This window comes from Halobellus inordinatus (assembly GCF_024464655.1).
Taxonomy (GTDB): domain Archaea; phylum Halobacteriota; class Halobacteria; order Halobacteriales; family Haloferacaceae; genus Haloquadratum; species Haloquadratum inordinatus.
The window spans coordinates 332,481-386,887 of record NZ_JANHAV010000002.1; the positions used below are offsets into that span (position 1 = coordinate 332,481).

At 66.2% G+C, this 54,407-nt stretch carries 59 protein-coding genes and 1 tRNA gene; 22 read left to right on the top strand and 38 right to left on the bottom strand.

Features of this window, described 5'->3' with window-relative positions; translation table 11 throughout:
- Positions 1-6: 6 nt before the first annotated feature.
- Positions 7-831: an MBL fold metallo-hydrolase gene (locus NO347_RS05980; RefSeq protein ID WP_121568584.1), complete on the top strand. Its 825-nt coding sequence runs from the start codon at positions 7-9 to the stop codon at positions 829-831.
- A 49-nt stretch (positions 832-880) separates the two neighbouring features.
- Here NO347_RS05980 and NO347_RS05985 read toward each other — a convergent pair whose 3' ends face one another.
- The 6 genes from NO347_RS05985 to NO347_RS06010 form a co-directional block, all read right to left on the bottom strand.
- Positions 881-1,405: a DoxX family protein gene (locus tag NO347_RS05985; RefSeq protein ID WP_256288726.1), complete on the bottom strand. Its 525-nt coding sequence runs from the start codon at positions 1,403-1,405 to the stop codon at positions 881-883.
- 98 nt (positions 1,406-1,503) lie between these two features.
- Positions 1,504-2,484, bottom strand: coding sequence for a DUF5787 family protein (locus NO347_RS05990; protein ID WP_256288727.1), 981 nt, complete (start codon positions 2,482-2,484; stop codon positions 1,504-1,506).
- Between the two features lie 178 nt (positions 2,485-2,662).
- A complete protein-coding gene (locus NO347_RS05995) occupies positions 2,663-2,995 on the bottom strand; it encodes a NifU family protein (protein ID WP_121568581.1) in 333 nt (110 codons plus the stop codon).
- 114 nt (positions 2,996-3,109) lie between these two features.
- Positions 3,110-4,078: an ROK family protein gene (locus NO347_RS06000; protein ID WP_256288728.1), complete on the bottom strand. Its 969-nt coding sequence runs from the start codon at positions 4,076-4,078 to the stop codon at positions 3,110-3,112.
- A 120-nt stretch (positions 4,079-4,198) separates the two neighbouring features.
- On the bottom strand, positions 4,199-4,579 hold the full coding sequence (locus NO347_RS06005; protein WP_256288729.1) for a DUF5611 family protein: 381 nt from the start codon (positions 4,577-4,579) through the stop codon (positions 4,199-4,201).
- A 69-nt stretch (positions 4,580-4,648) separates the two neighbouring features.
- On the bottom strand, positions 4,649-5,875 hold the full coding sequence (locus NO347_RS06010) for a DUF7093 family protein (protein WP_256288730.1): 1,227 nt from the start codon (positions 5,873-5,875) through the stop codon (positions 4,649-4,651).
- Positions 5,876-6,022: 147 nt separating this feature from the next.
- On the opposite strand from NO347_RS06010, the gene NO347_RS06015 reads away from it, so the two are divergent.
- On the top strand, positions 6,023-6,325 hold the full coding sequence (locus NO347_RS06015) for a DUF6432 family protein (protein ID WP_256288731.1): 303 nt from the start codon (positions 6,023-6,025) through the stop codon (positions 6,323-6,325).
- A gap of 84 nt (positions 6,326-6,409) precedes the next feature.
- Positions 6,410-7,534 (top strand): CAF17-like 4Fe-4S cluster assembly/insertion protein YgfZ, encoded by a 1,125-nt coding sequence (gene ygfZ / locus NO347_RS06020; RefSeq protein WP_256288732.1) that lies wholly within the window; start codon positions 6,410-6,412, stop codon positions 7,532-7,534.
- An 18-nt stretch (positions 7,535-7,552) separates the two neighbouring features.
- Here ygfZ and NO347_RS06025 read toward each other — a convergent pair whose 3' ends face one another.
- From NO347_RS06025 to NO347_RS06045, 5 genes are all read right to left on the bottom strand, one after another.
- The gene (locus NO347_RS06025) at positions 7,553-8,635 is read right to left on the bottom strand and encodes a geranylgeranyl reductase family protein (RefSeq protein WP_256288733.1); all 1,083 of its coding nucleotides are present in this window, start codon (positions 8,633-8,635) and stop codon (positions 7,553-7,555) included.
- Positions 8,636-8,728: 93 nt separating this feature from the next.
- Positions 8,729-9,793 carry a WD40/YVTN/BNR-like repeat-containing protein gene (locus NO347_RS06030; protein WP_256288734.1) on the bottom strand — a complete coding sequence of 355 codons (1,065 nt, stop codon included), beginning with the start codon at positions 9,791-9,793 and terminating at the stop codon, positions 8,729-8,731.
- Positions 9,794-9,958: 165 nt separating this feature from the next.
- Positions 9,959-12,907, bottom strand: coding sequence for an excinuclease ABC subunit UvrA (gene uvrA, locus NO347_RS06035; protein WP_256288735.1), 2,949 nt, complete (start codon positions 12,905-12,907; stop codon positions 9,959-9,961).
- Positions 12,908-13,170: 263 nt separating this feature from the next.
- Positions 13,171-13,524 (bottom strand): cell division protein SepF, encoded by a 354-nt coding sequence (locus NO347_RS06040; protein ID WP_121568572.1) that lies wholly within the window; start codon positions 13,522-13,524, stop codon positions 13,171-13,173.
- Positions 13,525-13,768: 244 nt separating this feature from the next.
- Positions 13,769-14,248, bottom strand: coding sequence for an RNA-binding protein (locus NO347_RS06045; RefSeq protein ID WP_256288736.1), 480 nt, complete (start codon positions 14,246-14,248; stop codon positions 13,769-13,771).
- A gap of 177 nt (positions 14,249-14,425) precedes the next feature.
- Between NO347_RS06045 and NO347_RS06050 the strand changes: the two genes are divergently transcribed.
- Complete coding sequence (locus NO347_RS06050; RefSeq protein WP_121568570.1) at positions 14,426-14,770, top strand: DUF7562 family protein; 345 nt, start codon at positions 14,426-14,428, stop codon at positions 14,768-14,770.
- A gap of 93 nt (positions 14,771-14,863) precedes the next feature.
- Here NO347_RS06050 and NO347_RS06055 read toward each other — a convergent pair whose 3' ends face one another.
- From NO347_RS06055 to NO347_RS06070, 4 genes are all read right to left on the bottom strand, one after another.
- Positions 14,864-15,256, bottom strand: a complete 393-nt coding sequence (locus NO347_RS06055; RefSeq protein WP_256288737.1) for a DUF8048 family protein — start codon at positions 15,254-15,256, stop codon at positions 14,864-14,866.
- A gap of 1 nt (position 15,257) precedes the next feature.
- On the bottom strand, positions 15,258-15,527 hold the full coding sequence (locus NO347_RS06060; protein WP_256288738.1) for a MoaD-like domain-containing protein: 270 nt from the start codon (positions 15,525-15,527) through the stop codon (positions 15,258-15,260).
- Positions 15,524-15,817, bottom strand: a complete 294-nt coding sequence (locus tag NO347_RS06065; protein WP_121568567.1) for a ubiquitin-like small modifier protein 1 — start codon at positions 15,815-15,817, stop codon at positions 15,524-15,526. Before NO347_RS06065 ends, NO347_RS06060 begins: the two co-directional genes overlap by 4 nt.
- Before the next feature lie 88 nt (positions 15,818-15,905).
- A complete protein-coding gene (locus NO347_RS06070) occupies positions 15,906-16,316 on the bottom strand; it encodes a DUF7971 family protein (RefSeq protein WP_256288739.1) in 411 nt (136 codons plus the stop codon).
- Between the two features lie 174 nt (positions 16,317-16,490).
- Between NO347_RS06070 and NO347_RS06075 the strand changes: the two genes are divergently transcribed.
- Entirely contained in the window at positions 16,491-16,754 is a 264-nt protein-coding gene (locus tag NO347_RS06075; protein WP_121568565.1) for a hypothetical protein, read from the top strand.
- A gap of 43 nt (positions 16,755-16,797) precedes the next feature.
- On the opposite strand, the gene NO347_RS06080 is transcribed toward NO347_RS06075, so the two are convergent.
- The 4 genes from NO347_RS06080 to arcS form a co-directional block, all read right to left on the bottom strand.
- Complete coding sequence (locus tag NO347_RS06080) at positions 16,798-17,148, bottom strand: ArsR family transcriptional regulator (RefSeq protein ID WP_256288740.1); 351 nt, start codon at positions 17,146-17,148, stop codon at positions 16,798-16,800.
- 188 nt (positions 17,149-17,336) lie between these two features.
- Positions 17,337-17,675 carry a helix-turn-helix domain-containing protein gene (locus NO347_RS06085; protein ID WP_256288741.1) on the bottom strand — a complete coding sequence of 113 codons (339 nt, stop codon included), beginning with the start codon at positions 17,673-17,675 and terminating at the stop codon, positions 17,337-17,339.
- Between the two features lie 109 nt (positions 17,676-17,784).
- Complete coding sequence (locus NO347_RS06090; RefSeq protein WP_305148785.1) at positions 17,785-18,051, bottom strand: DUF8103 family protein; 267 nt, start codon at positions 18,049-18,051, stop codon at positions 17,785-17,787.
- A gap of 195 nt (positions 18,052-18,246) precedes the next feature.
- Positions 18,247-20,061, bottom strand: coding sequence for an archaeosine synthase subunit alpha (gene arcS, locus NO347_RS06095; RefSeq protein WP_256288743.1), 1,815 nt, complete (start codon positions 20,059-20,061; stop codon positions 18,247-18,249).
- Between the two features lie 125 nt (positions 20,062-20,186).
- Here arcS and NO347_RS06100 point away from each other — a divergent pair, with 125 nt between their 5' ends.
- Complete coding sequence (locus NO347_RS06100) at positions 20,187-20,783, top strand: pyridoxamine 5'-phosphate oxidase family protein (RefSeq protein ID WP_256288744.1); 597 nt, start codon at positions 20,187-20,189, stop codon at positions 20,781-20,783.
- A 24-nt stretch (positions 20,784-20,807) separates the two neighbouring features.
- Here NO347_RS06100 and tgtA read toward each other — a convergent pair whose 3' ends face one another.
- The gene (tgtA, locus tag NO347_RS06105) at positions 20,808-22,298 is read right to left on the bottom strand and encodes a tRNA guanosine(15) transglycosylase TgtA (RefSeq protein ID WP_256288745.1); all 1,491 of its coding nucleotides are present in this window, start codon (positions 22,296-22,298) and stop codon (positions 20,808-20,810) included.
- A 200-nt stretch (positions 22,299-22,498) separates the two neighbouring features.
- Here tgtA and NO347_RS06110 point away from each other — a divergent pair, with 200 nt between their 5' ends.
- Positions 22,499-23,323, top strand: coding sequence for a M48 family metallopeptidase (locus NO347_RS06110; RefSeq protein WP_425492347.1), 825 nt, complete (start codon positions 22,499-22,501; stop codon positions 23,321-23,323).
- Complete coding sequence (locus NO347_RS06115; RefSeq protein WP_256288746.1) at positions 23,323-23,598, top strand: hypothetical protein; 276 nt, start codon at positions 23,323-23,325, stop codon at positions 23,596-23,598. The genes NO347_RS06110 and NO347_RS06115 overlap by 1 nt, the downstream gene beginning before the upstream one ends.
- 24 nt (positions 23,599-23,622) lie before the next feature.
- Here the strand turns inward: NO347_RS06115 and NO347_RS06120 are convergent, their stop codons facing one another.
- The 4 genes from NO347_RS06120 to NO347_RS06135 all read right to left on the bottom strand — a co-directional run bounded on the left by NO347_RS06120 (position 23,623) and on the right by NO347_RS06135 (position 26,976).
- On the bottom strand, positions 23,623-24,447 hold the full coding sequence (locus tag NO347_RS06120) for a CPBP family intramembrane glutamic endopeptidase (RefSeq protein ID WP_256288747.1): 825 nt from the start codon (positions 24,445-24,447) through the stop codon (positions 23,623-23,625).
- An 89-nt stretch (positions 24,448-24,536) separates the two neighbouring features.
- Positions 24,537-25,127 (bottom strand): NUDIX hydrolase, encoded by a 591-nt coding sequence (locus NO347_RS06125; RefSeq protein ID WP_256288748.1) that lies wholly within the window; start codon positions 25,125-25,127, stop codon positions 24,537-24,539.
- A gap of 74 nt (positions 25,128-25,201) precedes the next feature.
- Positions 25,202-26,497 carry an arylsulfotransferase family protein gene (locus tag NO347_RS06130; RefSeq protein ID WP_256288749.1) on the bottom strand — a complete coding sequence of 432 codons (1,296 nt, stop codon included), beginning with the start codon at positions 26,495-26,497 and terminating at the stop codon, positions 25,202-25,204.
- A gap of 83 nt (positions 26,498-26,580) precedes the next feature.
- Positions 26,581-26,976, bottom strand: a complete 396-nt coding sequence (locus NO347_RS06135; RefSeq protein ID WP_256288750.1) for a VOC family protein — start codon at positions 26,974-26,976, stop codon at positions 26,581-26,583.
- Between the two features lie 138 nt (positions 26,977-27,114).
- Here NO347_RS06135 and NO347_RS06140 point away from each other — a divergent pair, with 138 nt between their 5' ends.
- The 3 genes from NO347_RS06140 to NO347_RS06150 all read left to right on the top strand — a co-directional run bounded on the left by NO347_RS06140 (position 27,115) and on the right by NO347_RS06150 (position 29,555).
- Entirely contained in the window at positions 27,115-28,257 is a 1,143-nt protein-coding gene (locus NO347_RS06140; RefSeq protein ID WP_256288751.1) for a metal-dependent hydrolase, read from the top strand.
- A 295-nt stretch (positions 28,258-28,552) separates the two neighbouring features.
- Complete coding sequence (locus tag NO347_RS06145) at positions 28,553-28,894, top strand: DUF5658 family protein (protein ID WP_256288752.1); 342 nt, start codon at positions 28,553-28,555, stop codon at positions 28,892-28,894.
- Between the two features lie 154 nt (positions 28,895-29,048).
- Entirely contained in the window at positions 29,049-29,555 is a 507-nt protein-coding gene (locus NO347_RS06150; RefSeq protein WP_256288753.1) for a phosphate-starvation-inducible PsiE family protein, read from the top strand.
- Between the two features lie 42 nt (positions 29,556-29,597).
- Here the strand turns inward: NO347_RS06150 and NO347_RS06155 are convergent, their stop codons facing one another.
- The 9 genes from NO347_RS06155 to NO347_RS06195 form a co-directional block, all read right to left on the bottom strand.
- Positions 29,598-30,305 carry a DICT sensory domain-containing protein gene (locus tag NO347_RS06155; protein WP_256288754.1) on the bottom strand — a complete coding sequence of 236 codons (708 nt, stop codon included), beginning with the start codon at positions 30,303-30,305 and terminating at the stop codon, positions 29,598-29,600.
- 2 nt (positions 30,306-30,307) lie between these two features.
- Entirely contained in the window at positions 30,308-30,700 is a 393-nt protein-coding gene (locus tag NO347_RS06160; RefSeq protein ID WP_256288755.1) for a DUF7344 domain-containing protein, read from the bottom strand.
- Between the two features lie 278 nt (positions 30,701-30,978).
- Positions 30,979-31,051: transfer RNA gene (locus tag NO347_RS06165), tRNA-Pro, on the bottom strand.
- 89 nt (positions 31,052-31,140) lie between these two features.
- Positions 31,141-31,545, bottom strand: coding sequence for a CHY zinc finger protein (locus NO347_RS06170; protein ID WP_256288756.1), 405 nt, complete (start codon positions 31,543-31,545; stop codon positions 31,141-31,143).
- Positions 31,546-31,576: 31 nt separating this feature from the next.
- Positions 31,577-32,173 (bottom strand): tRNA (pseudouridine(54)-N(1))-methyltransferase TrmY, encoded by a 597-nt coding sequence (gene trmY, locus NO347_RS06175; RefSeq protein ID WP_256288757.1) that lies wholly within the window; start codon positions 32,171-32,173, stop codon positions 31,577-31,579.
- Positions 32,174-32,238: 65 nt separating this feature from the next.
- On the bottom strand, positions 32,239-33,231 hold the full coding sequence (locus NO347_RS06180) for a GldG family protein (RefSeq protein ID WP_256288758.1): 993 nt from the start codon (positions 33,229-33,231) through the stop codon (positions 32,239-32,241).
- A complete protein-coding gene (locus NO347_RS06185; protein ID WP_256288759.1) occupies positions 33,218-34,123 on the bottom strand; it encodes a S49 family peptidase in 906 nt (301 codons plus the stop codon). Before NO347_RS06185 ends, NO347_RS06180 begins: the two co-directional genes overlap by 14 nt.
- 298 nt (positions 34,124-34,421) lie before the next feature.
- Positions 34,422-35,189, bottom strand: coding sequence for an ABC transporter permease (locus NO347_RS06190; protein ID WP_256288760.1), 768 nt, complete (start codon positions 35,187-35,189; stop codon positions 34,422-34,424).
- Entirely contained in the window at positions 35,186-36,139 is a 954-nt protein-coding gene (locus NO347_RS06195) for an ABC transporter ATP-binding protein (protein ID WP_256288761.1), read from the bottom strand. Before NO347_RS06195 ends, NO347_RS06190 begins: the two co-directional genes overlap by 4 nt.
- A 113-nt stretch (positions 36,140-36,252) precedes the next feature.
- On the opposite strand from NO347_RS06195, the gene NO347_RS06200 reads away from it, so the two are divergent.
- The 3 genes from NO347_RS06200 (at position 36,253) to rnhB (ending at position 38,979) form a co-directional block, all read left to right on the top strand.
- On the top strand, positions 36,253-36,804 hold the full coding sequence (locus tag NO347_RS06200; RefSeq protein WP_256288762.1) for a DUF4112 domain-containing protein: 552 nt from the start codon (positions 36,253-36,255) through the stop codon (positions 36,802-36,804).
- A 108-nt stretch (positions 36,805-36,912) separates the two neighbouring features.
- Entirely contained in the window at positions 36,913-38,277 is a 1,365-nt protein-coding gene (locus tag NO347_RS06205) for a tRNA pseudouridine(54/55) synthase Pus10 (protein ID WP_256288763.1), read from the top strand.
- Between the two features lie 39 nt (positions 38,278-38,316).
- Positions 38,317-38,979, top strand: a complete 663-nt coding sequence (gene rnhB / locus NO347_RS06210; RefSeq protein WP_256288909.1) for a ribonuclease HII — start codon at positions 38,317-38,319, stop codon at positions 38,977-38,979.
- A 27-nt stretch (positions 38,980-39,006) separates the two neighbouring features.
- On the opposite strand, the gene NO347_RS06215 is transcribed toward rnhB, so the two are convergent.
- The 5 genes from NO347_RS06215 to NO347_RS06235 all read right to left on the bottom strand — a co-directional run bounded on the left by NO347_RS06215 (position 39,007) and on the right by NO347_RS06235 (position 43,136).
- A complete protein-coding gene (locus NO347_RS06215) occupies positions 39,007-39,243 on the bottom strand; it encodes a DUF7511 domain-containing protein (RefSeq protein ID WP_256288764.1) in 237 nt (78 codons plus the stop codon).
- A 249-nt stretch (positions 39,244-39,492) separates the two neighbouring features.
- Positions 39,493-41,103, bottom strand: a complete 1,611-nt coding sequence (locus tag NO347_RS06220) for a preprotein translocase subunit SecD (protein ID WP_256288765.1) — start codon at positions 41,101-41,103, stop codon at positions 39,493-39,495.
- Entirely contained in the window at positions 41,103-41,984 is an 882-nt protein-coding gene (gene secF / locus NO347_RS06225) for a protein translocase subunit SecF (protein ID WP_256288766.1), read from the bottom strand. Before secF ends, NO347_RS06220 begins: the two co-directional genes overlap by 1 nt.
- Positions 41,985-42,069: 85 nt before the next feature.
- Complete coding sequence (locus tag NO347_RS06230) at positions 42,070-42,564, bottom strand: DUF5812 family protein (RefSeq protein ID WP_256288767.1); 495 nt, start codon at positions 42,562-42,564, stop codon at positions 42,070-42,072.
- Between the two features lie 38 nt (positions 42,565-42,602).
- A complete protein-coding gene (locus NO347_RS06235) occupies positions 42,603-43,136 on the bottom strand; it encodes a DUF8056 family protein (protein WP_256288768.1) in 534 nt (177 codons plus the stop codon).
- 128 nt (positions 43,137-43,264) lie between these two features.
- On the opposite strand from NO347_RS06235, the gene NO347_RS06240 reads away from it, so the two are divergent.
- From NO347_RS06240 to NO347_RS06275, 8 genes are all read left to right on the top strand, one after another.
- A complete protein-coding gene (locus tag NO347_RS06240; RefSeq protein WP_256288769.1) occupies positions 43,265-44,557 on the top strand; it encodes a glucose-6-phosphate isomerase in 1,293 nt (430 codons plus the stop codon).
- 450 nt (positions 44,558-45,007) lie between these two features.
- Positions 45,008-45,235 (top strand): DNA-directed RNA polymerase subunit H, encoded by a 228-nt coding sequence (locus NO347_RS06245; protein WP_121568534.1) that lies wholly within the window; start codon positions 45,008-45,010, stop codon positions 45,233-45,235.
- A complete protein-coding gene (locus NO347_RS06250) occupies positions 45,232-46,800 on the top strand; it encodes a DNA-directed RNA polymerase subunit B'' (protein WP_121568533.1) in 1,569 nt (522 codons plus the stop codon). The genes NO347_RS06245 and NO347_RS06250 overlap by 4 nt, the downstream gene beginning before the upstream one ends.
- A gap of 4 nt (positions 46,801-46,804) precedes the next feature.
- Positions 46,805-48,634: a DNA-directed RNA polymerase subunit B gene (gene rpoB / locus NO347_RS06255; protein WP_256288770.1), complete on the top strand. Its 1,830-nt coding sequence runs from the start codon at positions 46,805-46,807 to the stop codon at positions 48,632-48,634.
- A gap of 12 nt (positions 48,635-48,646) precedes the next feature.
- Positions 48,647-51,574: a DNA-directed RNA polymerase subunit A' gene (locus NO347_RS06260; RefSeq protein ID WP_256288910.1), complete on the top strand. Its 2,928-nt coding sequence runs from the start codon at positions 48,647-48,649 to the stop codon at positions 51,572-51,574.
- Positions 51,567-52,802, top strand: coding sequence for a DNA-directed RNA polymerase subunit A'' (rpoA2, locus tag NO347_RS06265; RefSeq protein WP_121568530.1), 1,236 nt, complete (start codon positions 51,567-51,569; stop codon positions 52,800-52,802). The genes NO347_RS06260 and rpoA2 overlap by 8 nt, the downstream gene beginning before the upstream one ends.
- A 5-nt stretch (positions 52,803-52,807) precedes the next feature.
- Positions 52,808-53,230, top strand: a complete 423-nt coding sequence (locus tag NO347_RS06270) for a NusA-like transcription termination signal-binding factor (protein ID WP_256288771.1) — start codon at positions 52,808-52,810, stop codon at positions 53,228-53,230.
- A gap of 72 nt (positions 53,231-53,302) precedes the next feature.
- On the top strand, positions 53,303-54,262 hold the full coding sequence (locus NO347_RS06275; protein WP_425492348.1) for a mechanosensitive ion channel family protein: 960 nt from the start codon (positions 53,303-53,305) through the stop codon (positions 54,260-54,262).
- Positions 54,263-54,407 lie beyond the last annotated feature (145 nt).

A 54,407-nucleotide genomic window follows, 5' to 3' on the forward strand; every position in this document is an offset into this window, starting at 1 on the left:
CGAGCGATGCGGGTCACTCTCCTCGGGACGGGCGATACGACCGGGACGCCGACAGTCGACTGCGAGTGCGACACCTGCGCGGAGGCGCGCCGTCGCGGCGTCGAGCGCACGCGCTTCTCTGTGCACGTCGAAAACGAGCGCACCGGCGCGTCGCTGCTCGTGGACTTCAGCCCCGACTTCCGCCATCAGTTCTTAACCCAGGGTGTCTCGCTGCCGGACGCGGGGATCGTCACCCACATCCACTTCGATCATCTCGACGGCCTCGGCAACGCCTACCGCCTGTTCGACGATCTTCCCGTCTACGCCGCCGACGAGACCGATCCCGCAACGGGCGAGAGCGTCGCAGAGACCGTGAGCAGCAAGTACGACTACCTGGACCGGGTGACCGTCCACTCGCAGACGCCGCTGGAACCGTTCGAGGTCTGCGGGCTGGAGGTGACGCTCGTCCCCGTCGAACACCCGCCGCTTTTGTGCTACGGGCTGGCGATCGAGGACCCCGAGACGGGAGCGAAACTGTCGCTGTCGGGCGATACGAACTACGCCGTCCCCGAGAAATCCCGCGAGGTGCTCGACGATCCCGATCTGTTCCTCGCCGACGCGATCGTCCCGGCGTCGCTGTGCAAGCATCACCCGCTCGGGGGCGACCACCACGACGCCGCCGGCGTCCCGCGGACCTTCGGCTCGAAGCATATGACCCGAGAGGGCGCGCTGGACCTCGCTGCCGACCTGTCGGCGACGGAGACCCGCCTCGTCCACACGGCGCACTTTTATCCCGTCGAGGAGGCGTTCGAGGAACCGCTCGCGGTCGACGGCGAGACCTACGACCTCTGAATCTCACAGCAAAAGGAGCGTGTGGTGGCTGCCGCGACGTGCCACGTCGCTACCCGAGCAGGTACTTCGCCGCCCGGGTGTTTCCGAGGTCGGCCTTCTCGATGACCGCGTCGAGGCCGAGGACCCGTCCAGCGCCGAGGACGCCCAGCGTGGCGAACAGCAGCAGGCCCATCAGGTCGCCGTTGACCAGGCCGTGGCTCCAGGCGGCGTTCCCGAGGTAGAAGAACACCATCAGGAAGGCCCCGAAGAAGCTCGCCAGTCTGACGAACGCGCCGACGACGAGGCCGAGTCCGATGAGCGTCTCACCCAGCGGGATCATCAGGTTGGTGAACTCCAGCAGCCACGGCGTCTGGCCGACCCAGACGAGAAAGCCCTGGATCGGGCTTCCGCCGGTCGAGTTGAGGAGCCACCCCTGCGCGTTGAACGGCTCGGCGGCGAGGTACTTGGTCACCCCCGCGTGGAGGAACCAGTACCCGGTCACCACGCGCAGCACGGCGACCCAGTAGCCTGCGAGCGTCCCCTGCAGGTCGAAGTCGACGACGTTTCCAACGGTCGTCTGAATGGATGTGGCCATCGTCCGTCACCTCACATCTGCACCTTTTGCCGGCAAGATTGTATAAATAGAAGCCGATTCCCAGTATCTAAAAAACAAATCACCCGAAACCGAGTCAGTTATTTGAACCGGTCGAGCCCGGATTGGCGGCGACGGACGCCGGGCGGGTTCCCCTCCCAGGGCGTGCGCGCGTCTCGGAGTGCGTCGGCGTCAACCTCGGGAGCGACAGCGGGGTCGTGGGCGCCGCAGTCGGCGCCACACGCTCGACTCGGATCGACGACGCGATCGAACTGCGTACAATAGGGGCGGCCGTCGTCGGTCACTTCGGCGTGGGCACACGCCGGGGCGTCGTAGGTGCGCCACCCCTTCCCGTAGACCCGCTCGGCCACGCGCCGGCGAGCACGGACCTTCGCGTCGACGCCGACGACCTCGATCTCGGTTTCGAGCGGGCGTTCCTCGGCGAGTTCGACGCCGGGCGCGTTCGTCGGCAGCGGCGTGGGATCGCGGATCACGTCTCGGCTCTGCGTCTCCGGATCGAAGCGCCAGACGCCCACTTCGGTCGGGATCCGGTTCAGATGCGCTCGCGTGACGTGGCTCTCGGTCGCCAGGATCACCGAATCGAACAGCCCGAGCGAGACGTCGGTGCGGAGCTGTCGGTCGAGCGCTCCCGGGTCGCCGAGGTCGGGTTTGTTCTCGATGCCGACGAGGCGGTCGAACCAGTCGTCGGGATACCGGGCCGTCTGCCGGACGTAGTCGCGGGTCTTGCGCCGCTCCGTCTCGAAGAACCCGACCTCTACGGCAGCGTCGACAGCGGCGTCGTGGAGACGATCAGACTCGCGGACGGCGCGGTGTCGGGCGACCCCCTCGCCGACGCCGACGTCGCTCTCGACGGCGCGGACCGGGATCGTCTCCGCCGTGATTCGCGCCCGGTCGTCGAACGCCGGTCCGGGAACGACGCCGACGACGTCCATAATTCGCCGGCCCGAACGCTCGACGGCCGCGCCGAGTTGCCGGCCCAGCACCCACTCGGTCGCCGCTTCGAGATGTGCACAGAGTGCGAGTTCGAAAGCGAACTCCTGGGGCGCGTCGGCGTCGAACACGCCCGTACGTTGGACTCGGCGGACAAAAGCACCTCGTCGGGTGCCGAGTCACGTCTCGGTCCGATCGCCGCTGCGACCGATTGTACAGCCGGCAGTCTCATACTGTCGGACAGCAGTTCGTGAACTATGTTGGACCCACGGGGTGCCGATACTCTTCACACAGTTCTGTCCGACCGTATCAGAAGTGTCCGGGGTCTTCGGTACCGTACTGCAGTTCGCCGCCGCGGCCGCCCTCGACCGTGCTGCTGCCGTGGTCGCCGGCGCTCGGAACCTTCACCCGCACGTCCTGGACTTCCTCGAAGTCCATTATCAGGTCCGCTTTGATGTTGTCGGCGGTGATGTTCGAGATGCCGCAGCCGGCGCACGCGCCGCCCAACTCGACGACGACCTCGCCGGTGTCGGGATCGGCTTTCCGAACCACGCTCTCGCCGCCGTGCATCTGGATGATCGGCATCTGGCCGGCCATCCAGGTCTCGATGCGCCGCCGGAGAGAGTCCTCTGTGTCGCTCATTACCACCCGTTGGCGCTCGATGCTTTGGTAGCTTGCGGTTGCGCTCGCGCTTTTCTGGCGTCGAGAAAAGTGTGTCACGGTCTTCCACGACCGATCGGGAGGCAAAACGGAGCGCTACAGCAGAGCGCGATCGCCCGTTCCGTCGGTCATCGCGCTCGCCACTGCGCCCATCACGACGACCTCGTCGCCGAGCGTCGTCAGTTCGATCTCCGGGACGTTCGACATCACCATCTCGTCCATCCGCTCGCGGATCGGATCCAGCGTCAGTTCCGGGTTGTTGAGCGCGACGGCGCCGCCGACGTAAATGATGAGCGGGGCGTACGCGTGGACGATGTTCGCGACGCCCATCGCGTTCCAGTGGGCCAGTTGGTCGACGACGTACGTGGCGAACTCGTCGTTGCCGGCGTGTTCGAAGACGTCGACCGCCGAGAAGTCGGGATCTTCGACCGGCAGTGTCGTCTCGACGTCGTCTTCCCTGTAGAGAAACTCGGCGTAGCGCGGAATGTTGTTCCCCGAGCAGTACGCCTCCCAGTGGCCGTCGTGGCCGCAGCCACAGGTGAGGTGTCCCTGCGGGTCGAGCGTCATGTGGCCGACCTCGCCCGCGTTCCCGTCCCATCCCGAGAGGACGTTGCCGTCGACACAGACGCCCGCGCCGATCCCCGAGGAGATGGTGAGATACACCATATCGTCGGGATTTCGCTCGGAGTGGAAGCGCTCGCCGATGACGCCGGCGTTCGTGTCGTTGTGGAGATACACTCGCTCGGTGTCCAAAAGCACGGAGAGCGGCCCAGTGAGGGGGATTCGATCGATGGTGTCCGGCAGGTTCGCCGGGTTCTCGACGGCACCCTCGGCGAGGTCGAGCGGGCCGATCGCGCCGATGCCCGCCGCCGTCGCCTCCTCGGGATCGATTCCGGCGTCGTCGCACGCCTCTCGAACGACCCGAAGTACGGCTTCGGTGACGATGATCCCAGTCGGCGCGTGCGGCGTGTTGTCGTCGCTGTTTCCGATGACCGTGCCGTCGTCGTCGGCGACGACCGCACGGACGTTGGTCGCCCCGAGGTCGACGCCCACGTAGTAGGCCATTGTGGTGATACGGGTGAGCCCCGCACTTAACTCAGCGGGTTCACCACCCCGGTGACGACCGTTCACCAGTCGCTCTCGGCGTCAGTGAGGGCCCGAAATCGAGGAGGATACGTCTGTCGGTCAGTAGTCGGGGGCGTCGTCTTCGACGGCGCGCTTCATCGAGTCGCGGCGCGACTTCGCGTCCCGACCGGTGGCTTCCAGCAGGAAGTCGTTCTTCGCGTCGACGGCGTCGCCGGCGGCTTCCAGATCGTCGGGCGATAGTTCGGCGGGGTCACGCTCTTCGAATTCGACGCCGAGGCGATCCTTCTTCCCGCTGTAGGATACAGCACCGGCGACAATGCGTTTGAAGACCGGATTATCAGGCTCCTCGACGACGTAGAGGTCGCTGTCCTTGTACTCCATCGTGTCTGTGATCGGACCGAAGTACTCCTCGACGGTCGTCTCCATATCCGGGATGCGTTCCTCCAGCGTCTCCCCGCGACGCATCTTGTACTCCTTCATAGACCGTGCTTCGGCAGGTGGTGGTTTACCTGTTTCGTCCCCGCGCCGTGACGGCCGGTCGAAACGACCTTACCGCTCGCGCTCGGCGATGTAGCCCTTCTTGCACTCGGGGCAGATGTCCCCCGCGCGCATCGAGGACGCGCCCGCGGTTCGAGAGTGTCCGCAGTTCGGGCAGTAGAATTCGACCTGCTCGTCCGGGACGTCGGATTCGAGCGTCGTCGACTCCCGCGCGCGAGTGAAGCCGTCCTCGCCGGGATCGGCGCTCGCGGGCTCTGTGCGCTGTTGCTGGCTCGCGACGGCCCCGTGTCCCTCTTCGGCGGCGATCCCGTCGATCGTCTCTGCACCGTCGCTTTCTGCGGCCGCCGCGTGCCCGTTCACCTCTGGCGTCAGTCCATTTCCGCCGAGGTCGACGTCGGCGTCGTTCCCGGTGGTCGCCGCGTAGCCCTCGTCGTCGCCCTCGTGTTCGGGCCAGGCGTCGGCGCCGTCGTCGCGTTCGGGCCACTCGCCGTGGCCGCGTTCGTCGCTGTCCGCTGGCTCGCTCTGCTCTGCGTCGCCGTCGATGATCTCCGCATCGTTCGTCACCTCCTCTTCCCCGACGGGGTCCTCATCGGCTGGCTCGCCCTGCTCGGCGGCCGCGGACTGCTGTGCGGCCCGACTCGGATCCGTCTCCGTCTCCTCGGGCCACTGCGTCTCGTCGCGCTCGGTCTCCGCGTCGTCGAGAATGACCGCGTCGTCGGCGTCGGGGTCGGCTTCGACGTCGTCCCACTCGTCGCTGCCGGTCTCCCAGCCGTCGGAGGTGCCGTCTGTCTCGGCTGCGTTCCCGTCTTCGGCGACGGCGTCAGCCTCGCTCTCGACGCCGCTTCCGTGAGCGTCCGCCTCGGCTTCGTCGATCTGATTCATCGGACTACCGGTGTCCTGGTCGGCGGACGCGGCGGCCGTCTCTCCGGGCTGGTCCGCGTCGGCCCCGTCGACGGGAGACGTCGCGGCCGCCGTCGACGGCGCCGCCTCGCCAGTCGCTGGCGCGTCCGTCCCGGATGCGTCCGCTGCCGACGCGCCCGTACTGCCGGTCGACGCCTGTTCGCTCTCTGTGGGATCCGGCTCGTCGAGGCCGACGTCCTCGGGCGAGCGGATCGCCGTCACCTCCTTGTTCTGACTGACGACCTGTTCGTCTCCACACCGCTCACAGACCTGCACCTCGCGGATCGTGACGACGACCTCGTCCCCCTGTTCCTCCCGATCGCGTTCGACCTCGGGTTCCCCGTACGCGTGCCCGAGAAGACGGCACTTGAGTCCCATTACCCGCCTTTCCGGCATTGAGCGTCAAAAGTGTACCTCCTGCGTCAGACGGACGGCAGACGGAACGCGAGTGACCGGCGTCCGAGAGCACGTCTGGACGGTCGCGACGGCGGTAAGCGTATACCCGACCGGGGCGAATCACCACCCATGAGAGCGCGGCGCGAGTTCCGAGACAGACGTGACACCGAAGTAGCGGTTCTCGACGCCCTCGTCGATCGTGCAGAGGAGGGAATGACCGTCTTCGAGGTGCGCGCCGCTGTCGACGCCGACATCGACGAAATCGAAGCGGCGCTCGCGGCACTGAAAGAAGACGACCTCATCTCCGTCCAGAACGGCGACGACGACCGCGTCGTCATCCTCGTAGACGACCGAGCCGTCCCCGACCCCGAGGAGGAACGTCCCGACGAACGCGGCTTCGTCGACGCGCTCCGGGATCGACTGGGGCTGTGAACGACGGCCGACCGACGGCGCTCGCCGTCGGCTCCCCGCCACAGGACGCTGCGGTTTTCACCCCTGAACGCGGACAGACGTACGATGACGGTCGTCACGGAACTGCACGAGGCGCACGGTGCGACGTTCGAAGAGCGCGGCGGCCGCCGGATCGTCCGCGAGTACGGCCGTCCGGAGCGGACCCACCGGGCAGTCCGCAACGGCGCGGGCGTGATCGAGATGGGCTACGGCGTCGTCGTGGTCGAAGGAGACGATCGCATCGCGTTCGTCGACGACACCGTCTCGAACCGCGTCCCGCGCGCTGACGGCGAGGGCGTCTACGCGCTGCTTTTGGACCCCCAGGGCCGGATCGAGACTGATCTGTACGTCTACAACGCCGGTGAGCGGCTCCTCTGTTTCACTCCGCCAGCGCGCGCGGGACCGCTCGCCGAGGAGTGGTCCGAGAAGGTGTTCATCCAGGACGTCGAGATCACCGAGGCGTCCTCTGAGTTCGCCGTTTTCGGCGTTCACGGCCCCCAATCGACCGAGAAGGTCGCGAGCGTGCTCAACGGCGCGGGCGCGCCCGAACCCGAACTGTCGTTCGTCCGCGGGTCGATGGGCGATGAGGGCGTGACCGTGATCGCCGGCGACGGCCTCGCCGGCGAGGAGGGCTACGAGGTCGTCTGCACCGCCGACGCGGCCGAACGGGTCTTCGAGACGCTCCTGATGTTCGGGCTGAACGCCGTCCCGTTCGGCTACGCGACCTGGGAGACGCTCACGGCGGAGGCGGGGACACCGCTTTTCGACACCGAACTACAGGGTCGGATCCCGAACGTCCTCGGTCTCCGCAACGCGCTCGACTTCGAGAAGGGCTGTTACGTCGGCCAGGAGGTCGTCTCGAAGGTCGAAAACCGCGGGCAGCCGAGCCAGCGACTCGTCGGCCTCCGGATCGAGACGGGCGGCGAGGCCGACCCGGACGCGGGGGCGGCGGCGGTCCCGCCGGCCGAGACTCCAGTCTTCGACGGCAACGAGCGCGTGGGGGCCGTGACGCGCGCCGTCACGAGCCCGTCGCTGGAGACGCCGATCGCACTGGCGCTCGTGGATTTCGATCTCGACGCGACGTCGCTGTCGATCCGTGACGACGCCGACGTCGCGGCCGAGCGCATCGCGCTCCCGTTCGTCGAGGGTAGCGCCGCGTCGGCACGGCTCCCGACCTACGCTGCGGACTGATTTTCTCGTCTCCGCCGGCTATCGTCCGAGTAACTTCCCGAGGTGCTCCCGCGAGAAGAACGACGTCGGGCGGTCCATGTGGACGCCGATCTCACCGGAGAGCGCACGGAGGCCGAGCCGCTGCACCGGCTCCGGGAGCGAGTACGCGCGGCGGAGCCAGTGGCCGAACGCGATCTCCCGGGAGAGTTCCGAGCGCCACGCGGACTCGTAGTCCCGGAGCGTCGCCGGATCGTCGGGATCTACGGCGTCGGCGGCGCAGTCTGCCGCGGTCATCCCGTAGAGGATGCCGCCGCCCGTGAACGGCTTGGTCTGTGCGGCGGCGTCCCCGATCAAAAAGACGCGACGGCTGTGTACTCGCTCGGGCGGGCCGATCGGAATCCCGCCCGAGCAGAAGTGTTCGGTCTCGACGTCGTAGGCGTCGGTCAGGCGGTCGAAGAGGTCGTTCACCGATTCGCCCGGCGGCGCAGCGAGGCCGTACTCGACGCCCGCGTCGCCGCGCGGGATGCGCCAGGCGAAGAACCGGGGTGCGGTGAGGTGGACGTCGACGAAGTCGCCGTCGTCGGGGTCGGGATCGAACGCGAGCACGCCGTGCAGCAGTTCTTCCGGCTCGGGTAGGCCGACCTGCCGCCGGACGCGCGAAGTCGGGCCGTCGCAGCCGGCGACCATCTTCGCCTCCACCGTCTCGGTGCCGTCGGCGTTCGAGACGGTGAGTTCGACGGCGTCGTGGCGCTCGTCGACGTCGACGACAGTGTGGTGTTCGTGAACGTCCGCGCCCGCGTCGCGAGCGCAGTCTGCGAGCGTCCGGTCGAGTTCGACGCGATCGATGACGTTCGAGATCTCCTCGCGCTTGTAGAACGGATACGACGAGGAGTCGGGACCGCCGACGTGGAAGCGCGCGCCGTAGACGCGATTCTGGAGGAGTTTCTGCTTCGCGTCGTCGGGGACGTACGCCCAGATGTCGGTGCTGACGTGGCCCGAACAGGCCAGCGGCGTCCCGACGGTCCCCTGCTCGAAGGCGACGACGTCGTAGCCTGCTGCCGCCGCGCGCCGGGCGAAGCGCGCGCCGGCCGGGCCGACGCCGACGACCGCGAAATCGTACATCACGCTCCCGTAGCGGACGCGGCGGCAAATACCTTCCCGGTGGACGCGACCGTCCCTGGCGACGCCCGCTTCCGCCCTACTCGTGACGCCCGCTTACGCCTCGCTCGTGACGACTGCGAGCCCACGCGTCGTCGTCTCCCGGAACGCCTCGGGCCACGCCACGTCGACGCGCCTGAAGGAGTCGCCGCCGTCCTGAGTTCGGTACAGGCCGCGGTCGGTGAGCGCGAACAGTTCACCGTCCGCGACGCCGGGCGCGAGCGTCGCCCGGAGAACGCCGGTCCCGGTCGGCACGCCGACGTCGTCGAGGCGGTCCCATCTCGTCGACCCGCGCTCTGCTTCCGCGTCCTCCCGCCGGTACAGATACGACGCCGCCGTCTCCGGGGTGTGTGCCCGGTGCGCCCCCGCGGCCGCCGAGAGGAGGACGCGCCCCGGTTCACCGGGGTCGATAGCGACGCTCCAGCAGTAGCGGTGCTTCAGTCCGTCCTGTGGGAACTGCCACGTCTCGCCGCCGTCGTCGCTCTCGGCGTAGCCGTCGCCTGCGGCGACGCACACGCGGTCGGGCGCGTCGGGGTGGATCGCCATCGTGTGCGTGTCGCGGCGAGTCGACGGCGCGCGTTCCTCCCAGGTCTCGCCGCCGTCGTGGGTCTGGATCAGCGCGCCGGCCTCGACGGCGACGTAGAGGTGCTCGGGGTCCGCGGGGTCGACTTCGATCCAGCGGACGTGGTGCGTGTCGGGACGCGGGGGGAACGACCACTGCGGCGCCGACGGCAGATCGGTCAGCCCCGACAGTTCCGTCCACGTGTCGCCGCCGTCTCTCGTGTGGTACACGCCGCTGGGCTCGGTACCGGCGTAGACCACGTCGGGACCGTGCGGCGAGACGGTCACGCTCGTCACCGATTTCGGGAGTACGTCGCTGCCGACTCGTTTCCACGTCTGCCCGGCGTCGACCGAGCGGAACAGCCCGGCGTCGAACGTCCCACAGAAGACGCGCTCTGGGGCGTCGCTCGCGGCGTCTAGGCACTCGACCCGATGGCCGTCGAGCGTGTGCTCGGCGGAGGGACCGCGGAACGGCTCAGTGTCGGCACCGCCTTCGGTACTGGTCTCCGCGTCGCGAACGACGAGGACGCCCTCGCGGGAGGCGGCGTAGCAGGTGACCATACCCGATGTATGCGACCCAGTCACTTGGCCTCGCCGACGAAGGGAACCGCGGCCGGCGCGGGAGAAACGGCTTCGGTGAGCCTCTCATAGGGATTATCGCAACTGTTCAGAGATTCTCGTCGTACCGTCCGGCGAGACATCTATGCAGACTTACGATACTCCCTATCAGTCGTCGTCGGCCGGCTTGGCGGGCTTGCGGCGGTCCGCGCGCGGGCCGTCGACGTCGACGTCGGGCAGGAGGTCGCGGAGGTAGCGACCGGTGTGGGACGCCTCCGTGCGCGCGACGTCTTCCGGCGTGCCCGTCGCGACGACCTGGCCGCCGTGCTCGCCGCCCTCGGGACCGAGGTCGACGATGTTGTCGGCGTTCTTCACCAGGTCGAGTTCGTGCTCGACGACGACGACGGTGTTGCCGTTGTCGGTGAGCCGCTGGAGGACCTCGATCAGCTTCCGTTCGTCCTCCTTGTGGAGGCCGGTCGTCGGCTCGTCGAGCAGGTACAGCGTCTCCCCGGTCTGCTTCTTCCCGAGTTCCTCGGCGAGCTTGACGCGCTGGGCTTCCCCTCCCGAGAGCGTCGTCGAGGGCTGCCCGAGCGTCATATAGCCGAGACCGACGTCTTCGAGCAACTGGAGGCGACGCCGGAGCTGTGAGTTGGCCTCGAAGAACTCCAGCGCCTCCGAGACCTCCATATCGAGAACGTCCTCGATCGTCTTTCCTTTATACGTGACGTCGAGCGTCTCGTCGTTGTAGCGCGCGCCGTCACACTCTTCGCAGGGCACGTAGACGTCCGAGAGGAAGTTCATCTCGATCTTCACTGTCCCCTGCCCGCCGCAGGCCTCACACCGCCCGCCCTTGACGTTGAACGAGAAGCGGCCTTTCTCGTAGCCGCGCTGCTTCGAGAGCTTCGTCTCGGCGAACAGTTCTCGAACGTAGTCGAAGACGCCGGTGTACGTCGCGGGATTCGATCTCGGCGTGCGGCCGATCGGCGACTGGTCGATGAGCCGCACCGTCTCGATCTCGTCGAGCCCCTCGATCGCGTCGTGGTCGCCCGGATCGACGGACGTGTTGTCGTTCATTTCGCGCGCCAGGCCCTTATAGAGGATCTCGTGCATCAGCGTCGACTTCCCCGACCCGGAGACGCCAGTAATCGCAGTGAACTGGCCGATCGGGAGCGACACGTCGAGGTCCTTCAGGTTGTGCTGGCGCGCGCCGCGGATCAGCAACTCCGCCTCGGAGTCGCGGCGCTCCTCGGGCACTGGGATCTCTTTCCGACCGGCGAGGTAGTCGCCGGTGACCGAGTCCTCGGCCGCGACGATGTCGTCGAAGTCGCCCTGGACGACGACCTCGCCGCCGCGCTTGCCTGGGCCGGGACCCATATCGATGACGTTGTCGGCGCGACGCATCGTCTCCTCGTCGTGCTCGACGACGAGGAGGGTGTTCCCGAGGTCGCGCAGCCCTTCGAGCGTGTCCAGCAGGCGGTCGTTGTCGCGCTGGTGGAGTCCGATCGAGGGCTCGTCGAGGACGTAGAGGACGCCGACGAGGCCGGAACCGACCTGCGTCGCGAGCCGGATGCGCTGGCTCTCTCCACCAGAGAGGGTCGACGCCTCGCGGTCCAGCGTGAGGTATTCGAGGCCGACTTCCTCCATAAACCCGAGGCGGGCGCGGATCTCTTTGAGGATCTCCTCGGCGATCGTCCGCTCGCGCGCCGTGAGTTCCGCTTCGAGCCCCTCGAAGTGGTCGAGCGCGTCGCCGATGCTCATCCGGTTGACTTCGGTGATCGAGATCCCGGCGACGTAGACGTGCCGGGACTGCTCTTTCAGCCGCGTCCCCTCGCAGGCGGGGCAGGTGGTGACGGCCATATAGTCCTCGATGTGCTCGCGCGTCGACTCGGAGTCGGTCTCGACGTGGCGGCGTTCGAGGTTCGGAATGACGCCCTCGAAGCGCTTCGTCTTCCGGCGCGTGCCGTTTCTCGTCTGTCGCTGGAAGACGACCTCCTCGTCGGTGCCGTAGAGGAACTGCCGCTGAATCTCCGGATCGAGTTCCTCGAAGGGCGTGTCGACGCTCACGCCGAAGTGCTCGGCGACCGAATCCAGCCGCGTCCGGTAGTACGAGCGGTTGTACGACCACGCCTCGAAGACGTGCTTGATCGGTTTCGAGCGGTCGCGGACGACGAGATCCTCGTCGACCTCCTTGGTCTGACCGAGACCCTCACACTCGGGACAGGCCCCGTGCGGGCTGTTGAACGAGAACGAGCGCGTCTCGATCTCGGAGAACTGGAAGTCCGAGTTGGGGTTGCCCAGTTCCTCGGAGAACTCGACGACGAGGCGGTCGTCACCCTCACCGGCGAGCGCCCCCGTCGACCGCGTGTTCGATGCGAATGGGACGTCCTCGGGTGGGTCGGGGACGATCACCTTCAGCACGCCGTCGGCCTCTTCGAGCGCGGTCTCGACGGAGTCGGCGATCCGGGAGCGATCCTCGGGGCGGATCTTCACCCGGTCGACGATCACGTCGATCGTGTGATCGTAGTTCTTGTCTAACTCCGGCTGATCGAGCGTCAGGTCGTAGGACTCGCCGTCGACCTCCACGCGGGCGTACCCCTCGCTGACGAGGTCCTCGAAGAGATCCTCGAACGCGCCCTTCTGGTCGCGGGCGACGGGCGCGGCGATCTTCGCCCGCGTGCCCGCCGGCAGTTCGAGTAGTTGGTTCACCATTTCCTGGGCGGACTGCTCGCCGACCTCCTCGCCCGTCACGGGGTCGTACTGCGTCCCGACACGGGCGTAGAGCAGTCGGAGGTAGTCGTGGAGTTCGGTCACCGTGCCCACCGTCGAGCGGGGGTTGTTGGCGGCGTTCTTCTGATCGATGGAGATCGCGGGCGAGAGCCCCTCGACGGCTTCGACCTGCGGTTTGTCCATCTGCCCGAGGAAGTTGCGAGCGTACGCCGACAGCGACTCGATGTACCGGCGCTGCCCTTCGGCGTAGACCGTCTCGAAGGCGAGCGACGATTTCCCCGACCCCGAGAGCCCGGTGACGACGGTGAACGTCTCGCGCGGAATCCGGACGTCGAGGTCCTTGAGGTTGTGTTCTTCGGCACCTCGAACCTCGATGAAGTCCTTGCTCATCTACGACCCGATATGGAGAGCGGAGAGGAAAGTTCGTCGGTTCCGGCGGTCACGTCGGCGTCGAAATGGCTCTCATAGGGATTCTCGTAACTATTCGGAGATTCTCGCCGTACCGTCCGGCGAGAAATCTATGACGACTTACGATAATCCCTATCAGAACAGTGTCCGCCGAAGCGGATGTAACAGCGACCGACGGCCAGTCAAAAGCAGCAGTCAGCGTACAGCAGCGGTGATACGACCCGACGGTTGCCCCGTGGTTGTCGTCAGTTCAGCTTTTCGCGCGCGACGGCGACGCCCGTGGGTGCGATGATGATCTGGTCGTCGCCCTTCTGTGCGATGTCGCCGTCGACCTCGTCTGCGACCTGTCGGAGGTCGTCGATGATGTGCTCCATCGTGCTGTCGGTGGTCGTGTGTCGCGTGATGTCTGCGATGACGAGATCACCGTCGTAGACAGCGTCTTTGATGGCGACGACGTCCTGCTGGCTGCTGATCGTCGCGATCCGGACGTTCATCTCCGCGGCCCCACGCGAAGATTCTACGCCCTCGATGTCGAGGTCGAGGTACTCGTCGGTCGTGTGCTGTCCGCCCCCGCTGATGATCTTGCTCATAATGCCCATACCACCTACAAACGAAAGAACGACGTTAGTTCTTACGTCAGACGAACGTCAGACGAGTGACGATTGCGGGAGGTGACGCGGTGTCGCGCCCCGGATGAGAAATTACACGGGGACGATCGTGAGGACGACAGTCGAGCGGTCATAGGGGCTATCGCACCTGTTCGGAGAGTCTCGCCGTACCGTCCGGCGAGAAATCTATGACGACTTACGATAATCCCTATATGGAGACGTACGATACTCCCGATCAGACGACGAACTCGAAGAGGTCGTCGCCGACGTGGTGGATCGACTCGACGACCTTCCCCGAGTCGCCGGTCATCTCCTCGCCGTCGACGAGCGCGCGACCGATCGCGAGGACCTTTCCGTGGGTCTCCTCGGCGATGGTGACGAGATCGCCCTCCGTCACGTCGTCGTCGGCTTCGACGATGCCGGGGCGCATCACGTCCGCGCCGTCGCTGACGAACGAGATGGCGCCCGCATCGACGGTGACGACGCCCTTCGTCGGCCCGTGTCGGTTCGCTCCCTGCACGGTCAGAAATGCCTCGTCCTCGAACTGGACGACGTCGGTTTCGCCGTCGACGAGGACGACGTCGAACGGTTCGTCCGCGAGTTCGACCATCTCGTAGGTGTCGCCGTCGAGAGCAACGCCCGTCTTCGCCTCGATGCCGGCTTCCAGCTCCTCGATCTCGTCCGCGCGGAGGTGGTGGCGGGATTTAATCTGCATATCCGAGGACACGGCGCGCCAGCCGATAAATCACGCGACACGGGCCCCGCCGGGCCGGCGAGACTCTGCGCACTGGTGCAACACCGTAGCGGCGTCGGTGCGGTGTCGTGGCGGCGTCGATGCCCCGTCTCCCGCCCGCGGAAAAACGCTAAGTGCGGGTGGTGCGTGGTGAGTTTTATGTGGCGCTCCCGGACCAACCGGGATGGATCGACGGTCGTCTGTATCGCATGCGGGACCTCACTCCCGCGCTCGGAGGCGCGCGAGTACGACAAGCACGGAAACCGCTGGGAGAGACACGGAAAGACGTTCGAACACCTCTGTAAGGAGTGCTATCGCGACCTCTGTCACCAACCGCGGGACGAACTCGAAGCGTTGTTGCTCGAACTCGAACGGACGGACGCGGAGCGAGGCAGCGAGACCGACGGCGAAGCAGGACAGCCCAACGCGACGTTCCTCTCGCGGTACTTCCGGGCCGTCGAAGAGCGGTACGGCCCCGCTGAAGAGCCTGGACACGAGTCCTGATACTGTCGGACAGACTATGTGAAAATCATCGGCACCCCGTGGGTGCCAATATGATTCACGAACTGCTGTCCGACAGTATGAGAACAGCCCTTTTTACGCCCGACTGACGACGACCGCATCTCTGATTTCTAGCGCCGTCTCGAACTCCTCGCGCCGGTCGGTCTTCGTTCCGAGACGGCGGAGTTGCTGGCAGTGCGCTCTGCTGACCGCGTCGATCTCTGACTCCGAGAGGCCGATGTCTGCCCCGAGGTCGGTCCAGTAGCCGCTCGGGACGAGGTAGACGTCGCGTTCCTCGTCGGTGACGGGACATTCGTAGGCGCGTCGATACTCGTCGCGCTTCGATTCGAGGTGGGCCTGCACCTCCCGGAGGAGCGAGCCGAGCCGCTCCGGGGCGATGCTAGCGGTCGCGCCGGTGTACTGGAGCACGTCGCCGTCGAGCGGGACCGGCACACGATCGGCGTCGTCGGGCCGGTCGTCTGCAGCCATCTCACCCACCGGCCCGCATCGCTTTCTGTGCGAACCGTTCGATGAGCGAATCGAGCACGTCCGGGTCGCCCTCGAAGACCACCGTCACCTCCGTGAGCTCGAGCGTCGGGCCGACGGCGACTTTCTCCGCGGAGAGTGAGACGGTCCACTCCTCGCCCTCGACGTGCTCGTCGTCGACGATCGTCCCGCCGAGCTTTTCGAGGTAGTGACGGGCCAGTCGGACCGAGATTCCCCGAAACGACTTCTCGCGGGTCACTCGATCTGTGCTCACGACGGCCCCCCGAACGCGCCGCCGGCGACCGGCGGGAAGATGCTCAGCGTGTCGTCCGGTTCGATCGGCGTGTCGGTACCCGCTTCGTGTTCGACGTCGCGACCGTTCAGGAGGACGTTCACCTGCGGTCGGACCTGTCCGTCTTCGATGATCTGGCCGGCCAACCCCTCGAATTCGGATTCGAGCGCGACGAGGACGTCTCCGACCGTCTCAGCGTCGTATTCGCGGGTGATTGTCTTCGTCCCGACCGCTTCGCGGAAGTTGGCGAAGAACCGCAGTTGAAACGTCATACCCGTTTCTGGGGCGCAGCAGGCAAAAAAGGTGCGCGCCTGTGCGACCGATTGCCGCACCCGGTGACGGACACGACCGTGCCTCGACTTACCGGTCGCCGAATCGGATCCCGTCTTCGACGAGCCGATAGTTGCGCTCGCGGTCGATGTGGGTCGCGAGCCACTCGTGTTCGTAGAGCTGTGCGATCAGTTCCGCATAGAGGTTCCGCCACGCGATCGCGTAGATCGGGGACTGCCCCCACGCGCGGAGTTCGGGGATGAACTCGTCGTAGGTCTCCATTCGGTCTTCGAGGTGCTCGATCGCGTCGACAGCGTAACTCGCGGCTTCCGACTCCGAGTCGGCGGACTCGATGGCCTCGTCGAGACTTCGCTGTAGTCCGCCCACCGCCTCTTTCATATCGGCGGCGGCGTTCGCGCCATCCTCCGGGAGCGATTCGAGAATCTGCTGTGGGACGCCGAGCGAGAGTTCGCGGTCGGTCTCCGACGCGTCGTCTGTCATATCCGCATCGAGGGCTGCCGGGGTGAAAAAGTCGCCGTCGCGGGATCGGTTGTTCGGAGTCGATCTTTCGGGGGCGTTATGCAGGGTCTCTCGACCTCCTATGCGGGTCTTACCGCGGATACTGGATCCTAACGAAGTATGCAGCCCTCATTGTGAGGATACGGCCGCTCGACAATGCTCTCTCGACCTTTCGAATTCGCGACACACGACCGTTTCCGGCGGTTCATCGCGTGGTATACGGCCATCCTCGGTGGCTTCTCTACGCTGCTTGTAGGTACGGTCGTCCTCATCGCATACGTGTTTGAGGGCAACCTCACCATCTACATCGACAAATTTGGCGAAGCGGGACTCGAAGTCGCGCTCTTTGCGGTCGTCTGTGGAACCGTCCCGTTCGGTCTCTACGTGCTCGACGACATTCTCCGCGCCGACGACGAGTGAGCGACGCGACGTTTCGCTATCCGCACGACTCGCCGGTCGTCTCTTACTCTGCAGCGTCGTCCGCACCTGTCTCAGCGTCGCCTGGGTCCGTCCCAGCACCGTCGCCGGCCACGCTCGCCCCGACGAGCGCCTCGAAGTCGGTGTCGGGGTCGTGCCGCGCGTCGCGGTGCTCCAGCGCGGCCTCGCCCACCTCGGTGATCTCGTAGAGCCCGCTGTTCTCGGCCGGTCCGACGCGCCGCACGCAACCGTAGTCCGCGAGCGTGCCCAGGCGTGTGTTCATATACCCGCGGTCACGTTCCAGCGCGACCGCGACGTTGACGGCGTTGTTCCGGCCCTTCTCGGCCAGATACCCCAGAATCTCGAAATCCGTCGGTTCCACCAGTTCCAGTCCCATTTGTGTACGACCTGCCGGCGTCGCCACCGGCACCGATACAGTTCGTATCTACTGCCAGTATATAGTGTTTCTCCCTTCGTGAGTCGGTGCTCGGGTGGCCGTCAGACGAACGCCGTGCGACGATTCGAGACGCGAGAACGCCACTATAGAAGACAGTGGAGATCCGTTCGGCTCTCGACCGGCAGGCGCTACGCGCCGACTGTGTCGTCGGCGCCACCGACATCGCCCGATCCCTCGGTCCGGGATTTCAGTTCCTCGGCGACGAGTTCGTCGAAGTCGACGCCCTCCGTACGATACTGATCACGCTGTTCGACGACGACACGTCCCTTCTCGGTGATCTCGTAGAGCCCGCTGTTCGGTGCCGGCCCGACGCGCTCGACGAGATCGTAGTCCGCGAGCACGGGGAGTCGCGTGTTGATGTACGATCTGTTCTTGTCCAGAATATGCGAGAGGTTCACAGCCGTGTTCCGACGCCCGTCGGAGAGCGCCTCCAGGATGTCGAAGTCGGTGGGGACTGCGAGTTTCATACCCCGGACTTCACGCCCAAGAACAAATAATCAACTATGTGGCAGCGGTACAACAGCGGTGTTTGCGGAGAAAAATGCAGTAACACGATCCTACTGAGAGTATCGACCCCTATCGTTCGTCGAGAAGCTCACGCGCGAACCGCAGATCTTCGATGATCCGTTCGTGTCTGGCGATGGCTCGTTCGACGTACTGTTCCGTTGATTCCGTCTTGGCCCCCTTCGATTCGTCGTAGTACGCTTGCAGCAGATGCGATTCGAGCGCCCGCGACGTCGCTTCGTTCGCTGTGAGAAGCGACCGGACGATCGTCCAATCGACAGCCCGCTCGTCCGGGAGCTCCTCGAGGGGGTGACCAACTCCCTCTTGTTGCTTTGACATCACATTATACTGATGCTAACTGATACTTAAACTTTGCACTTCACTGATAGTTCATCCGCAACTTCGCTATCGTCGCGTTTGCCAGTCGTTACTCGCTCGGTCACGTCTCGTCGCGGGATCGGTTGTTCGGGGTCGATCCCTCCGATAGAATACGGTCAGTCGTGGTAGGAAGCACCTACGGCGCTGCTGCGTGCGTCACACTTCTTCGACGTGCCGCACTTGCACCGCCTCGCCGCGCGTCGACTCCACCATCTCGCTGCCGAACATCTGCGCGCGGCCGACGGCGAACGCCTTCGGTCCCTCGACGACGACCTCGTCGCCGACGCGGATGTCCTCGTCGGCGTCGACGACGCCCGGCGCGAGGACGCTGCCGTGCGGGACGAAGCCGTCGATCTCGACGCGCTTCGTCGGGGCGTCGGACTCGTCCCAGACGCGCGCGCCGGCGAGCGTGAACGACAGGACGCCGTACTGCGGCACCATCGTCGCGAGCTGTTGGTCGCCGCCGCCGTCGCCGTCGGTGTCGCCGTCGCGGACCTGCAGTTTGGGATACCGACTCGTCGTCTGCATCTCCACGTCCGCGAAGAGTTCGTCGCCCGCTCCGGGCCCGAACTGGTAGTCCGCGAGCGCCTTGATCGTGTTGTGCTGGCGCTCGCGCTTGCTGTACTTCAGTTCGCCGCCCAGTGTCGACATCAGATTCCCGATCGACTCCGTCGTCGTCGGGTGTTCGTCGACGGTGTACTCGAATGGGACGTCCACGTCGGCCGCGACACGCTCGCAGATGTCGCGGTAGCCCTCGTCGGGCACGTGCGCGATCACGCGCGGGTACTCGTTCCGTTCGAGGTAGCGCCGGAGCACGTCCGCGACGAAGGACTTCTCGTCTTCGGACCACCGGCCTGTCACGACCGAATCGTAGTGCTGGGCGGGGTAGGTGAGCTCTAACTCCATCGGGACGACGCCGATCGGCGACGTCATCGAGACCATATGGCCGCGATATTGGACTGCGTCGTGGAACTGCGCGTGGCTCTGCGACTCGCTGTAGGGCTTCGTCGCCGAGCACGGAACGAGAACAAGCGGGTTCGAAAAGCGGTTTCGGTACCGGCTCGTCACCCGGTCGGCGAAGCGCTGGATCTCGACGCGGCGGAGCGTATCCTCGGTGGCGGCGGCGAGTTCGCTGTCGCGGACGACCGGCGTCCGCTCCTCGACGTAGCCGTACTGCTGGTCGAACTCGCGGAACGCGGCCGTGAGCCACTGGTCGTGACGCGCCTGTCCTTCGATGTAGTCGCGAAGCCGACCGTCGCGGATCCGCCGGCGGACCGTCGCGAGCTGGGATTCGAGCGCGTACTCGTTGTGGTCGGCGCAGTCCTCGCGGTCGAACACCGCGGGGTTGTCCGGCTCGGATTCGGGGTCGATATCGACGCGCTTGCCCCGACAGGCCGGACACGAGCACGGCAGTTCGTCGAGGTCTTCGAGGAAGTACTCGCCCTCGGCGGTGAGATAGAAGCCCTGGAGGCCGCGGACTCGCGCCCGCTTCGCGTCCAGTAGGTCGACGCCGGCGTAGACGAGCGTGGCCGCGTTTCGGGGCGTCGCGACGCCGGAGAGATACAGCGCCGTGTCGGCCGGCAACGCCTCGCGCGCGGCGATGATCTCCTCGCGGAACGCCGAGGCGTGGCCGACGAAACCCTGCGCGTCCGAGAGGATGTACGCGTCGGCGCCGTAGTCGCCGGCCGTCTCCGCGGTCACGACTGCCGCGCTCGGGTAGTCGACGTCGGGGTAGTCGACGGCGAACGTCTCCTGTACGCGCTCGTCGGTGCCGGCCGGGAACGCCCGGTGCGGGAGGACCGTCAGGATCTCCCGGTAGCCTTTGGGCACCTCGCGCTCGCTCGTCCAGAGGCTCCCGGCGTCGTCGACGCTGCCGTCGACGAGCGCGGGCGTCCGAAGCGGGTCCGAGAGGCGGAGTTCGCCCAGGCGAGCGGCCCCGTCTCGCCTGTGAACCTCGAAGTAATCGGTCATACACCCGAATGTGCCGCCAGGGGTGAATTATCTGTCTGTTCGCGAGCGGTGTCGGCGGGTCTTCGGCCGACCGCTCCGCCGACTCGGCCCGCGTGCTTTTGCGCTATGCCTTCATAGAAGCGCGTATGCACGTCACCGGCGCGTGGTCGGCGGCCGAGGCGGGCGAGTTCCTCAAAACGACGCGAGTGCCCGTCCGCCTCGCGTGTCACACGCCCAAGGGCCACCTCTGGATGCTCTCGCTGTGGTACCTCTGGACCGGCAGCGACGCGTCCGACGAAGTAGCGGAAGTCAGTGACGCGCCCGACGAAGCAGCCGGCGGTAACGACGCGTCCGACGAGGTGGCGGAGGTCGGCGCCGCGCCAACCGACCTCGCCGGCTGTCGATCTGAGGGACCCGAACTCTGCTGTGCGACGAGCGCGAACGCGGACGTCGTCGAGTATCTCCGTAGCGACGACGCCGTCGCCTTCGAGATTTCGACGAACCACCCGCCGTACCGGGGTGTCCGCGGTCGCGGGACGGCTACGGTCGAACCCGACGAGGAAAAGGCCCTCCTCACGCACCTGCTCGACCGCTATCTCGGCGGGACCGACAACGACCTCGCCGGGCGACTCCTCGCCCCCGAGCGCGAGGAGGTCCGGATCCGAATCACGCCGGAGCGACTCCACTCCTGGGATTTCTCGGAACGGATGCGCGACGTGTCGACGGCGACTCGCGAGGAGTGACGCGGCGTCGCCGACACTGCGGGTTCAGTTTTCGGCCCGTGACTCGCCGGTCAGCGACTCCAGTTTGACGCGTTCCGGCACGCGTGCGAGTGCTGACGCCGGCCAGTCGTCGTGCGCCAGCACGAAGGTCGTCTCCGGGTTCGCGGCGACGAGCCGTGAGACGCCCTCCGCCGCCGCTTCGTACGCGCTCCGGTCCGTCCGCTCGGGGACTTCGGCGGTGAACGGGTACGTCTCCGAGAGCGCGCGCGGGAACGGGCCGAACGGCGGCACCACGCGCCAGGCGGCGTCGTAGGTGTCGCCCGAGGGCTTGCCGCCCTGCGTGAGCAGGACCGTCTCGCCGGCGTCGAGTCGTCCGATACGCTCGTGGTGCCGACGTACCTCGGGCCGCCGCGCCGACTCCGCTGAGAGATAGAAGAACGACCCCTTCGAGATGGGGTCTTCGCGTTCGAGTTGCTCGGCGTGATCCAAGAGCGCGCGGTAGCCGTCGAGCATTGCCGGATGTCCGCGTGCGCGCGATTCGACCAGTTCGAGGAGGTTGCCCGAGCGGATGGCCTGCTTGACGCGCCGGACCTCCGAGAAGGACACGTGGAGGTTGTGCTCCGCCAACAGGCGCTCGCGCTCCTCGTCGCCGTACGCGCGGAGTTCGTCGGGGTCGTGCGCCGAACAGACCGCACACGAGCAGGGGAAGTACTCGAGGTCGTCGAGTTGTTCGGTCCCGCGGACCGTCAGATAGCGGTCGTCGCGGGCGTAGATGGCGTAGGCGGCGGAGTCGAAGAGGTCACAACCCGCGGCGACCGCCAGCGCGAACATCATCGGATGACCTGCGCCGAACAGGTGGACGGGGGCGTCGCGGCCGAGTCCGCGCTTGGCGGCGGCGACGGCGCCGATCATATCGGCGTAGCGGTAGTTGTTCATCAGCGGGACCACCGCGCCGACGGGGAAGACGTCGAGGTCGGTCGCGTAGGCGTGACGCCCCGCCTCCTCGCGGAGGTCCGGGTACGTGGACCCCTGCACGGGGGCGTTCACGAGCATCTCGCCGGTGTCGACGCCCTCGGCGTCCGCTAGCGCCTCCTCGGTGAGGCGCAGTTCGCGCTCGGCCTGCTCGCGGGAGACGTCCGGTGGCGTCGGGATGTCGACCGGCGTTCCGATGTCAGAGCCGATCTCGCGCTGGAATTCGAGGATCTCGCGGGTCGTCACCTCGATGTCGCCGTACTCTGCGAGCTGGAACGACCCCGAGTCGGTGACGATCGCGCCGTCGAAGCCAAGCAGTTCGTGGAGCCCCACGTCGAGGGCCGTCTCGTGGAGGTCCTCGTTCTTGTGGATGATGTAGGAGTTCGTGATCAGGATCTCCGCACCGAAGTCCGATTCGAGCCGCGCGGGGGAGATAGTTCGAATGTTAGGGTTGACGACCGGCATCAACGCCGGCGTCTCGACTGTCACCCCCGCCCGGGGGACCGATAGCTCGCCGATCCGGCCGGCGGCGTCCCCGTCGCGGAGCTCGAAGTGATCGCGCATAGCGGAACGTCGGCGGCCGGCTGGTAAGTATCGTCGGATTTGCCCTATAGTAGCGTTTGCATGTCTTCACTCACCTAACCGCACGCAGTCGTGCGATTATCTGTGTGATCAGTTGCAAACGCTACTATAGTCTGGGTATCCTTGCCCAGGACGCGGGCGACCACCGAGTATTTGTGTCCGTGTAGACAACGCATCCCCGTATGCGTCACCTCGGACTGAAAGCGCGAATGGCGATCGTCGGCTCGATCCTGTTCGCATTCTACGCCGTCGCGGCGGTCGTCGTGATGGGCGTGTTCGGATTTCCCCTCTGGCTCGTCCTGCTCGGCAGCGTCGCCTTCGTCGGCGTCCAGTACAAAGTCGGCAAATGGATGGCGCTGCGGACGGTCGGCGCGGAGGATCTCCCCGAAGACCGCAATCCCGAGATCCACCGCCGCGTCGAGTCGCTCTCGCGCTCGATGGGGATCGAGAAGCCCCGGCTGATGATCGCGCGGATGGGCGTCCCGAACGCCTTCGCCGTCGGCCGGAAAGGCGCGGGGACGGTCGTCGTCTCCCAGGAACTCCTCTCCCAACTCGGCCCCGACGAGGTCGAGGGCGTGCTCGCACACGAACTCGCGCACATCCGCAATCGCGACGTCGTGATGATGGTGCTCGGCCAGGGCGTCGCCTCTATCGTCGCCATCGTCGCCCAGTGGGCCGTCCTCCTCACCGGCGACAACGACATCGCGGACTTCTTCCTCGCCATCGTCGTCGGCCAGATTACCCAGATGCTGGTGATGCTCTTCGTCTTCGCCATCTCGCGGTACCGCGAGTACGTCGCCGACAGCGACGCTGCAGAGGCGATCGGTGGCGGCGAACCGCTCGCGCGCGCCTTAGAGAAGATCGACCGTGGAAACCAGCGGCGCAACGAGTCCGCAGTCGACGAGCAGGTGAACGCGCTCTGCATCTTCGGCGAGGAACGCGGGCTCGCCCGCCTGTTCGCGACTCACCCGCCGATCGAGAAGCGCGTCGAGCGACTCCGTAACTGATGGTCGACGTCCGGACGCTCGCCGCGGCCGTCCTCGGCGTCGCGCTCGGTCTCCTGTTCGTCCTCGCGCCCGAGACGATCGTGCGGGTGCAGACTGCCGGACGGCTCCCGCAGGACCGACACGGACGGTACGGCGAAGATAGCCCACGGGACGGCTCCGGCGACGCTGAGGAGACTGGCGTCGACGGCGTTCCGACGCGATGGCGACAGCTCGTTCGCGTCGTCGGCGCCGCGCTGATTCTCGGTGGAGCGTACTTCGGCTGGACGCTCGTGTAGTAGTGTCCGGCCGCGGCCGGCAGCTCACACCAGCGCCAGAACCGGCGCGAGGAGCGTCTGCGGGAGCTGTCCCGGATCTGCGTACTGCAGCGTGAGATAGAGCAACGAGAACAGCGTCGCGTTGTACGCGCCGTGAATCAGCGCCGGCACGACGAGATTCTTCGTGAGTTCGTACATCGTCCCGAACACGAGTGTCGGCAAGACCAGTACAGAAATGCTGACGAGCCGTGCCTGCGGTGCGCCCGACAGCGAGAAGAAGTGGATCGACGCGAAGATCAGGCTCGCGAGGACGATCGCGGCGGGCGCTGGCAGCGCTTCGCTCAGCCGATTCTGGACGACGCCCCGGTAGAGCAGTTCCTCGCCCGGGCCGATCAGGAGAAACGACGCGGGGACGAGAAGCAGGAGGATCTCGGGATTCTCCATTCCGACTTCGGCGGCGGTGTTCGGCGCTGCTTCGGCCCCGATCGCCGAGATGATCACCGACGCGACGACCAACAGCGCGAGTGAGCCGACGTAGCCGCCGACGACGAGCGCCACGTCGCGCAGCGACGGGACGGTGAGTCCGACGTATTCGAGTCCGCGACCGCGATACCGGAGGTAGCCGAGCGCGACGCCGCCGAAGCCCACGCCGGTCGCGAGCGCTAGCGAGAGAACGATGCTCAAGAGCGGCGTCACGGCGACGCCGGCGAGGCCGAGGACGACCGCCGCGGCGATGACGAGGAGCGCACCGGCGGCGATGCCGACGACCGCGAGGAGGATCGCGACGGCGAGCGCGCGGAGCGCGTCGCGGGCGGCGTCGGGCGACGTCGGATCGTCCGCGCCGTCGACAGTATTCAGTTCGGAGGACACACGTCTACTACGTGCTGCGGCGTCAAAATCCTTCGTCTCGCGGATGCGGGTCGCCCGCAGCGTCGATCACTGCCAGCGGTCCGTGACGCTCACTGCCAGCGGTCTGCGAGTTCGTAGCGCGTGATCCCGGTGACGGTGCGACCGTCGCGTATCTCCCCGTCGAGCACGTCCGACAGGAGGTCGTCGTACTCCGCGAGCGAAACGCGGATGCTCTCGTTGAAATCGAGGTCCTGCTCGGCCGTCGGCTCGCAATCACGGGCGAGATAGAAGTGGTGGACGCTGTTCAACAGCCCGTTCGCGGGCTCGATCGTGAACAACTGCCGGAGCGATCCTGCCTCGTAGCCGGTCTCTTCTGCGAGTTCGCGCCGCGCGACCGCGTCGAGGTCGTCGTCGTCGGGTTCGGCGCTCCCAGCCGGGAGCCCGCGGTTGACCCGCCCGACGGCCTGCCGCCACTCCTCGATCAGGACGACCTCGCCGTCGGGCGTGAGCGGGAGGATCACGACCGCCTGCGGTTCCTCGACGTAGTGGAAGCCGGTCTCGGTGCCGTTCGGCAAGACGACGTCGTCGCGGCGGACGTCGAACCCCGGACAGGTGTAGTCGATCTCGGTCCCGGTCGTCTCCCAGGCCAGTTCTTCGGCGTCATCCCCAGGATCGTCGGAGTCGGCGTCGCGCTCGCTCATACCGAATTCTCCAGTCCGCATCGCCAAGAATTGGCCGGGTCGGCGTGACCGGATCGTCTCCGTACGCTCGCTCGTCAGCCGCGGAGCCGGTCTCGAAGCACGAGTCCGCCACCGCCGAGGACACAGCCGAGCGAGACGAGCGTGATCGCGACGTGAATCTCGGTGAACCAGAAGGGCGTCTGAAGCCCGGTCTGGAAGATCATCAGGAGGAACGACAGCACCGGGACGTTGCGGCCGTCTCCGATCGTCGTCGGCTCGTCCCCGTCTGCATCGGAGTAGGACGTCGCCCCGACCGTCTCGCCCGCCGGCAGGCGTTCGGCCTCGTAGGGCACCTGCGGCGTCTCGTAACTCCAGACGGTCGCGCCCGTCCGGTTCACTTCGACGACGCGCTGATTCAGCGAGTCCGTGATCAGCGTGTTGCCGTTGGGGAGCCGATCGGCGTCCCGCGGCCAGTTGAAGTTGACGCCCTCCGCGGCGTAGATTTCCCACGCGGCCGTCCATTCGCCGTTCTCGCCGCGCGTGAGTTCGACGATGCGGTCGTTGTGGCTGTCGGCGACGAGGACGCTCCCGTTGCCCAGCCACTGCGGATTGTGCTGCTGGCGGAGGAGCGTCGGATCGCCCTGCGTGGGCTCGCCGTCGCCCTCGTTGATCACTTCGACGACGCCCTCGCCGCGTTCGACGATCACCAGTTGGTGGGCGTTGCGGACGGAGACGAGATACCGGTCCTCGGAGATGACATCGACGTCGTTGATGTGGAGCCAGTCGGTCTTCGTGGGATCAGCGGGCGCGTCGTACCGCGAACTCGCGTTCCACTGCCAGGTGATCTCGCCGTCTTTCACCGTAAAGATCCGCTCGTACTCCATATCGGTGACGAGGAACTCGCCCGAGTCGAGGCGCTCGACGTCGTGGACCTCGCTGTTCGCCCGGCTCCGGACCGGGAAGGAGTACTCGTACTGGATTTCGGGGTCGGCCCCGCTGTCGGCGTTCGGATCGATGATCCGGAAGCCGGTGTGGGTGCACGGCGACTCGTAGGGGCCGCAGTCGTCGTAGCCGCTGTCCATAAACCCGGCCATCACGCTGCCGTTCGCCAGCACCGTGACGTCGAAGTAGCTGTCAGTCTCGCCGGCCCGCCAGACGGTCTGGCGGCCGTCGAGCAGGTAGACCGAACCCTTCTCGTGGAGTCCCGGGCCGCCGCCCTGCGAGCCGACGAGCGTCTGCCGCGTCTCGCCGTCGCCGGCGGCACCGACGTTGGGCGCGAGCGCGGCACCGACGGCGAGCGAGGAGACGAAGAGGACGACGCCGACGACCGCGAGCGCGGCACCGGCGCGCTGTCCCGTGAGAGAGCTATCGGAGGGGGCCTTGGGAGGCATCGACTGCGTGTGGCAAGCACGAGCGGCGAGAAAAACCGTTCGGTGTGAAACCGCTCGGTGTGGAGACTACGCTCCCGCGTCGGCTACTCCCACTCGGCTTTCAACTCGATCTGATACCCGAACGGGTCCGTGACGTAGACGGCTGGGGCGACGCCGGTCGCGCCCAGGGGGTCCAGCCGTCGGTCGATCTCGATGCCGGCGTCGTCGAGCGTCGCTTCGATCCCGTCGATCGTCTCGTCGACGCGGATCGCGACGTGATCGTACGCGGCCTTCGTCGGTTCCTCGAACCCGTCGCTGGGCTGGAGGTGGATCACCGCGCCGGGTGCGAGCCGTACCGAGAAGAACGGCTTTGCCCCCGATTCGTACAGGTCCATCCCGTCGATACCGAAGCCGAGCGCGTCGCGGTAGAACCCGAGCGCGGTCTCGATTCGGTCTTCGGGAATGTGGAGTTTGACGTGGTCGATCGCAGTCGCGTTCACACTCTGTGTTCGGTCCTCGACGACAAAAGTCCGTGTGGCCGTGGGGACCCCTCGTCCCCCACTTATGGTCGATGTACCTGGCCGATATCGATACATCCGAAGACCTATTCCGTCCCGCGGGTAGGGCGAACCTACACGATGTTCGTCGGCCACGAGTTCCTGGCGTTCGCACTCGCTGGCTTGGGTGCCACCCGTCTCGGCGGCGACGAGCGCGCGTCCTTATGGCTCGGAGCCGTCGCCGCACTCGCGGCGTTGCTGCCGGACCTCGACGTCGTCTACGCGGTCGCGACCTACGCGGCCGCCGTCGCAGGCGGCACGCCGCTCGGCTGGGAGGCGTTCTGGGGCGTCGCCAACGGGGTCCACCGCGTCGTCACCCACCCGCTCCCTGTCGGCGTCGTCGGGACGCTGGTCTTCGGCGCGACTGTCGTTGCTGTTCGACGCGGACGCGGGACGAACTCGAATCTCGCACGGCCGACCGATTCGACCGGACCCAACGATGTCGAGCCCCCGTCTCCGATCGCTCGCCGACATAGCTCCATTCCCGCTGTCGCGGGCGTCGCCGTCGCTGTCGTCGCCGCTATCACGCTTCTCGCGACGTTTTACACCACTGACGGGGGGGCTGCGACACTCGTCGCTGCCGCTTTCCTCCTCGTCGTCGGCGTCGTCGGCGCCCTCGCGGGCCGTCGAACCACCGCTGCGTTCGCTGGCGACCGGACGTCGCTATCGTCGACGGCACTGACAGCCGCTGCCGGCGTCGGCTTCCTCACGCATCCGTTCGGCGACGTCTTCCTGGCCGCGCCGCCGCCGCTGCTCTCCCCGTTCGGACCGCCGCTTCTCACCGAGCGGATCGTCCTCGCGACCGATCCGACGCTGAATCTCCTCGGCGTTCTGTTCGCGGAGGTCGCGACCGTCTGGGCGGGCGTCGCGGTGTTTTCGCGCGTGACCGCCGATCGGCTCGGGGGGGTCCGGCTTCGGGGCGCAGTCGACGCCCGTGCCGCACTCGGCGTCGGATACGCCCCGGCCGCGTTCCTCCTCCCGCGTCCGACGATCGCGGACGCACACGTCCTCGGATTCACGATCGTCCCGCTGGCTATCGTCGTCGCGCTCTGGGCCGGCCGGTCGGCCCGCGCTCGACTGCAACGCGCCGACGCCGAGGCGACTGCGACGGCGGATCGATCAGCGCCCGCTCGCGTCGATGCGGCGTACGTCAGCGTCGTCGTCGGCCTGACGACGCTCACGCTGGCGGGTGTCGCGTACGGTGCTGCGTATCTGCTCCTCTGAGTGACGCTCCGAGCCCCGCTCCAGCGCCGACTCGGGCGGCAGTCAGGCCTAATTATGTTACTGGTACAAACATTTAGCAGTACTCAGCATAACTTTACGAACGTCTGTCACATCTCGTCGCCCTCGACTCACCGCTCGCCACTCGCCCCGCGATTCCGCCGCTACCTCCGCTTTCCCCATTTCTCCTCCGCCGCGACCAGTCAGACGGGCGCCGTCGACGCCCGGATACGAATCTGCCGAGTGCGCGGGCGCTAGGTATTGCACCGAACGATCACGATAGCCCACGGGAGCAACGATGGGAACTGACGCCGACACCTCGATCGAACTGCTGGAGTCGCTCACGCCGCTGTGGTGGCAGGGAGCGATCGTGTTCTTCCTCCTCGGTGACTCGCTGACGACGTTCGTCGGGTACCAGATGCACACGGTCGTCGAAGCGAGCCCCGTGGCCGCCTGGTTCATCAGTTCCCACGGAATGTTGCTGCTAGTCCCGGTCAAGGTGGCGGTCGTCTGTGGATTCTACGGGCTGTATCGCGCCACTCCGCGGCCACACAACATCGGCGTACCGCTGGGCCTGTGCGCACTGGGCTTCGTCGTCACGGTGTGGAACAGTGCGGTGATCGTCGCGGCCCTGCTGTAACGTGCGGGACACAGCGACTCCTTCTGCAGCGTGCTCTCCCACCGAAATAACAGTTACTTGATTGCTATCATACCCTGAAAATTATAGGGCAGCAAGGGACACTCCCGGACGTGAAGCGAGTTGCGTCTATGATTAACGGGGGCCGCCAGCGACGATGAGCAGCGACGATGACTCCGAGACCACCCGGACTGACACCGAGGACTCTCGGTTTTCGGTCGAGCGCTACTCCGTCGTACTCAACCGCTTCGTCCACGGCGTCGAGATGGTTGCCGCGACGGTGTTCGCCATCCTCTTTGCGACCGGCGTGGTCGATCTGATGCTCCAGATCGCCGACGCGGTCCGGAACGGCAATATCACGGACCCGCTCGTCGTTATCGGCTTCATCGACACGGGGCTCCTGCTCTTGATCATCGTCGAGGTGTATCAGACGGTCCTGGCGTACGTCGAAGAGAACCAGACGCGTCGGATCGTGCAACTGGTCATCTACACCGGCGTCATCGCGATGGTCCGGAAGGCCATCATCTTCCGGACCGGCGAGTACGCGACGGTGCAGGACGCCTTGATCGCCGCGGGTGCGTACGCCCTCCTCATCTTCGCGCTGGTCAGCCTGCTCTTTGCGGAGCGCGTCTACGGCGACGACACCCCGTTGATGGCTGGCTGAGCCTCTGCCTCGGGAGCTTCTCATCACTGCACGCTGCCGTGTTCACGTGCCGCGCGCTCTGAGCGCCGAAAGGATCTCCTGAACCCGTTCTGGATCGTTCGTCCAACAGCCTTGGTACCCGTCTGACTCCTCCCGTGCGAGGAGCGCGCAGGCTTGTGTGTCGTCGCCACCGCCGTCGAACGCGAGCGTCCAGTACTGGCCGAGTTCGGAATCGTCGTCGCCGTGATAGGTCACGCCGTCGATCGCCGACGGCGTCCAGTCTTCGACCCCGTGGACGTGAATGTGGAGGGCCGTCTCCCGTGCGAGGTACCGATAGGTCGCCGCCTGTGGTTCGAACGCGGACAACTGCTGAAAGCTCACGCGGAGCGTCCCGCGCCCGACGCGGAGGGCGCGATCCTCGATCTCTCGTGAGACGGCCAGGAGTTCGCTGCGCTCCATCGTCGCGAACGTCGTCTCGTCGAGTACCTCGAACAGCGCGCGATACCCCGCCGAGACGTCGCTTCGATCCCCCGGCCGGGCGATCGGCGGCTCGAGCAGTCCCTCCACGCTCTCGACCGGGAGAACGCCGGTAAATTTGCCGTCCTCTCTGATGGCGAGAAAGGGGGCTGGCCCACCGGGCGGGAGCACTCGATGCGTCACGTCGACGCCGTGGCGCGCGAACCAGGATTCGAGGTCCGTCTCGTCGGCGCCCCGGTAGACGACGAACTGCTTTCGTGGGTGTGCTGTCGCTTCGAGGATCGCATCGAGCATCGCTAGGACTGCGACGTCTCGGCCTCGATGCTCCTCGTGATCAGGTCCTCGACGGCGGCATCGACGTCCTCGGCGCGCACGACTCCGGTATCGGCGTCGTATTCTACGAGACCCAGATCTTCGAGCAGCGGGAGGTGACTGTGCACCAGTTCGAGGGCGATTCGATCGTGGTCCTCGACGGTCGCCATCGCGCCTGTCTCCGTCGTCTCCCACCCGGCGAGCACGGTCGCGAGTTCGTCGACGGTACTGTCTGAGTGCTCGATCACGAACGACAACAGGCGGCGCCGCCGCGTGGAGGCGAGCGCGCGGTAGAACTGATCGTCCGCGAGCCACGGAGTCTCGTCTGCGTCCGCTGTCTCTCCGCTTTTCGATTGCCCCTCCTGGTCGTCGGCCATAAGATTACTTTATTGTGTATTGGTACCAATAAACATTCTCACTAGCCACTTGGTAGGTGTCCTCTGCAGCGCTCGACAGCGTGCTATCGAATTGTGATCGCTACGCGTCGCTCGCCGGGAAAGATGCGGGAGAAGTGGCCCGGCGCAGATATCGAACACGGGAAGACGGTCGCTCACTGTGTTCGCGCTGCGACTTCCCTGCTCGAATCTGCTTGACGACTTCCGCCCGCGTTTCAGACTGCTCGCTTCGCTCGCAGTAGTGTGAAATGCGGGAGAAGTGGGCCGGCGCAGATTCGAACTGCGGTTACGGCCACCCGAAGGCCGAAGGATACCAAGCTACCCCACCGGCCCGCACACGAATAGTTGCCGTTCGTTCTTTTAACGCTTCCGAACCGAACGCGAATTCCCCTGTGACACCCCACCTGCACCCACCCGGGCGGTCACTGTTCGAAGTACTGGTCGCGGTGACGACGACACCCGGGATTGAACGCCGCTCCGCAGCGTGGGCACGCATCGTCGCCGTCGAGGTACGTCCGCGCCGACAGCGTCACCCCGCAGACGCCACACAGGACGGCCGGTTCGTCGAAGCGCTCCCGAGGCCACGGCTCGGGGTCGTGATCGGCAGTTTCGGCGTGACACGTGTAACACGGTGGGAACCTCTCACAGCACCCGAACCGGAGGGCGACGACGTCGACGGCGCTGTCCCAGTGAGCACACCGCGTCTCGGCGTCGACAGCGACGCCACGGAGCGGCACGCGAAAACGCTCGTCGACTGCGGGTGCTGTGGTCGTCCGTCGACCCTGCTTCTCGTCTCCTTGGCCGCGTTCCGGCCGATTTCCGTTCATCCGTTCCCCCCCGTACTCTCCGTCCATCCCGTCAGTACGTGGTGTAGCCGTCGGTGTCGAGATAGTTGTGCGCGACGGTGATCGCGTGGTCGGCGTGGAGCACCTCGGGACCGAGGCGGACGCGCTCGTCGGCCGCATCGGCCAGTAGCGACGCCTCGCGCTCGGTGAAATCGTGGTGATCCGAGAGTACGAACAGCGGATTGGTCGGCGGTTCGACGTCGGCGACGGGGTCGCCGTCCTCGTGGAGCTCGACGACCGTTGCGTCGCCGGCGACGTCTTCGAGCGTCGCCTCGAAGCCCATCTGCCGGATCGAGACGCCCGGCGTGCTCTCGGCGGGCATATGCCCGATCGCGTCCTCGCGGTGCTCCAGCGCCGTGCGAATCAGCGCCGCGGTGCTCCGCTCGTCGGGATTGAGGCGGTGCAGGTCGCTCCCCTCGAACCGCACGGTGAACTCGTCGCCGAGTACCAGGTGCACTCGCACGTCGTCGCGGATCGAGTGTGAGAGGAAGAACGCGCTGTTGACGCAGCGACAGAGGACGTCGAGCCGTCCCGCGCCGCCGGCGAGGTCGTCGAGCGAGAACCCGGGCGTCGTCGGCGCGTCGTGTCCGACGATCAGAAACTGTCGCATAGGCGTTCTCCCCGCTCGAACACCAAGAGTCGTCCGTTCTGAAAAACCGGGTCCGCGGGCCCGCCTCAGAGTGTCGGCATCGGCAGCGTCGGTCCTGTGCCGTTCTCCGACCCCGTCGACGGCGGTGTCGGCGCGTTGCCCGTCTTCTGTCCGCTCACGAGGAAGTCGGCCAGGTTGCCGATGAACGCTTCGTTGTCGGCGGTGTACGCGTCGGTCGGTGCGAGAAAGTCGGTGTCCCCGACCATTGCCACGTCACCGGACTGCACCGCGACGGCGTACGTGTCGGCGCGGCGGGTCGTCGAGAGCTTCGTCTGCTCGATCGCCGTCAGCGCGCGCTCTCCGCTGTCAGTCGAGACGGCGACCGACCCGCGGAACACGACGCGATCGACGTCCTGCGAGAGCGATCCGCTTCCGGCGGTCGCGTAGATGCTCTTGAAGTTGTGCTGGTACTCGTGCATATTGAACAGGTACCCCGAGTGTCCGGCGACGCCGAACGTCGAACTCAGGCCGGGACCGCCGCTCGATGGTTGCTGGGGCCCGACTCCGAGTCCGAGGATGCTGAGTATGGACCCGGACGAAGACGCGGGGTCCGAGAGCAACAGGACGCGGCCGCCCGCGTCGTTGAACGCGCGGACGCCGGCGAGCTGTTCGGGTGTGTACGCCTGCGTCGGGTTCGCGACCAGCAGTGCGTCCGCGCTCCGGAGCGATTCGTTCCACGCGGAGCCGCGGGCCTGCTCTTGAGTCACGAACCGGACTTCGTGGCCGTTCTCGACGAGCGTGTTCACGAGCGTCGAGAGCTTTTCGTCGGAGAACTCGTTTCCGTGTGCCTTGTCGACGAGAACCGTCTTTCCGGTGGCGTCGCTGTCCATCGTGATCTCACCGGTCTCGTCGGCGGCGGCCACGCGGGCCGCGTCGAGGTCGGCCTGCTGTTGCGCGAGGTTCGACACTTCCGGGGTGTCGCCGCCCGAGAAGATCGGAAGCACCGCTGCGCCACCGACAATGAGCGCGACGACGACGACGAACGCGACTGCGGGTCCGGTGAGGTCACGCGCTTCCATTGGCGTTCACCTCCGGATTGTAGGGGGCGATTTCGTCCACCATCAACGGCCGCGTAACGGGGACGAGTCCGTTCGTCTGCGCACTCCGTTTGTAGATCATCGTTCCGTTGTCCGTTTGTGAGGTCAGCAGGACCAGCCCCAGCGACTGCGGAGGCTCCTGTCTCGTCACGTCGTAGTTCTCTAGTCCGGCCATCTCGGCCGCGTGGTCGATCGCCGTCGGCAACGCGCCGATCTGGTCGGCGTAGCCGTTCTCTACGGCTCTCGGTCCGAGGTAGGTCTTCGCGTAGGCGACCTCCTCGCGGGAGAGCGTGATGTTGTCGCCGCGGTGTTGCATCACGCGCCCGACGAACTGTCGTTTGAGCGATTCGACGGTCTGTCGACGCTCGTCGGCCGTCGGTTGCGCCTTGTCGGGGCCGGTCCGGATGACCGACTCGGGGAGGGGGACGCTGCCGCCGGAACTGACCACACCGACACTACCGACCTCTGTCGAGGAGAGGACGAAGATCTCGTCGGCCGGGAGCATCCCGTAGTACGCGCCGGATGCGCCGACGCCCTGCACCGAGGCGACCACGGGCATCTGTTCTGCTGTTCGTAACACTTCGAGGTACAGTCGCTCGCTGGGAGCGACATAGCCGCCACCGCTATCGACCTTGAGAACGACCGCTTCGATGGAATCGTTCGTCCGTGCATTTCGGAGGTCTTCAGAAATGCCGTCCACCGTCGAGGCGGAGATGGTGCCGGAGACCGTAATCACCGACACCGTTCCCTCAGACTGCGTGGACGTCGTATAATCGTAGGCAACGGGGGCGAGTACCGAACTCACCAGGACGGCCGCGACGATGGCGACGACGAATAGCGCCTTCGCCGACGCCGCGGATGAATCTCTATTCATACTGCGTGGGAACCATATCCGAGGCTCCGTAAAGCGGTTCTTGAAACGAAAAGCCTGATTTCACCCACGTGTAACGGGCGACTACCGGTAATCGACTGTCGTCGCTAGCATATCCATACTGTGGGCTGTCCTCGACGACAAAGGGGCTCTGATCCGTGGCGAACAGCGAGACCCGAGCCGAGGCCACAACGACCGTCGCATTTGCACGTCTTCACGCACGTGATCGCGACTGCGTTCGGTCGGGTGCGCAATCAGTTGCAAATGCTGCGATATCTCACACCAGTCACAGCTGGCAGTATCAGTCGGTCAGGCCGTAGCCGCGCCGGAAGAGAGCGATGTCGGCCACGATGATGCCGAGGGTGAGCGTGCCGAGCACGGCGAGCGACGCGTTCGGGTCGACTTCGCTGACGCCGAGGAAGCCGAACCGCACGCCGTTGACCATGTAGATCATCGGATTCAGGAGCGACACCTGCTGGACCGTCGCCGGCAACTCGTTCAGCGAGTAGAAGACGCCGCCGAAGAAGACGAGCGGCCGCAGAATGAACTGATTCAGCATCGTCAGGTCGTCGAAGTCGTCGGCCCAGAGGCCGCCGGCGACGCCGAACCCGGCGAAAAGCAGTGTAATGACGACCGCGAACGCGACGAGATACAGCGGACGTGCCACCCCGACGGAGGTGAAGAACGCACCGATGAGGGCGATGAGCACGCCGACGATCGCACCCCGGATCGCCGCGGCCAGCACGTACGCGCTGACCATCGTCCGATACGAGAGCGGCGAGGTCAACACCTCCTCGATGTAGCGGTTCCAGCGGCCGTGGAAGATCGTGAACGAGGCGTTCTCGAAGGCGTTCGAGATCGCACCGAGGACGACCAGGCCGGGGAGAATAAAGAGAATGTACGGGACACCGGCGATCTGATCGATGCGTTCGCCGAGGATGACGCCGAACACCGAGAAGTACAGCACGTTGGTGATGAACGGGGGGACGAAGGTGTTCCGCGGGCGGCGGACGAACCGGAGGACTTCGCGGCGCAGCAGCGAGACGAACCCCGTCGTGTCGATGCTCATTGCGACACCTCCGCGGTCGCGCGGCCCTCGCCTTGTCTGGTCATCTCGACGAAGACCTCTTCGAGCGACGTCCGCTGGATCTCCAAGTCGACGATCTCGTGGCCCTGCTCGTCGAGACACCGGACGACCTCCGGTGCGACGAGCCCGCCTTGGTGTGCGGTGACGACGAGTCGCGTGCCGTCGAGGTCGACGCTCTCGACCCGCTCGTCGACCGCCGTGAAGTCGGGGACGGCAGTCGGTGCGTGCCGCAGTTCCACGGCGATGTCGTCGGTCCCGCGGTCCATCAGTTCCTCGGGGCTGGCGACGTCGACGACGCGCCCGGAGTCGAGGATGGCGACCTCGTCACAGAGCCGTTCGGCCTCCTCGATGTAGTGCGTCGTGAGCAGGATCGTCGTCCCCTGCTGGTTCAGGTCGACGATCGTCTCCCAGAGCTCGTGGCGGAGTTGGACGTCGACGCCGGCGGTCGGCTCGTCGAGGATGAGCAGATCGGGATCGGTGATGAGCGCTCGCGCGAGCATAAACCGACGCTTCATCCCGCCCGAGAGCCAATCGAAGCGCGTGTCGCGTTTGTCGTAGATGCCGACGCGCTTCAGGACTTCGTCGGCGCGGTCGCCGGCTTCCCCGGGTGGCACGCCGTGATAGCCGGCTTTGTGTTCGAGCACTTCCCGGATCGGGAAGAAGCGATCGACGTTGAACTCCTGAGGCGCGAGCCCGATGTGATCGCGCGCCTCGCGGTAGTCGTCTTCGACGCCGTGGCCGAACACGCGCGCCTCGCCGCCCGTCTTGCGGACGAGGCCGACGAGGATGTTGATGAACGTCGTCTTGCCCGCGCCGTTCGGTCCGAGCAGCCCGAAGAACGATCCCTCTGGGACGGTGAGGTCGACGCCGTCGAGCGCCTGTACGTCGCCGTAGGATTTTCGCAGGTCGCGTATCTCGATCGCGGCTTCCATTCACTTACCCTCTCTTCCGAGCGGTCCTAAGGACAGCGGATTCGGCCTACCTTTCCCGTTCTGTAACCCTCGGCGCCGAAACAACGATGCCCGTCGCCGGTCATCGTCTTGTTGTGGAGTCGTCGAACAGCTCATCCGCCGCTGACGGCGAGATCGTCAGTCCCGCGGCGGGCATCGAGAGCGATGTCGACCCTGCAACCGCCGACCGACTCGCGCGGCTGCGCCGACTCAGCCGTCTGCTCGACAGCGCGATCGAAATCCCCGGCACGAACCTCAAGGTCGGTCTCGACCCGCTCTTGGGTCTGTTGCCCGTTGTCGGCGACGCACCGGCGACGGCCGCTTCGGCGTACGTGGTTGCGGAGGCGGCGGCGCTCGGTGCTCCCCGAGCGACGCTCGCGCGGATGTGTCTGTACCTCCTCGTCGACGCCGTTTTCGGCTCGGTCCCGCTCGTCGGCGACGCCTTCGACGTGCTCTGGCGGGCGAACGACCGGAACGTCCGCCTGCTCGAAGCGCGACTGGTCGATCCCCGCGGCGAGACGCGCGACCGACGAGTCGTGGTCGCGCTCGGGACCGCCGTCTTCGTCGCTGTGCTCGCGGTGGGGGCGGGCGCGGCTGTCACCGTCTGGTGGCTGTTACGCGTCGCGGGCGTTGCAGGCGTCGTCTGAGGAGTCCGAATGCTGTCTGACGAGCCCGAAACTGTCGGGGCGTCGTCGGGACCACCGTCCCAGCGCCGAAAGGACAAGACAGAAGCGATAGCCGCCTTTTCTACGTCTATGAGCATTCTCGCCGACGCCCGCGCGCTCGATGCGCAGGAACCGGTCTGTGACGCCTGCCTGGGCCGGGTCTTCGCCGATCGGAGCCACGGGCTGACGAACGACGAACGGGGGTCGAGCCTCCGTATCGCCGCCGCGCTCGACGACGACGAACCCTACGAATCGGTCGACACCGCCGACTGCTGGGTGTGTGAAGGCCTGTGTGACGAGTTCGACGAGTGGGCCGAGCGCTGTGCGGCCGCCGTCGAGGACGTCGAGTTCGACACCTATCAGGTCGGCACGCGCACGCCGCCGCTCGTCGAGGAGAACGAACTGCTCTTCCGCGAGGGCGCTGGTCTCGAGGAGGACTCGGGCGAACTGTTCAAATCGGAGTTCAACCGCGAAGTGGGCAAGCGCGTGGGCCGGCTCACCGACACGGCGGTCGACTTCGGGCGGCCGGACGTGCAGTTTACGCTGGATCTGGAAGCCGACCGCGTCGAGGTCGACGTCCACTCGGCGTTCGTCTACGGCCGCTACCGAAAACTCGAACGCGACATCCCCCAGACCGAGTGGCCGTGTAACGCCTGCGACGGTTCCGGCTACGTCGGCAAACAGCCCTGCGAGAAGTGCGACGGCACGGGCTACCTCTATCAGGACAGCGTCGAGGGCCTCACGGCTCCAGTCGTCCGCGACGTGATGGACGGCACCGACGCGAAGTTCCACGGCGCTGGCCGCGAGGACGTCGACGCGCGGATGCTCGGCACCGGCCGCCCGTTCGTCATCGAGGTGATGGAACCCCGTCGTCGCCACGTCGACACCGACCGACTGGAGGGCGACATCAACGCCTTCGCAGAGGGTCGCGTCGAGGTCGAGGGACTCCGACTGGCCGACTACGAGATGGTTGAGCGCGTCAAGGGCCTGGACGCGTCCAAGCGCTACCGCGCCGAAGTCGCGTTCGGCGACGCGGTCGACGCCGACGACCTGGCGGCCGCACTCGAGGAGCTCGACGGTGCGACGATCGAGCAGTACACGCCCCACCGCGTTGACCACCGCCGGGCGAGCCTGACCCGGAAACGCGAGGTCTACGAGACGAGTGGCGACCTCGACGACGACACCCACGCGACGGTCGAGATCCACGGCGCGGGCGGCCTCTACATCAAGGAACTCGTCTCCGGCGACGAGGGCCGAACGAACCCCAGCCTCGCGGGTCTGCTCGGCGTCGACGCCGAGGTGACCGCGCTCGACGTCGTCGGCGTCTACGGCGAGGACGAGGCGTTCGAAGACGAGGCGTACTTCCGCGAGGAGACCGCGGGCGACGGTGACGCCGACACCGACGAACCGGAGGCTGAGGCGTCCGGCGACGGAGCCGACGCCGCGGACGACTGAGCGATGCCGCCCGCAGGTCAGACTCCCGGCGGCGACGCGATCGCGATCGGCAGCGACGAGGCCGGCAAGGGTCCCGTTCTCGGACCGATGGTCGCCGCGGCCGTGCGCGCGCCGCCCGACGGGATCCCCGACGAGGTCGACGACTCGAAACGACTCTCGCCGGCGACGAGAGAGGAGATCGCCGAGACGCTTCGCGCCCGCAAGGACGTCGCTGTCGGCGTCGCCATCGTCTCGACCGACCGCATCGACGACCCCGAGACTGATATGAACTCGCTGACGGTCGACGCACACGCCGAAGCGATCGCTGCCGTCGCTCGCGACGGCGACGCCGTCACCACCGACGCCGGCGACGTCAGCGAGTCGCGGTTCGCGCGTCGGGTCCGTGAGGGCGTCGCGGCCGAACCGGCTGGACCGACCGTCGACGTACAGGCAGAACACGGTGCCGACGCCGAGTACCCGATCGTCGCGGCCGCTTCCGTCGTCGCGAAAGTCCGTCGCGACGCGGCGATCGAGGCCCTCGACGCAGCGTACGCCGACTACGGGCCGATCGGAAGCGGCTATCCGAGCGACCAGACGACGCGGGCCTTCTTGCGTGACTTCGTCGCGGAAACGGGCGAACTGCCCGACTGCGCACGGGCGTCGTGGTCGACGTCTGCCGACGTGCTTGCCGCTGCGGAGCAGTCGGGACTCTCGGAGTTCTGACCGGCGGCGGGCGTATTTGATCCAGAGCTACCGCATCGCTTCGAGTGAGACGTACGAACCCGATTCGGCGGAGACCCAGGTCGTCGGCAGTTCGTCGGCGTCGGCGTCCTCAGGATAGATCGTACACTCGTCAGGCGCGTCGTCGTAGGCCTCGACGCGGGCGACGTACGCTCGGATTCGCCAGGCCGTCTCGGCGTCGTCAGCGGGGTCGTCGTGCTCAGCGTCCGCGGCGTCGACGTCAGGGAGGTGTGAGTCGGTTGCCATCGTGGAGGTGTCGTCGTGGTCGTTGATCCGATGTACGCGGCGTCGGTCGTCGCCTGCTGCAGTCTTCGGTTGTCCCGGTTTCGTATTTAAACAGTCGCCTATTCTTGTAGGGTGAGACTCGACTGCCTCACGAACGAGGATGCGACAGGGTGAAGCGGTTTCGAAACGCGGACGGCGCGTGTGACTGACGACGCGTGAAACAGTGGATCGAAACTGCGAGAAGGCGGCACTGCGCCGGGCTGATAGCGTTCAGCGATCGATCGTCGTCAGCGATCGCAGGATGTCGCCGTACGCCGGGCGGGTGATGAGAACCCCGACGAGGACGCCGAGGATGGTGAAGATGGCGAAGCCCTGGAGGTCGCCGAGCGAGAGGATCGCCAGCGGCGACATCGCGATGATCGTCGTCGCCGCCGCCGCGCCGATCACCCAGAACGCCTTGCGGAAGCGCGACTGGAAGACGCGGCGGGAGTTGATCTCGCCTTCGGCCATCACCTCGTCGGCGATGATGATGAGGTCGTCGACCCCGGTCCCGATGACGGCGATGAACCCGGCGATGACCGAGAGATCGAGCGGGTAGCCGATCCCTGCGGCGAACCCGAGCAGGATCACGACCTCCGAGAGCGCGGTCACGACCATCGGCGCGGCGACGCGCACGTCGCTGTAGCGGACGAAGACCACGCCGCTGACGGCGAGCACCGCGATGATTCCGGTAATGAGCGAGTTGATGCGGAAGTCTGCCCCCTGGCTCGGTGAGATGTACGAGACCGTCCCACCGCTGTCCTGGGAGAAGTCCAGCTGTGCCGGGAGCGCACCGGCGCGGAGGTTGATCGCGACGTCCTGCGCCTCCGAGACGTTCGTCGTCTGCAGTTGGAAGACGGGGTCCTGTTCCCACGCGCCACTACGGAGGCTGTCTGCGAGCCCCGGACTCATCCCGAAGGCGTTCGTCACCTCATCGTTGACGACCAGGAGGAGACACGGTTCGGTGTTGTTCCGGTCCTGCTGGTAGACACACCGCGTCCCGCCCTGCTGGGCGAGGCCGGTGTCAATCATCGACTGCTGGAACTCTGGGGCGACCGGCTCGGAGACCGTCACGGGGACGTACGCGCCGCCGTTCCGACCCTCCTGTGCGGTACCGATGCTCTGGAAGTCCTCTTGCTGCAGCACGACGTCGCGGGCGTAGCTCCCGTTTCCGGTGGGGTAGTACGCTTCGATCACGACTGTCCCGCGCTCGCTGACGAGTTCGCGGACCGACGAGGCGTCCTGGTTCGGAACCTCGACGAGCACGTAGTTCTCGCCCTGGGCGGTCGTGACCTGCTGGACGGTCCCACCCGAGAGCCCCGCCTCGTTGATCTTGTTCTGGAGGATGCGGACGACTTCCTGCCGAGTCGCGTCGGTGACACCGTCGCGAACCTCCGTCTCTTCGGTCGCGTAGCCGGTCGCATCGAGTGCAGCTGTCAGTTCGTCGGTAGTGACGTTCTCGGCAGTCACCTCGACGGTCGTCGTCGTCTCCGACTGCGCCTGCGCACTCGACTGCTGTCCGGCCGGCACGCCCGTGCGGGCGATGACGTCGGCGGGGCCGGCGTTTTCGAGTTCGTCAGCCACGGCCTGTTCGACCGCCCGGGTGCTGTCTGTGCCGAACGAGACGTCCTCGGCGGTGACGCCGACGAGCGGCGCCCGCACACGCGTCCCGCCGGAGAGCTCGAGGCCGTACTGAAGGTTCGTCACGCTACTCGTGGCCGCGACGTCGGAGCCGGCGGTCCCGTCGTCCGCTGCGAGCGTCGGCGAGAGGAGCGCGAATCCGGCGATCAGGATGAACACGACGAGGAGGGCGACGCGCCAGTTCTCGCGTACGTCGACCATCAGCGGGCCACCCCCCTGAACTTGTACCAGCGGAGGAGACTCAGATTCAGCAGGTACGTGTTCATCAGGTCCGCGGCGAGTCCGAAGACGAGCACCGTCCCGATGGCTGCTAGCAGCTGAATGCCGAACAGCGTCGCCGTGATCGTCATCACGATCATCGCTGTGATCGACGTTAGCGTCATCGTCACACCGGTCCGCATCGCCCGGTAGGTCGACTCGTAGAAGTCACCCGAACGGCGGAGGATGTGGTTGTTCAGCAGGATGTCGGAGTCGACGGAGTACCCGATGAGCATCAGGAGCGCCGCGACGGTCCCGAGCGAGAGTTCGATCCCGAGGACGTTCATCAGCGCCAGTGGAATGACGATGTCCGAGAACGCGGAGATGACGACTGCGATAGAGGGCACGAACACGCGGAACATCGCGAAGACGAGCACGCTCATTCCGAGGAAAGCGACGCCGAGTCCGCCGAGCGCGAGGACCTGCGTATTAGAGCCGAAGCTCGCAGACACCGACGAGACGGACCGGACGTCCAGCCCCGCATCTTGCGCCTGGCGTTCTAACTCGGCTGCGCCTACCGAGCCCGCCTCCGATTGGAAGGTGATGACGTAGACGTTCTGCGCCGGGACCGAACGGATGGTCTCGGGCTCGGCCGAGAACGCCTGTCTGATCTGTTCTTCGGCCGCCGACTGCGGCCCGTCGATAGCGACTTGGACTTCGGTACCCCCTGTGAACGCGATACCCTGGTTCACCGGCGAACCAGTCATCACGTACCAGCCCGCGATGATGAGGAGTGCGACCACCAGGACAGCGAGCGGGATCGCCGCCAACTGGCGGTTCGTGTACCGGGTGTAGTCGACCTCCGGTACCGTAAACTCGACCATAGATGCCGGTGGAGAGCCCCGCCGAATAAGCCTTCTTATGATCGCCTACGCGGGACGACGCACGCACAGGCCCGCAACACCGTCGCTACGGCATATACCGCACCGAGAGCACGCCGGGCGACGACCGAACTTCCACCCGATTGACGTCGAGGCGCGCCGCCCGCGAGAGCAACTGCTCTTCGTCTTCGAGGACGTCGTCGGCGGCTGTTCCGGTGTCATCCTCGGGAACAGTTATCACGTGGATCTCGCCCTTGCCGGCCCGCGGCTCCCGCGTGAGGTCGCCGACGTCCTGCGACGCAGCGAGCTCTTTCGAGTGTGTGGTCGGCGGTTCGTCGCTCCGTTCGACCGATAGCGACCGCCTCGACGTCGTTTCGATGAGCTGATAGGAGACGTTCATCGGCGGATCGGGGGCGACGACGCCCTCGACGACGTCGTCGCACTCGACGCCCGGATTCGACGAGAGCGTGTGTACCTGCCCGGTTTCGACGTTCTTGAGCACGGCCGAAGCGTCTTCGGCCGCAGTCACGAGGAACGTCCCCTCGATTCGGTCTGTCTCCCCAGCCTGATCGGCGTCTGTCATTGCCACTGGGTAGACGCCCGGCGCACTTGCGGGTTTCGTCACCCGAAGAGCCGGTGCGCGGCGGCGACGAGCCCTGCACCCGCGAGCGGCACGACCCACGAGAGCGCGGCCGGAATCGCGTACAGGCCCACGATCACCGGCACGAAAAGACCGCTCGGCGCTGGCCGCGTCACCGTCTCGCCGTCGATGACGAACGTCTCCGGCATCGACGCGACGAGGCCGAGATACAGCGAGAGCAGGAAGCAGAAGCCGGCCACCGCAAGCGCAGCCTCGTGGCGACCGGACGAATCGACGTTCTTGCGCCGTCGTCGGGCGACGAGCAGGACCGGCGCGACAGCCGGGAGGATGACCAGCAGGCCGATGACGACGTAGAACGACCGCGAGAGCGTGAGCGATCCACCCTGAACAGCGGCGGTTTCACCGATCAGCACGACGAGAGCGATGCCGACGAGCAACGCGATGAGGCCGACGGCGAGTGCGCTCGCGACGACGTAGAGTTTGAACAGTCGCGACTCGCTCGAACGGAACGCGTAGGGGAACGCCCCGAAGACGCCGTCGTAACCGGATGCCATCGGCTCTCGATTGGACTCGGAGCGGTTTGAACGAACCGGTCCCGCCGAGCCGCCTCGCCGACTGCACCGAGTGACCGCCGCTTCGAGGGATCGACCGCTTTTTCGTCGGGGGCGGTCGTTGGAGACGTATGCACGTCGACCTCGGCAGTACTCTCGACGCGACGCCCGGCGTCTCTCGGGCGTCGCTGGAGCGACTCGACGAACAGGTGGCGACGGCTCACGAGCGGATCGAAGCCGGTCGCGACGACCACGAGCACGGCTACGAAGCGTTGAATCTTCCATCGACGGTCGATCTCGACGCCATCAGAACAGCGGTCGATCCCTTCGACGACACCGAGGCGGTGCTCACGGTCGGGATCGGCGGGAGTGCACTCGGCGCAGCGACGTTCGCGGACGCCCTCGCCGGTCCCGAGGACCCCGACGCGTACTTCTTGGACAACGTCGACCCCGAGCACGTCTCGCGGCTGCTCGACTCGCTTTCCCTCGATCGGACGGTCGTGAACGTCGTTTCTCGCTCGGGGACGACGGCCGAGACGCTCGCGAACTTCCTCGTCGTCCGCGAGGCGATGACCGACGCCGGTGTCGACTGGACCGAGCGCACGTTCGTTACGACGGGCGAGTCGGGGAACCTCCGCTCGCTCGCGGAACAGCACGATCTCCCGTCGCTCGCGGTTCCGGACGGTGTCCCCGGCCGCTTCTCGGCGCTCTCGACGGTCGGGCTCGCCGTCGCGGCGATCCAGGGCCACGATCTCGACGCGATCCGCGCTGGTGCGGCCGACGCCGCGGACGGGCTCTCGGGATCGCTTTTCGAGACGCCCGCGTACGCCTACGGCGCGACGACGTACGCGCTCGCACAGCGCGGCGCGGTGACGAACGCGATGATGCCGTACGCCGAGCGCTTAGAGACGTTCGCCGAGTGGTTCGCACAGCTCTGGGCCGAGAGTCTCGGCAAGGACGGGCTGGGTCAGACTCCGGCCCGCGCGCTCGGCGCGACCGACCAGCACTCACAGCTCCAACTGTACCGCGCCGGCCCGCGAGACAAACTCGTGACGCTCGTTCGCCCGCGCGAGCGGCCCGACCGCGACATCCCGAAGACGGATCTCGACGGGCTCTCGTACCTCGGCGGATCCTCGCTCGGCGACCTCCTCGACGCCGAGTTCGAAGCGACCGAGGCGAGCCTCGCGGCGTCGGGCGTCCCGGCAGTCCGTGTCGAGATCGACGCCGTCGACGAGCGATCGCTCGGTGCGCTGCTCTACGAGATGGAAGCGGCGTGCGTGCTCTACGGTGAGCTCGCGGCGGTCTCGACGTTCACCCAGCCCGCCGTCGAGTGGGGAAAACGCGCCGCTCGCGGCCTCCTCGGTGGCGGCGACTTCGAAGAGGCCGACGCCGTCGACGAACGGACGAGTCTCGTCGTCGAATAGCGGCGCGCTCGCGGCCACAGATATACTGTCGGACAGAACGATGTGAAAATAATCGGCACCCCGTGGGTGCCAACATGATTCACGAACTGCTGTCCGACAGTATACCACTCCTGCACTGGTACGTGAGGGCGAACAGTCGGCACTGCTGCGGTCCCGCGTCGACGTGCCGAACGACCGCTGCCCGACGCGGGGCTGACGCTACGTCATACGGGCGCTGGCCGCGGCATCCGGCATAAACTCGCGGCCGGATCCGACGGACGGTACCGATCGCCGGAACACATTTATTTGACACCCTCGTGTGTCAATGCAACACGAGTGCTGAGGGTACTCGTGGCGGTGAGCCGTGCTTCTCTGATCCGGAGTTGGCAAGGGTTAAATGGTTCCCAGACGAACCGGGCTGTAGTATCCCGTGAGAACTTCTTCCCCAACCACCACCCATCACACCCAGATATGGTAGACGTAAGCCAACACGAACTCGTCCCAGAGCACACGCTCATCGATGAGGAGGAGATCGAGTCGATGTTGACGCAGTACGACGTCGAACGCGCCGATCTTCCGAAGATCAAACGGAAGGACCCGGCGCTCCCGGATGACGCCGAGATCGGCGACGTCGTCAAGATCGTCCGCGACTCTCGAACTACAGACAAAGCGGTCTCCTACCGACTGGTGATCGAATGAATCGACAGGACCGACGCGTCGTCTCGCGTGAGTACTTCTCGGAGGAACGGCTCGCAGAACACCACTTCCGCTCGTTCAACAACTTCCTCGAGCGGGGGATGCAGGACGTCGTCACGGAGAAGGAACGAATCGAAACCGACATCGGCGACAAGGAGGGCGAAGAGCCCGTCTTCGTCGAACTCGGTGACGTCCGCGTCGAGACCCCGCGTGTCCGCGAGGCCGACGGCTCCGAGGAACTGCTCTTCCCGCAGGAAGCCCGCCTCCGGAACATCACCTACGCCGCGCCGGTGTTTATGGAGATGTCCATCGTCCGCGGCGGCGAAGAAGAAGAGGAAGTCGTCGTCGACACCACCGAGACCAAGGTGGGCCGGATGCCCATCATGGTCGGCTCGACGAAGTGTAACATCGCCGGCCTCTCTGAGGAAGAACTGATCGAGATCGGCGAGGACCCCGTCGATCCCGGCGGCTACTTCATCGTCAACGGCTCCGAGCGCGTTCTGATGACCTCCGAGGACCTCGCGCCGAACAAGATCCTCGCGGAGTACGACAGCAAGTACGGCGACGAGATCCAGGTCGCAAAGACGTTCTCCCAGCGCCGTGGCTACCGCGCGCTCGTCCTCTGTGAGCGCAACCGCGAAGGGCTGCTCGAAGTCTCCTTCCCGTCTGTCTCCGGGAGCGTGAACTTCGTGACGCTCGTCCGCGCGCTCGGGCTCGAATCCGACGAGGAGATCGTCCACCGCGTCTCCGACGACCCCGAGATCGTGAAGTTTATGCTCGAAAATCTGGAGGAAGCGGAAGTCCAGACCGAGCAGGAAGCGATCGAGAAACTCGGCAAGCGCGTCGCCGGCGGCCAGGGCAAGAACTACCAGCTGAAGCGGGCCAACTACGTCATCGACCGCTACCTCCTGCCGCACCTGCACGAGGACGGCGTCGACGACGAAGACGTCCGCATCAACAAGGCGTACTACCTCTGTCGGATGGCCGAGGCGTGCTTCGAGCTCGCGCTCAACCGCCGCGAATCCGACGACAAGGACCACTACGCCAACAAGCGCCTGAAAGTCTCCGGCGACCTGATGAAGGACCTCTTCCGGACGGCGCTGAACAAGCTCGCACGCGACGTGAAGTACCAGCTCGAACGGGCCAATATGCGGAACCGCGAACTCACGGTCAACACCGTGGTTCGTTCGGACGTGCTCACAGAGCGGCTCGAACACCCGATCGCGACGGGGAACTGGGTCGGCGGCCGCTCGGGCGTCTCCCAGCTCGTCGACCGGACGGACTATATGGGCGTCCTGTCGCACCTGCGTCGCCTCCGGAGCCCGCTCTCGCGGAGTCAGCCGCACTTCGAGGCGCGTGACCTGCACGCGACCCAGTGGGGTCGCATCTGTCCCTCCGAGACCCCCGAGGGACCGAACTGCGGTCTGGTGAAGAACTTCGCGCAGGCGATGGAGCTCTCACAGAACATCGAGGACGAACAGTCGCTCAAGCGCGAACTGGCGTCGATGGGCGTCGAAGGAATCCCCGGCATCGAGGGTCCGGGCGCCGGCACACCCGCGGACGATTAAAACGATGGCTCAGTCACAACGAGAGGCGAAAGTCTACGTCAACGGTAGTCTGGTCGGGACGCATCCCGATCCCGAACAGCTCGCAGAACAGATTCGAGAGGCGCGCCGCCGCGGCGACGTCAGCGAGATGGTGAACGTCTCGGTCAAAGACCGGACGCGCGAAGTCATCGTCAACGCCGACGCCGGTCGCGCACGTCGACCGCTGATCGTCGTCGAAGACGGCGAACCGCTCCTCGGCGACGAGGAGATCGAAGCGGTCGAGTCCGGCGCACTGGAGTTCGAGGACCTCGTCGAGCGCGGCTACGTCGAGTTCATCGACGCCGAGGAGGAAGAAGACATCTACGTCGCAGTCGACGAAGACGAGATCAACGAGGACCACACCCACCTCGAGATCGACCCGCAGCTCATCTTCGGGATCGGTGCGGGGATGATCCCCTACCCCGAGCACAACGCCTCGCCGCGTATTACGATGGGTGCCGGGATGATGAAGCAGTCGCTGGGGCTGCCCGCGGCGAACTACCGCATCCGCCCCGACACGCGACAGCACCTGCTGCACTACCCACAGCTCTCGATGGTCAAAACGCAGACCACAGAGCAGATCGGGTTCGACGAGCGGCCGGCGGCGCAGAACTTCGTCGTCGCCGTGATGAGCTACGAGGGGTTCAACATCGAGGACGCACTCGTGATGAACCAGGGCTCGGTCGACCGCGCGATGGCCCGCTCGCACTTCTTCCGGACCTACGAGGGCGAGGAACGCCGCTACCCCGGCGGTCAGGAAGACCGATTCGAGGTGCCGAGCCAGGACGTACGCGGCGCACGCGGTGAAGACGCCTACACGCACCTCGACGAGGACGGCCTCGTCAACCCCGAGACGCGGGTCGACGAGAACTCCGTGCTCCTCGGGAAAACGTCGCCGCCGCGGTTCCTCGAAGAGCCCGACGATATGGGCGGGCTCTCGCCGCAGAAGCGACGCGAGACCTCGGTGACGATGCGCTCGGGCGAATCCGGCGTCGTCGACACCGTCACGCTGATGGAAGGCGAAGACGGCTCCAAACTGGCGAAGGTCTCCGTCCGCGACCAGCGGATCCCGGAACTCGGCGACAAGTTCGCGTCCCGGCACGGTCAGAAGGGCGTCGTGGGCCACCTCGCGCCCCAGGAAGACATGCCGTTCACGGAACAGGGCGTCGTGCCCGACCTCGTGTTGAATCCGCACGCGCTGCCGTCGCGGATGACGGTCGGCCACGTGCTGGAGATGCTCGGCGGCAAGGTCGGCGCGCTCGAAGGCCGCCGCGTCGACGGGACCGCCTTCCAAGGCGAGTCCGAGGACGAACTCCGCGGAGCCTTAGAGGACCACGGCTTCAAGTCCTCCGGCAAGGAGGTAATGTACTCCGGCGTCACCGGCGAGAAGATCGAGGCCGAGATCTTCGTCGGGACGATTTTCTACCACAAACTCTACCACATGGTGAGCAACAAGCTGCACGCCCGTTCGCGCGGGCCGGTGCAGGTGCTCACCCGCCAGCCCACCGAGGGGCGCGCCCGCGAGGGTGGTCTCCGGCTGGGCGAGATGGAGCGTGACACCGTCATCGGCCACGGGGCCGCGATGGTGCTCCAAGAGCGCCTGCTCGACTCCTCGGACAAAGAGACGGTGTACATCTCCGCCGAAACCGGGATGGTCGCCGTCGAGGACCGCGGCCAGCGCCGCATCTACGACCCCGTCACCGGCGACGAGGACGACATCCACGAGATCGAGATCAGTTACGCGTTCAAGCTCCTCCTCGACGAGATGATCGCACTGGGAATCCGACCGCGACTCGACCTCGAAGACGCAGTCTAACCAACAATGTCAATGCAGACACCCAAAGAGATCGGTGCCATCCAGTTCGGGCTGATGGACCCGGAGACGTACCGAGATATGTCCGCGACGAAGATCATCACCGCGGACACGTACGACGACGACGGTTACCCAATCGATATGGGGCTGATGGATCCCCGTCTCGGGGTCATCGACCCGGGGCTCGAGTGCCGCACCTGCGGTTCGCACTCGGGATCGTGTAACGGTCACTTCGGCCACATCGAACTGGCCGCGCCCGTCATCCACGTCGGCTTCACGAAGCTCATCCGCCGCCTGCTCCGCTCGACCTGCCGCGAGTGCGGCCGCCTCTCGCTGACGGCTGACGAGCAAGAGGAGTTCACCGACGCGCTGCAGCGCAACGAGGAACTCGGCGAGGACTGGACGGACGTCCTCAAATCGGGCGTCCGACAGGCGCGGAAGGCCAGCCGCTGTCCGCACTGCGGCGCGCCCCAGCACGACATCAAACACGAGAAGCCGACCACCTACTACGAGGTGCAGGACGTACTCGCCGGCGACTACTCCGAGCGCATCGCCTCGGCGATGCAGCCCGATCCCGACGAGGACGACAGCGGGATGTCACCCGCCGAACTGGCCGAGAAGTCCGGCCTCGACGTCAGCCGCGTCAACGACATCCTCTCGGGCGAGTTCCGCCCCGTCGGTGACGACCGCAAGAAGATCGAGAAGGCGCTCGACGTCGACCTCACCGAGGAGGACATGAACAAGCTGATGCCCTCGGACATCCGCGACTGGTTCGAGGACATCCCCGACGAGGACATCGAGACGCTCGGGATCGACCCCAGTCGGTCGCGGCCCGAGTGGATGATCCTCACCGTGCTTCCGGTCCCGCCGGTCACCGCTCGCCCGTCGATCACGCTGGATAACGGGCAGCGCTCCGAGGACGACCTGACGCATAAGCTCGTCGACATCATCCGTATCAATCAGCGATTCATGGAGAACCGCGAGGCGGGTGCGCCGCAGCTGATTATCGAGGACCTCTGGGAACTGCTGCAGTACCACGTCACGACCTTCATCGACAACGAGATCAGCGGGACGCCGCCGGCGCGACACCGTTCCGGCCGCCCGCTGAAGACGCTGAGCCAGCGCCTGAAGGGCAAGGAAGGTCGCTTCCGTGGCTCCCTGTCCGGGAAGCGCGTCAACTTCTCTGCGCGGACCGTGATCTCGCCGGACCCGACGCTCTCGCTCAACGAGGTCGGGGTCCCCGAGCGCGTCGCCCAGGAGATGACCCAGACGATGAACGTCTCCGAGCGGAACCTCGATCGGGCCAAGCAGTACGTCCGCAACGGCCCCGAGGGTCACCCGGGCGCGAACTACGTCAAGCGGCCCGACGGTCGCCGCCTGAAGGTCACAGAGAAGAACTGCGAGGAACTCGCAGAGAAGATCGACGCCGGGTGGGAGGTCAACCGACACCTCATCGACGGCGACATCGTGATCTTCAACCGCCAGCCGTCGCTGCACCGGATGTCGATTATGGCACACGAGGTCGTCGTGATGCCGTACAAGACGTTCCGGCTCAACACCGTCGTCTGTCCGCCGTACAACGCCGACTTCGACGGCGACGAGATGAACATGCACGCGCTCCAGACCGAGGAGTCGCGTGCGGAGGCGCGCGTCCTGATGCGCGTGCAGGAGCAGCTTCTCAGCCCGCGCTTCGGTGAGAACATCATCGGCGCGATACAGGACCACATCTCCGGGACCTACCTCCTGACGAACGGGAATCCGGAGTTCACCGAGACGCAGGCGCTCGACCTGCTCCGGGCGACGAGCATCGACACGCTCCCCGAGCCCGCCGGCGAGGACGAGACCGGCCAGCCCTACTGGACCGGCCGCCAGCTCTTCAGCGAACTCCTGCCCGACGATCTGAATCTCGAGTTCACGTCGTCTGCGGGCGACGAGGTCGTGATCGAGGACGGCCAGCTCCTCTCCGGGACGATCGACGAGGACGCCGTCGGCGCGTTCGGCGGCGAGGTCGTCGACACGCTGGCGAAGCTCCACTCGAAGACGCGCGCTCGCGTGTTCGTCAACGAGGTCGCGTCGCTGGCGATGCGCGCGATTATGCACTTCGGCTTCTCGATCGGGATCGACGACGAGTCCATCCCCGGCGAGGCCAACGCGCAGGTCGACGAGGCCATCCAGAACGCCTACGACCGCGTCCAGGAACTCATCGAGATCTACGAGGCCGGCGAGCTCGAATCGCTGCCGGGTCGGACGGTCGACGAGACCCTCGAGATGAAGATTATGCAGCAGCTCGGGAAGGCCCGTGACTCCGCCGGTGAGATCGCAGAAGACCACTTCCGCGACGACAACCCGGCGGTCGTGATGGCCCGCTCTGGGGCGCGTGGCTCGATGCTGAACCTCACGCAGATGGCCGGCTGTGTCGGACAGCAGGCCGTTCGGGGCGAGCGCATCAACCGCGGGTACGAGGGCCGGACCCTCAGCCACTACCAGAAGGACGACCTCTCGGCGGAGGCACACGGCTTCGTCGAGAACAGCTACCGTGGCGGGCTGACGCCGCGGGAGTTCTTCTTCCACGCGATGGGTGGCCGCGAGGGCCTGGTCGACACCGCAGTCCGGACGTCGAAGTCCGGGTACCTGCAGCGCCGCCTGATCAACGCCCTCTCCGAACTGGAAGCGCAGTACGACGGTACCGTCCGCGACACCTCCGGCACGGTCGTCCAGTTCGAGTTCGGCGAGGACGGCACCTCGCCCGTGAAGGTCTCCTCCTCCGAGGAGAACCCGATCGACGTCGAGAACGTCGCCGACCGCATCCTCGACGCGGAGTTCAGCTCCGATGAGGAGAAAGAACGCTTCCTCGGCCGCGAGGAGCGGCCGACCAACATCTCCGAGTACGCCGGCCCGGGACTCGACAAGGCCCAGGGTATGGGGGTAGAATCCGATGACTGAGGAGTACGAACACGTCACCGACGACATCGAGGCCATCGTGCAGGACTACAACCTGCCCGAGAGTCTCCAGCACCGCATTTACGAAACGATCGAGGACCGCGAGGGCGTCACGCTCGAACAGGCCGACGACATCGCACAGGCCATCTCCTCGCGCTACGAGGACTCCCGCGTCGACGCGCACGACCCCGTCGGGACCGTCTCCGCGCAGTCCATCGGTGAGCCCGGAACGCAGATGACGATGAACACGTTCCACTACGCGGGCGTCGCCGAGATCGACGTCACACAGGGTCTGCCCCGCCTCATCGAGTTGGTGGACGCGCGGAAGACCCCCGACACGCCGATGATGACGGTCCACCTCGAAGACGAGTACGCCGAGAACCGCGAGCGCGCCCACGAGGTCGTCTGGCAGATGGAGGCGACGAAGATCCTCGCGCTCGGCGACATCTCGACGAACGTCGCCGATATGATCGTCCAGGTCGACCTCAACGAGGACACGCTGGCCGAGCGGTGGCCGACCGTCGACAGCGTCGACACCGTCGCCCAGGAGATCGCCGAGACGATCGAGGACGCCCTCGGCGTCAACACGCGCCGCTCGGAGACGCTCATCGAGTTCGGCCCCGACGAGCCGAGCTACCGACGGCTCCTCCAGCTCGTCGAGGAGCTCCGCGACATCGTCTTCAAAGGGCTCGAAGACATCTCCCGCGTCGTCATCCGCAAGGAAGACAACGAACGCACGGAGGGCGAGGAGTTCGTCCTCTACACCGAGGGATCGGCCTTCGGCGACGTCCTCTCGATCGAGGGCGTCGACGCCTCGCGGACGACGAGTAACAACATCCACGAGGTCTACCGCAATCTCGGCGTCGAGGCCGCCCGCGAAGCCATCATCAACGAGACGATGGAGACGCTGCGCGAGCAGGGTCTCGACGACGTGAACGTCCGGCACCTGATGCTCGTCGCAGACATCATGACGAACCGCGGCGAGATCGAGTCGATCGGTCGGCACGGCATCTCCGGGTCGAAGGACTCCGTCCTCGCCCGCGCCGCATTCGAGGTCACGGTCAATCACCTGCTCGACGCGGCGGTCCACGGCGAGGAGGACGACCTCGACGGCGTCATCGAGAACGTCATCGTCGGCAAGCCCGTCGCGATCGGCACGGGCGACGTCGACCTCCGGATGGGCTCGATCGAGGCCGACGGCGGCACCGAAGCCGAACTCTCGGACGACTGACCCCGATGCGAGTCACGCTGTCGGACGACGCGCGCCAATTCATCGCCCGCTTCGAGGACGAGACGGGCGCTGCGGCCCGCGACTGCCTGCTGTTCGAGGATCGGGTTGTCATCCTCGTCGCCGCCGGCGATATGGGGGCCGCGATCGGTCCCGGCGGCGCGCACGTCCAGGCGGTCGAGGAGGCGATCGGTCGTGACGTCGAACTCGTCGAAAACGCCGACACGCCGGCCGCGTTCGTCGAGAACGCGCTCGCGCCCGCGGCGGTCCGACACGTGACGCTGTCCGAGCAGGGCGGCGAGCGGGTCGCATACGTCGAAGTCCCCGAGGGCGACCGCGGCGTCGCCATCGGAAGCGAGGGCAAACACATCCAGACCGCACGCAAACTCGCGCGCCGGCACTACGACATCGACGACATTCAGCTGACGTGACGCTGTCGCGGGCCGCGACAGACGTGCAAACCGTCCTATAACTTTTTGTGTCGCTGTCGCGCTCTCGGAGACGTGCACGACGGACTGCTCCAGTTCGGCGCGCTCGCCCCGGGGCAACTCGTCCCGCCCGGTACGTTCGACGCTATCGCGGGCGAATCGTACAGCGACATCGTCCGTATCGGCGTGGGGTTCACGCTCGGGACGCTCGTGACCTACGCGTTCGGACGGCTCTTCGTCCTCCCCGCCATCGCCCGCGTCGTCGCCGCGCGGAACCGAAACAACCCGACGATCGAGACGGCCGCACAGACGTATCTGCACGCCCTGATCGTCCTCGTCGCGATCGTCGCGGGCGTCGTGGGTGCGGGCTTCGGAGGGATACTGACCGACATCTCGATCATCGCTGCCGCGCTGACGCTCGTCGTCGGCGCGTCCAGCCAGAAACTCGTCGGATCGCTCGTCAGCGGGATCTTTCTGGTCGTGGACCCGGACTTCAACGTCGGTGACTGGATCGGCTGGCCGGGCGGCGAGGGCGTCGTCGAGGCGGTCGACTTCCGCGTGACGCGAATCCGGACGCCGAACGGTGAGACGATCGTCGTTCCGAACACGGAGTTGACCGGGAACGCGCTCACGCGGCCGTACGGGCGCGAACAGTACCGCGTCTCCGAGCCAGTCGAGGTGGCCTACGGCGACGACGTCGAACTGGCGCTCCGAGAACTCGTGGAAGTCGCTCGGGTAGACGACCGCGTGCTCGAAGACCCCGATCCGACGTCGAAACTCGTCTCCTTCGAGGGGAGTTCGGTGCGGATCCGGGCGGACTTCTGGGTCGGCGATCCGATGGATGTCGATCTTGTGACGCTCAAATCCGACTTCCGCCGGCGCGTGAAAGCACGGTTCGACGAGGTCGGCCTGACGCTCGGGCCGCCGTCGGGACAGGAACTCAGCGGTTCGGTGTCGGTCGACGTCGAGGATGGGCTGGCGCCGAGTGTCGGACGCGACGGCGGCAGCGACGGCCGGTACGGCGACGGGAGTTGACGCGCGGCCTCGATCCGCACTGCACGCGTGTTCGCCTCCGGTGCTCTCACACCGAAACGACACGTTCTCCGCGCCGTTCAGCCCCTCTCCCCTCGCGAGCGACTGTATCCCGAATCGAAACGACGGCCTCAGAATCCTTCTTAGG

What these genes read in the sequence shown, in the direction of transcription:
- NO347_RS06150 (WP_256288753.1), top strand. Translation starts at nt 29,049, where the DNA reads ATGAGCAGCGACGATGACTCCGAGACCACCCGGACTGACACCGAGGAC.
- NO347_RS06040 (WP_121568572.1), bottom strand. Translation starts at nt 13,524, where the DNA reads ATGGGCATTATGAGCAAGATCATCAGCGGGGGCGGACAGCACACGACC.
- NO347_RS05995 (WP_121568581.1), bottom strand. Translation starts at nt 2,995, where the DNA reads ATGAGCGACACAGAGGACTCTCTCCGGCGGCGCATCGAGACCTGGATG.
- NO347_RS06065 (WP_121568567.1), bottom strand. Translation starts at nt 15,817, where the DNA reads ATGACGTTTCAACTGCGGTTCTTCGCCAACTTCCGCGAAGCGGTCGGG.
- NO347_RS06050 (WP_121568570.1), top strand. Translation starts at nt 14,426, where the DNA reads ATGTGGCGCTCCCGGACCAACCGGGATGGATCGACGGTCGTCTGTATC.
- NO347_RS06235 (WP_256288768.1), bottom strand. Translation starts at nt 43,136, where the DNA reads ATGGCATCCGGTTACGACGGCGTCTTCGGGGCGTTCCCCTACGCGTTC.
- NO347_RS06010 (WP_256288730.1), bottom strand. Translation starts at nt 5,875, where the DNA reads ATGGGACTCAAGTGCCGTCTTCTCGGGCACGCGTACGGGGAACCCGAG.
- NO347_RS06140 (WP_256288751.1), top strand. Translation starts at nt 27,115, where the DNA reads ATGTTCGTCGGCCACGAGTTCCTGGCGTTCGCACTCGCTGGCTTGGGT.
- NO347_RS06055 (WP_256288737.1), bottom strand. Translation starts at nt 15,256, where the DNA reads ATGGCTGCAGACGACCGGCCCGACGACGCCGATCGTGTGCCGGTCCCG.
- NO347_RS06195 (WP_256288761.1), bottom strand. Translation starts at nt 36,139, where the DNA reads ATGGAAGCCGCGATCGAGATACGCGACCTGCGAAAATCCTACGGCGAC.
- NO347_RS06075 (WP_121568565.1), top strand. Translation starts at nt 16,491, where the DNA reads ATGCTCTCTCGACCTTTCGAATTCGCGACACACGACCGTTTCCGGCGG.
- secF (WP_256288766.1), bottom strand. Translation starts at nt 41,984, where the DNA reads ATGGTCGAGTTTACGGTACCGGAGGTCGACTACACCCGGTACACGAAC.
- NO347_RS05980 (WP_121568584.1), top strand. Translation starts at nt 7, where the DNA reads ATGCGGGTCACTCTCCTCGGGACGGGCGATACGACCGGGACGCCGACA.
- NO347_RS06005 (WP_256288729.1), bottom strand. Translation starts at nt 4,579, where the DNA reads ATGAAGGAGTACAAGATGCGTCGCGGGGAGACGCTGGAGGAACGCATC.
- NO347_RS06070 (WP_256288739.1), bottom strand. Translation starts at nt 16,316, where the DNA reads ATGACAGACGACGCGTCGGAGACCGACCGCGAACTCTCGCTCGGCGTC.
- rpoA2 (WP_121568530.1), top strand. Translation starts at nt 51,567, where the DNA reads ATGACTGAGGAGTACGAACACGTCACCGACGACATCGAGGCCATCGTG.
- NO347_RS06205 (WP_256288763.1), top strand. Translation starts at nt 36,913, where the DNA reads ATGAGCATTCTCGCCGACGCCCGCGCGCTCGATGCGCAGGAACCGGTC.
- NO347_RS06000 (WP_256288728.1), bottom strand. Translation starts at nt 4,078, where the DNA reads ATGGCCTACTACGTGGGCGTCGACCTCGGGGCGACCAACGTCCGTGCG.
- NO347_RS06100 (WP_256288744.1), top strand. Translation starts at nt 20,187, where the DNA reads ATGCACGTCACCGGCGCGTGGTCGGCGGCCGAGGCGGGCGAGTTCCTC.
- NO347_RS06240 (WP_256288769.1), top strand. Translation starts at nt 43,265, where the DNA reads ATGCACGTCGACCTCGGCAGTACTCTCGACGCGACGCCCGGCGTCTCT.
- NO347_RS06160 (WP_256288755.1), bottom strand. Translation starts at nt 30,700, where the DNA reads ATGGCCGACGACCAGGAGGGGCAATCGAAAAGCGGAGAGACAGCGGAC.
- NO347_RS06170 (WP_256288756.1), bottom strand. Translation starts at nt 31,545, where the DNA reads ATGAACGGAAATCGGCCGGAACGCGGCCAAGGAGACGAGAAGCAGGGT.
- NO347_RS06270 (WP_256288771.1), top strand. Translation starts at nt 52,808, where the DNA reads ATGCGAGTCACGCTGTCGGACGACGCGCGCCAATTCATCGCCCGCTTC.
- NO347_RS06015 (WP_256288731.1), top strand. Translation starts at nt 6,023, where the DNA reads ATGAGAGCGCGGCGCGAGTTCCGAGACAGACGTGACACCGAAGTAGCG.
- NO347_RS06125 (WP_256288748.1), bottom strand. Translation starts at nt 25,127, where the DNA reads ATGAGCGAGCGCGACGCCGACTCCGACGATCCTGGGGATGACGCCGAA.
- uvrA (WP_256288735.1), bottom strand. Translation starts at nt 12,907, where the DNA reads ATGAGCAAGGACTTCATCGAGGTTCGAGGTGCCGAAGAACACAACCTC.
- NO347_RS06145 (WP_256288752.1), top strand. Translation starts at nt 28,553, where the DNA reads ATGGGAACTGACGCCGACACCTCGATCGAACTGCTGGAGTCGCTCACG.
- NO347_RS06090 (WP_305148785.1), bottom strand. Translation starts at nt 18,051, where the DNA reads ATGTCAAAGCAACAAGAGGGAGTTGGTCACCCCCTCGAGGAGCTCCCG.
- NO347_RS06130 (WP_256288749.1), bottom strand. Translation starts at nt 26,497, where the DNA reads ATGCCTCCCAAGGCCCCCTCCGATAGCTCTCTCACGGGACAGCGCGCC.
- NO347_RS06260 (WP_256288910.1), top strand. Translation starts at nt 48,647, where the DNA reads ATGCAGACACCCAAAGAGATCGGTGCCATCCAGTTCGGGCTGATGGAC.
- NO347_RS06185 (WP_256288759.1), bottom strand. Translation starts at nt 34,123, where the DNA reads ATGAATAGAGATTCATCCGCGGCGTCGGCGAAGGCGCTATTCGTCGTC.
- ygfZ (WP_256288732.1), top strand. Translation starts at nt 6,410, where the DNA reads ATGACGGTCGTCACGGAACTGCACGAGGCGCACGGTGCGACGTTCGAA.
- NO347_RS05985 (WP_256288726.1), bottom strand. Translation starts at nt 1,405, where the DNA reads ATGGCCACATCCATTCAGACGACCGTTGGAAACGTCGTCGACTTCGAC.
- arcS (WP_256288743.1), bottom strand. Translation starts at nt 20,061, where the DNA reads ATGACCGATTACTTCGAGGTTCACAGGCGAGACGGGGCCGCTCGCCTG.
- trmY (WP_256288757.1), bottom strand. Translation starts at nt 32,173, where the DNA reads ATGCGACAGTTTCTGATCGTCGGACACGACGCGCCGACGACGCCCGGG.
- NO347_RS06115 (WP_256288746.1), top strand. Translation starts at nt 23,323, where the DNA reads ATGGTCGACGTCCGGACGCTCGCCGCGGCCGTCCTCGGCGTCGCGCTC.
- NO347_RS06245 (WP_121568534.1), top strand. Translation starts at nt 45,008, where the DNA reads ATGGTAGACGTAAGCCAACACGAACTCGTCCCAGAGCACACGCTCATC.
- NO347_RS06250 (WP_121568533.1), top strand. Translation starts at nt 45,232, where the DNA reads ATGAATCGACAGGACCGACGCGTCGTCTCGCGTGAGTACTTCTCGGAG.
- NO347_RS06220 (WP_256288765.1), bottom strand. Translation starts at nt 41,103, where the DNA reads ATGGTCGACGTACGCGAGAACTGGCGCGTCGCCCTCCTCGTCGTGTTC.
- rpoB (WP_256288770.1), top strand. Translation starts at nt 46,805, where the DNA reads ATGGCTCAGTCACAACGAGAGGCGAAAGTCTACGTCAACGGTAGTCTG.
- NO347_RS06025 (WP_256288733.1), bottom strand. Translation starts at nt 8,635, where the DNA reads ATGTACGATTTCGCGGTCGTCGGCGTCGGCCCGGCCGGCGCGCGCTTC.
- tgtA (WP_256288745.1), bottom strand. Translation starts at nt 22,298, where the DNA reads ATGCGCGATCACTTCGAGCTCCGCGACGGGGACGCCGCCGGCCGGATC.
- NO347_RS06085 (WP_256288741.1), bottom strand. Translation starts at nt 17,675, where the DNA reads ATGAAACTCGCAGTCCCCACCGACTTCGACATCCTGGAGGCGCTCTCC.
- NO347_RS06180 (WP_256288758.1), bottom strand. Translation starts at nt 33,231, where the DNA reads ATGGAAGCGCGTGACCTCACCGGACCCGCAGTCGCGTTCGTCGTCGTC.
- NO347_RS06155 (WP_256288754.1), bottom strand. Translation starts at nt 30,305, where the DNA reads ATGCTCGATGCGATCCTCGAAGCGACAGCACACCCACGAAAGCAGTTC.
- NO347_RS06030 (WP_256288734.1), bottom strand. Translation starts at nt 9,793, where the DNA reads ATGGTCACCTGCTACGCCGCCTCCCGCGAGGGCGTCCTCGTCGTTCGC.
- NO347_RS06110 (WP_425492347.1), top strand. Translation starts at nt 22,499, where the DNA reads ATGCGTCACCTCGGACTGAAAGCGCGAATGGCGATCGTCGGCTCGATC.
- NO347_RS06215 (WP_256288764.1), bottom strand. Translation starts at nt 39,243, where the DNA reads ATGGCAACCGACTCACACCTCCCTGACGTCGACGCCGCGGACGCTGAG.
- NO347_RS06230 (WP_256288767.1), bottom strand. Translation starts at nt 42,564, where the DNA reads ATGACAGACGCCGATCAGGCTGGGGAGACAGACCGAATCGAGGGGACG.
- NO347_RS06045 (WP_256288736.1), bottom strand. Translation starts at nt 14,248, where the DNA reads ATGCAGATTAAATCCCGCCACCACCTCCGCGCGGACGAGATCGAGGAG.
- NO347_RS06080 (WP_256288740.1), bottom strand. Translation starts at nt 17,148, where the DNA reads ATGGGACTGGAACTGGTGGAACCGACGGATTTCGAGATTCTGGGGTAT.
- NO347_RS06190 (WP_256288760.1), bottom strand. Translation starts at nt 35,189, where the DNA reads ATGAGCATCGACACGACGGGGTTCGTCTCGCTGCTGCGCCGCGAAGTC.